The organism is Nocardiopsis rhodophaea, from assembly GCF_039530945.1.
Lineage (GTDB): Bacteria > Actinomycetota > Actinomycetes > Streptosporangiales > Streptosporangiaceae > Nocardiopsis_C > Nocardiopsis_C rhodophaea.
On the sequence record NZ_BAAAPC010000030.1, the window covers coordinates 1 to 55,463 of the forward strand.

At 70.4% G+C, this 55,463-nt stretch carries 40 protein-coding genes and 1 pseudogene; 17 read left to right on the forward strand and 24 right to left on the reverse strand.

Annotated elements, in window-relative coordinates; translation table 11 throughout:
* Nucleotides 1–796 precede the first annotated feature (796 nt).
* The 3 genes from ABD259_RS24165 (at nucleotide 797) to ABD259_RS24175 (ending at nucleotide 5,213) form a co-directional block, all read left to right on the forward strand.
* A complete protein-coding gene (locus ABD259_RS24165) occupies nucleotides 797–2,284 on the forward strand; it encodes an amino acid permease (RefSeq protein ID WP_344101025.1) in 1,488 nt (495 codons plus the stop codon).
* A gap of 235 nt (nucleotides 2,285–2,519) precedes the next feature.
* Nucleotides 2,520–3,380 (forward strand): carbon-nitrogen hydrolase family protein, encoded by an 861-nt coding sequence (locus ABD259_RS24170; RefSeq protein ID WP_344101023.1) that lies wholly within the window; start codon nucleotides 2,520–2,522, stop codon nucleotides 3,378–3,380.
* 87 nt (nucleotides 3,381–3,467) lie between these two features.
* The gene (locus ABD259_RS24175; RefSeq protein ID WP_344101021.1) at nucleotides 3,468–5,213 is read left to right on the forward strand and encodes a flavin monoamine oxidase family protein; all 1,746 of its coding nucleotides are present in this window, start codon (nucleotides 3,468–3,470) and stop codon (nucleotides 5,211–5,213) included.
* Here the strand turns inward: ABD259_RS24175 and ABD259_RS24180 are convergent.
* Nucleotides 5,174–5,704, reverse strand: a complete 531-nt coding sequence (locus ABD259_RS24180) for an Lrp/AsnC family transcriptional regulator (RefSeq protein ID WP_344101019.1) — start codon at nucleotides 5,702–5,704, stop codon at nucleotides 5,174–5,176. The two genes, ABD259_RS24175 and ABD259_RS24180, sit on opposite strands and share 40 nt — an antisense overlap.
* 144 nt (nucleotides 5,705–5,848) lie before the next feature.
* Between ABD259_RS24180 and ABD259_RS24185 the strand changes: the two genes are divergently transcribed.
* Together ABD259_RS24185 and ABD259_RS24190 are read left to right on the forward strand one after the other, a co-directional pair.
* Nucleotides 5,849–7,543: an alpha/beta fold hydrolase gene (locus ABD259_RS24185; protein WP_344165482.1), complete on the forward strand. Its 1,695-nt coding sequence runs from the start codon at nucleotides 5,849–5,851 to the stop codon at nucleotides 7,541–7,543.
* 139 nt (nucleotides 7,544–7,682) lie between these two features.
* Complete coding sequence (locus ABD259_RS24190; RefSeq protein WP_344101321.1) at nucleotides 7,683–8,525, forward strand: GNAT family N-acetyltransferase; 843 nt, start codon at nucleotides 7,683–7,685, stop codon at nucleotides 8,523–8,525.
* Between the two features lie 66 nt (nucleotides 8,526–8,591).
* Here the strand turns inward: ABD259_RS24190 and ABD259_RS24195 are convergent, their stop codons facing one another.
* The 6 genes from ABD259_RS24195 to ABD259_RS24220 form a co-directional block, all read right to left on the reverse strand.
* The gene (locus ABD259_RS24195; RefSeq protein ID WP_344101015.1) at nucleotides 8,592–9,005 is read right to left on the reverse strand and encodes a hypothetical protein; all 414 of its coding nucleotides are present in this window, start codon (nucleotides 9,003–9,005) and stop codon (nucleotides 8,592–8,594) included.
* A 45-nt stretch (nucleotides 9,006–9,050) separates the two neighbouring features.
* Nucleotides 9,051–9,797, reverse strand: coding sequence for a hypothetical protein (locus ABD259_RS24200; protein WP_344101012.1), 747 nt, complete (start codon nucleotides 9,795–9,797; stop codon nucleotides 9,051–9,053).
* A 149-nt stretch (nucleotides 9,798–9,946) separates the two neighbouring features.
* Nucleotides 9,947–11,197 carry an LLM class flavin-dependent oxidoreductase gene (locus ABD259_RS24205; RefSeq protein ID WP_344101010.1) on the reverse strand — a complete coding sequence of 417 codons (1,251 nt, stop codon included), beginning with the start codon at nucleotides 11,195–11,197 and terminating at the stop codon, nucleotides 9,947–9,949.
* Nucleotides 11,198–11,277: 80 nt separating this feature from the next.
* Nucleotides 11,278–12,123, reverse strand: a complete 846-nt coding sequence (locus ABD259_RS24210; protein ID WP_344101008.1) for an alpha/beta fold hydrolase — start codon at nucleotides 12,121–12,123, stop codon at nucleotides 11,278–11,280.
* 188 nt (nucleotides 12,124–12,311) lie between these two features.
* Nucleotides 12,312–13,433, reverse strand: coding sequence for an alcohol dehydrogenase catalytic domain-containing protein (locus ABD259_RS24215; RefSeq protein WP_344101005.1), 1,122 nt, complete (start codon nucleotides 13,431–13,433; stop codon nucleotides 12,312–12,314).
* Between the two features lie 161 nt (nucleotides 13,434–13,594).
* Nucleotides 13,595–15,151: an aldehyde dehydrogenase family protein gene (locus ABD259_RS24220; protein WP_344101003.1), complete on the reverse strand. Its 1,557-nt coding sequence runs from the start codon at nucleotides 15,149–15,151 to the stop codon at nucleotides 13,595–13,597.
* A 303-nt stretch (nucleotides 15,152–15,454) separates the two neighbouring features.
* On the opposite strand from ABD259_RS24220, the gene pta reads away from it, so the two are divergent.
* The 3 genes from pta to ABD259_RS24235 all read left to right on the forward strand — a co-directional run bounded on the left by pta (nucleotide 15,455) and on the right by ABD259_RS24235 (nucleotide 19,845).
* Entirely contained in the window at nucleotides 15,455–17,509 is a 2,055-nt protein-coding gene (pta, locus tag ABD259_RS24225) for a phosphate acetyltransferase (protein ID WP_344165485.1), read from the forward strand.
* Nucleotides 17,506–18,720 carry an acetate/propionate family kinase gene (locus ABD259_RS24230; protein ID WP_344165488.1) on the forward strand — a complete coding sequence of 405 codons (1,215 nt, stop codon included), beginning with the start codon at nucleotides 17,506–17,508 and terminating at the stop codon, nucleotides 18,718–18,720. The genes pta and ABD259_RS24230 overlap by 4 nt, the downstream gene beginning before the upstream one ends.
* 705 nt (nucleotides 18,721–19,425) lie before the next feature.
* Entirely contained in the window at nucleotides 19,426–19,845 is a 420-nt protein-coding gene (locus ABD259_RS24235; RefSeq protein ID WP_344165491.1) for an SSI family serine proteinase inhibitor, read from the forward strand.
* A 21-nt stretch (nucleotides 19,846–19,866) separates the two neighbouring features.
* On the opposite strand, the gene ABD259_RS24240 is transcribed toward ABD259_RS24235, so the two are convergent.
* Nucleotides 19,867–20,667: an ABC transporter ATP-binding protein gene (locus ABD259_RS24240; protein ID WP_344101319.1), complete on the reverse strand. Its 801-nt coding sequence runs from the start codon at nucleotides 20,665–20,667 to the stop codon at nucleotides 19,867–19,869.
* Nucleotides 20,668–20,710: 43 nt separating this feature from the next.
* Nucleotides 20,711–21,604 (reverse strand): ABC transporter permease, encoded by an 894-nt coding sequence (locus tag ABD259_RS24245; RefSeq protein WP_344100994.1) that lies wholly within the window; start codon nucleotides 21,602–21,604, stop codon nucleotides 20,711–20,713.
* A gap of 208 nt (nucleotides 21,605–21,812) precedes the next feature.
* Between ABD259_RS24245 and ABD259_RS24250 the strand changes: the two genes are divergently transcribed.
* A complete protein-coding gene (locus ABD259_RS24250; RefSeq protein ID WP_344100992.1) occupies nucleotides 21,813–22,460 on the forward strand; it encodes a TetR/AcrR family transcriptional regulator in 648 nt (215 codons plus the stop codon).
* Between the two features lie 210 nt (nucleotides 22,461–22,670).
* Nucleotides 22,671–23,129 carry an SSI family serine proteinase inhibitor gene (locus ABD259_RS24255; protein ID WP_344100990.1) on the forward strand — a complete coding sequence of 153 codons (459 nt, stop codon included), beginning with the start codon at nucleotides 22,671–22,673 and terminating at the stop codon, nucleotides 23,127–23,129.
* A gap of 84 nt (nucleotides 23,130–23,213) precedes the next feature.
* Here the strand turns inward: ABD259_RS24255 and ABD259_RS24260 are convergent, their stop codons facing one another.
* The 5 genes from ABD259_RS24260 to ABD259_RS24280 all read right to left on the reverse strand — a co-directional run bounded on the left by ABD259_RS24260 (nucleotide 23,214) and on the right by ABD259_RS24280 (nucleotide 29,869).
* Nucleotides 23,214–24,860 (reverse strand): ABC transporter ATP-binding protein, encoded by a 1,647-nt coding sequence (locus tag ABD259_RS24260; RefSeq protein WP_344100988.1) that lies wholly within the window; start codon nucleotides 24,858–24,860, stop codon nucleotides 23,214–23,216.
* Complete coding sequence (locus tag ABD259_RS24265; protein ID WP_344100986.1) at nucleotides 24,857–25,792, reverse strand: ABC transporter permease; 936 nt, start codon at nucleotides 25,790–25,792, stop codon at nucleotides 24,857–24,859. The genes ABD259_RS24260 and ABD259_RS24265 overlap by 4 nt, the downstream gene beginning before the upstream one ends.
* Nucleotides 25,789–26,739, reverse strand: a complete 951-nt coding sequence (locus ABD259_RS24270; RefSeq protein ID WP_344100984.1) for an ABC transporter permease — start codon at nucleotides 26,737–26,739, stop codon at nucleotides 25,789–25,791. Before ABD259_RS24270 ends, ABD259_RS24265 begins: the two co-directional genes overlap by 4 nt.
* A gap of 46 nt (nucleotides 26,740–26,785) precedes the next feature.
* Nucleotides 26,786–28,399 (reverse strand): ABC transporter substrate-binding protein, encoded by a 1,614-nt coding sequence (locus ABD259_RS24275; protein WP_425573570.1) that lies wholly within the window; start codon nucleotides 28,397–28,399, stop codon nucleotides 26,786–26,788.
* Between the two features lie 507 nt (nucleotides 28,400–28,906).
* Complete coding sequence (locus ABD259_RS24280; protein WP_344100982.1) at nucleotides 28,907–29,869, reverse strand: ATP-binding protein; 963 nt, start codon at nucleotides 29,867–29,869, stop codon at nucleotides 28,907–28,909.
* Nucleotides 29,870–30,367: 498 nt separating this feature from the next.
* Between ABD259_RS24280 and ABD259_RS24285 the strand changes: the two genes are divergently transcribed.
* Nucleotides 30,368–30,886, forward strand: coding sequence for an ATP-binding protein (locus tag ABD259_RS24285; RefSeq protein ID WP_344100979.1), 519 nt, complete (start codon nucleotides 30,368–30,370; stop codon nucleotides 30,884–30,886).
* Between the two features lie 89 nt (nucleotides 30,887–30,975).
* Here the strand turns inward: ABD259_RS24285 and ABD259_RS24290 are convergent, their stop codons facing one another.
* From ABD259_RS24290 to hisS, 4 genes are all read right to left on the reverse strand, one after another.
* On the reverse strand, nucleotides 30,976–31,752 hold the full coding sequence (locus ABD259_RS24290) for an AMP-binding protein (protein ID WP_425573571.1): 777 nt from the start codon (nucleotides 31,750–31,752) through the stop codon (nucleotides 30,976–30,978).
* Nucleotides 31,753–32,530: 778 nt separating this feature from the next.
* On the reverse strand, nucleotides 32,531–34,981 hold the full coding sequence (locus ABD259_RS24295; protein WP_344100975.1) for a helix-turn-helix transcriptional regulator: 2,451 nt from the start codon (nucleotides 34,979–34,981) through the stop codon (nucleotides 32,531–32,533).
* A gap of 235 nt (nucleotides 34,982–35,216) precedes the next feature.
* Nucleotides 35,217–37,745, reverse strand: coding sequence for an ATP-binding protein (locus ABD259_RS24300; RefSeq protein WP_344100972.1), 2,529 nt, complete (start codon nucleotides 37,743–37,745; stop codon nucleotides 35,217–35,219).
* Nucleotides 37,746–38,033: 288 nt separating this feature from the next.
* Nucleotides 38,034–39,374 carry a histidine--tRNA ligase gene (gene hisS / locus ABD259_RS24305; protein ID WP_344165497.1) on the reverse strand — a complete coding sequence of 447 codons (1,341 nt, stop codon included), beginning with the start codon at nucleotides 39,372–39,374 and terminating at the stop codon, nucleotides 38,034–38,036.
* 784 nt (nucleotides 39,375–40,158) lie between these two features.
* Between hisS and ABD259_RS24310 the strand changes: the two genes are divergently transcribed.
* Together ABD259_RS24310 and ABD259_RS24315 are read left to right on the forward strand one after the other, a co-directional pair.
* Nucleotides 40,159–40,740 carry a GTP-binding protein gene (locus ABD259_RS24310; protein ID WP_344100967.1) on the forward strand — a complete coding sequence of 194 codons (582 nt, stop codon included), beginning with the start codon at nucleotides 40,159–40,161 and terminating at the stop codon, nucleotides 40,738–40,740.
* A gap of 157 nt (nucleotides 40,741–40,897) precedes the next feature.
* A complete protein-coding gene (locus ABD259_RS24315; RefSeq protein ID WP_344165501.1) occupies nucleotides 40,898–42,142 on the forward strand; it encodes a styrene monooxygenase/indole monooxygenase family protein in 1,245 nt (414 codons plus the stop codon).
* 107 nt (nucleotides 42,143–42,249) lie between these two features.
* Here the strand turns inward: ABD259_RS24315 and ABD259_RS24320 are convergent, their stop codons facing one another.
* Nucleotides 42,250–43,827 (reverse strand): glycerol-3-phosphate dehydrogenase/oxidase, encoded by a 1,578-nt coding sequence (locus tag ABD259_RS24320; RefSeq protein WP_344100961.1) that lies wholly within the window; start codon nucleotides 43,825–43,827, stop codon nucleotides 42,250–42,252.
* 543 nt (nucleotides 43,828–44,370) lie between these two features.
* Here ABD259_RS24320 and secA2 point away from each other — a divergent pair.
* From secA2 to ABD259_RS24335, 3 genes are all read left to right on the forward strand, one after another.
* Nucleotides 44,371–46,674: an accessory Sec system translocase SecA2 gene (secA2, locus tag ABD259_RS24325; RefSeq protein WP_344100959.1), complete on the forward strand. Its 2,304-nt coding sequence runs from the start codon at nucleotides 44,371–44,373 to the stop codon at nucleotides 46,672–46,674.
* 91 nt (nucleotides 46,675–46,765) lie between these two features.
* Nucleotides 46,766–48,217, forward strand: coding sequence for a sensor histidine kinase (locus tag ABD259_RS24330; RefSeq protein WP_344100957.1), 1,452 nt, complete (start codon nucleotides 46,766–46,768; stop codon nucleotides 48,215–48,217).
* Nucleotides 48,214–48,861, forward strand: coding sequence for a response regulator (locus ABD259_RS24335; protein WP_344100955.1), 648 nt, complete (start codon nucleotides 48,214–48,216; stop codon nucleotides 48,859–48,861). Before ABD259_RS24330 ends, ABD259_RS24335 begins: the two co-directional genes overlap by 4 nt.
* A 368-nt stretch (nucleotides 48,862–49,229) precedes the next feature.
* Here ABD259_RS24335 and ABD259_RS24340 read toward each other — a convergent pair whose 3' ends face one another.
* The 4 genes from ABD259_RS24340 to ABD259_RS24355 form a co-directional block, all read right to left on the reverse strand.
* The gene (locus tag ABD259_RS24340) at nucleotides 49,230–51,536 is read right to left on the reverse strand and encodes an acetate--CoA ligase family protein (RefSeq protein ID WP_344100953.1); all 2,307 of its coding nucleotides are present in this window, start codon (nucleotides 51,534–51,536) and stop codon (nucleotides 49,230–49,232) included.
* Nucleotides 51,533–53,038 carry a class I adenylate-forming enzyme family protein gene (locus tag ABD259_RS24345; RefSeq protein ID WP_344165506.1) on the reverse strand — a complete coding sequence of 502 codons (1,506 nt, stop codon included), beginning with the start codon at nucleotides 53,036–53,038 and terminating at the stop codon, nucleotides 51,533–51,535. Before ABD259_RS24345 ends, ABD259_RS24340 begins: the two co-directional genes overlap by 4 nt.
* A 210-nt stretch (nucleotides 53,039–53,248) precedes the next feature.
* The gene (locus ABD259_RS24350; RefSeq protein ID WP_344165504.1) at nucleotides 53,249–53,650 is read right to left on the reverse strand and encodes a VOC family protein; all 402 of its coding nucleotides are present in this window, start codon (nucleotides 53,648–53,650) and stop codon (nucleotides 53,249–53,251) included.
* The gene (locus tag ABD259_RS24355; protein WP_344100949.1) at nucleotides 53,619–54,080 is read right to left on the reverse strand and encodes a Zn-ribbon domain-containing OB-fold protein; all 462 of its coding nucleotides are present in this window, start codon (nucleotides 54,078–54,080) and stop codon (nucleotides 53,619–53,621) included. The genes ABD259_RS24350 and ABD259_RS24355 overlap by 32 nt, the downstream gene beginning before the upstream one ends.
* A gap of 201 nt (nucleotides 54,081–54,281) precedes the next feature.
* On the opposite strand from ABD259_RS24355, the gene ABD259_RS24360 reads away from it, so the two are divergent.
* Nucleotides 54,282–55,061, forward strand: a complete 780-nt coding sequence (locus ABD259_RS24360; protein ID WP_344100948.1) for an SDR family NAD(P)-dependent oxidoreductase — start codon at nucleotides 54,282–54,284, stop codon at nucleotides 55,059–55,061.
* Between the two features lie 298 nt (nucleotides 55,062–55,359).
* Here the strand turns inward: ABD259_RS24360 and ABD259_RS26005 are convergent.
* Nucleotides 55,360–55,463: pseudogene (locus tag ABD259_RS26005) on the reverse strand (IS982 family transposase); the annotation flags it as partial.

Below are 55,463 nucleotides of genomic sequence, written 5' to 3' on the forward strand. Positions count from 1 at the left end.
GTGCGCGCCCGCGATCACGGAATCCTGCGGTGGCCACCCCCACCAGGAGGAACACAGGGCCACCAAGATCGAACAGCTCCTCAGCGACATCGGCGCGTTATGACCCCTGAAAAACCCGAAACTCCAGCCGGACAGAACCGGGACCGTTCCCATGATCATCGCGGGGAACTTGTGGCAAACCGGGCATACCCGGCGCGCGGACGCCCGGGAGCCGGTCAGAGGTGCCCCGCCCCACCTCATCGCCGCCCCCGCTCCACCGGGCAGGCGACCGGCGGGGCGGGCCGCCGCCGCTGCCCTGTCCGACCGCATCCCCTGCGACAACCGGCGTCCCCGACCCCCCACCGCCGTCGGTGCCGCTTTTCACCACCGAACACCGGAAAGAAAGAACGCCGACAAGGCCGCCCAGCAGACCCCGTCGGCCCGCGACGATCGCGGGGAATCTGTCGATCCGCAGGCCGACGGGGAGCCCCAGCAGTCGTGACGTGCGGCGATGTGCGTGACGCCCGCCATGAAGCCCAGACCACAGGGAAATGTGATGTCACGCACAATTATGCGCGTTTCGTTGCGCGTATAGGCAACATGTGTGGGGTATTCGACCTCATCCCGCAAAGGATGATGGTTCTGTTGCCCAGGTAACACCGGTACCGTTGCAACGGTGTGTTTCCGGCATATCGGGACATCTGTGGCGTGCTGTCCCGGTACTCCCATCCCGCCGAAACGCGCACCCCGTACATCCACGTGCGTCTGCACCCCTGCGTGCAGCCCGTACGTCATGCCGACATTCCCCCCGAGGAGCATGCAGTTGGTCGAGGACACCGCGCAGAAACAAGCCGCAGCCCCGGCGCGGCCCGGGATCGGTGCGCGCATCAAGCGGTGCAAGCCGGTCGAGCGGCTGGTCGACGAGACCGGTCAGGGCCAGGGCGGCAGCCTGAAGAGGTCGATGGGCCTGGCGCAGCTGACGATGATCAGCATCGGCGCCACCCTGGGCACCGGCATCTTCGTCGTGCTCGGAGAGGCGGTCCCGGTCGCCGGGCCCGCCGTCGTCCTGGCCTTCGTCATCGCCGGCGTGACCGCGCTCTTCTCCGCGCTCGCTTACGCCGAGCTCGCCGGGATGATCCCGGCCTCCGGCTCGGCCTACTCCTACACCTACGCGACCATGGGCGAACTCGTCGCCTGGGTCTGCGGGTGGTGTCTGATGCTCACCTACGGCGTGTCGGTGGCCGCCGTCGCCGTCGGCTGGGGAGAGTACATCAACCAGCTGCTCTACCTGGTGACCGGCGTGAGCCTGCCGGACGCCCTCACCCAGCCGCCCGGGGCCGACGGCGGGATCATCAACGTCCCCGCGGCCGTGGTGGTCGTGCTCGCGATGGTCGCGCTGCTGGTCGGCATCCGCGAGAGCGCGTGGCTGAACGGCGTGATGGTCGTCATCAAGCTCGGTGTGCTGGCCATGTTCGTGGTCATCGCCATGACCGCGGTGCAGGACGGCAACTTCGCCCCCTTCATGCCGCTGGGCATGGCGGGTGTGAGCGCCGCCGGGGCGACCCTGTTCTTCTCCTACATCGGGTTCGACGCCGCCTCCACCGCCGGCGAGGAGGCCAAGAACCCCCAGCGCGACCTGCCGCGCGCCATCATGCTCTCGATGATCATTGTGACCGCGCTGTACTGCCTGGTGGCCTTCGCCGCGGTGGGCGCGGTGCCGTGGACCATCTTCGAGAACACCGAGGCGACCCTCGCGCAGATCCTCACCGACGTGACGGGCACGCCCATCTGGTCCGTCGTCTTCGCCATCGGCGCGGTCGTCGCGATCGCCAGTGTCGTTCTGGTCGTGCTCTACGGCCAGACCCGCATCCTGTTCGCGATGTCGCGCGACGGCCTCATCCCGAAGATCTTCTCCAAGGTCGACGCCAACGGCACGCCGCGCTGGAACACCGTCATCCTCACCGTGTTCATCGCCGTGCTCGCCGCCCTGGTCCCGCTCGGACACCTGGCCGACGCCACCAGCATCGGTACCCTGTTCGCCTTCGCCCTGGTGAACGTCGCCGTGGTGGTGCTGCGCAGGACGCGGCCGGAGCTCAAGCGCGACTTCCGGGTGCCGTTCTCCCCGATCACCCCGGTGCTGGGCGTCCTGAGCTGCGCCTACCTGATGCTGAGCATGGGCGTGGCCACCTGGGTCACCTTCGGGGTGTGGCTGCTTGCGGGCCTGGCGATCTACTTCGGCTACAGCATGCGTACCTCCCGACTGGAGGCCGAGGCCGTGAAGGCCCCGGTGGAGCGGGAGCTGTAGCGTACGCGCCCGACACGTTCATGCCACGCGGGGGTGGCGCCGACCGTCGGCGCTGCCCCCGCTCGCGTTTCCGCCAAAAGCGCGCGCGTTGAATCAATAATTTGATGGTATTAACGCGAATCTCGCAATGAATATCCACGTTCGTCGCAATATTCTGACCATGTTTTGCGTCTAGAGTGGATGGGCGGCGGAAGCGTGCGAACCCGCCCGCGATCGGGACGATGGGAGGAACGGCATGACCAGTGCTCCGGACCGGACCGGGCGCCGCGCGGACCGGGGCGCGGCCGACGCGTCACCAACGCTGCGCATCGCCCTGGACCAGGGCGCCGGTCCCAGCGGCGACGTCGAGAGCGCCCTGCGGCGCCTGGACGCGCGGGCCCGCTCGGCGGCCGAGGCCGGAGCGCGGCTGCTGGCCAGCCCCGAGATGTCGATGACCGGCTACAACATCGGCGCGGACATCGACCGCTTGGCCGAACCGGCCGACGGTCCGCTGCACGCCGAGGTCGCACGGATCGCCGCCGCGACCGGTGTCGCCCTCCTCTACGGGTATCCCGAGCGCGAGAACGGGCGGGTGTTCAACACGGTCCGCCTCGTCGACGGCACCGGTGCGCCGCTCGCCGGATACCGCAAGAACCACCTCTTCGGCTCCCTCGACCGCGACGCCTTCGCCCCCGGCGACACCCCCGTCGTCCAGGCCACCCTCGACGGGCTGCGGCTGGGCCTGCTGATCTGCTACGACGTCGAATTCCCCGAGATGGTGCGGGCGCACGCCCTGGCCGGAACCGAGCTCCTGCTCGTCCCCACGGCGCTGATGCGCCCCTACACGAGCGTCGCCACCACGGTCCTCCCCGCCCGCGCGCTGGAGAACGGCCTCTTCGTCGCCTATGTCAACCGCTGCGACCGCGAGGGCGAGCTGGACTACTGCGGTCTGAGCTGCCTCATCGGCCCTGACGGCGGCGAGATCCTGCGGGCCGGAGCCGACGAGGAGCTGCTGGTCGCCGACGTCGACGCCGCGGCCCTGCGGGAGACCCGCGCGGCCACGCCCTACCTCGACGACCGCCGCCCCGAGCTCTACGCCTCGCTCACCGACGGCTGACCCGGGCAGCGCGCCCGCGCTTCCGCCCCACCGACCGACCCGACACCCACCCCGCACACCCCTGTGCCCACCTGGAGGATGCACTCGATGACGTCTGCCGTGCCCACCGCCGTGCCTACCACCGACGCGGCCGCCGGGTCCGCCGAGAACGCGGCGCGGAAGCCGCTCACCATGTGCGGCCCCGACTTCCCGTTCGCCTACGACGAGTTCCTGGCCCACCCGGCCGGGCTCGGCTCCGTGCCCGCCTCCCGCCACGGCACCGAGGTGGCGGTCATCGGCGGCGGCCTCTCGGGCATCATCACCGCCTACGAGCTGATGAAGATGGGCCTCAAGCCCGTCGTGTACGAGGCCGACCAGATCGGGGGGCGGCTCCGCACCGCGCGCTTCCCGGGGGTGACGGACGCCGCCGAGGACGTCGTGGCGGAGATGGGCGCCATGCGCTTCCCGCCGTCCTCGACCTCCTTCTTCCACTACGCCGACAAGATGGGGCTGCGCACCACCCCGTTCCCCAACCCGCTGGCCCCTGACACCCCCAGCACGGTGGTCGACCTCAAGGGCGAGGCGCACTACGCCCGTACCACCGACGACCTCCCCGAGGTCTACGGCGCGGTGGCCCGTGCCTGGAACGAGACCCTGGAGCGCGGCTCCCGGCACAGCGAGATGCAGCAGGCCATCCGCGACCGCGACGTCCCGCGGATGAAGGAGATCTGGGACGAGCTCGTCGCGAAGCTGGACAACCAGACGTTCTACGGCTTCCTCTGCGACTCCCCCGCCTTCTCCTCCTTCCGCTACCGGGAGATCTTCGGCCAGGTCGGATTCGGCACCGGCGGCTGGGACACCGACTTCCCCAACTCGATCCTGGAGATCCTCCGGGTGACCTACACCGGCGCCGACGACGACCACCTCAGCATCGTCGGCGGCTGCCAGCAGCTCCCGCTGCGGCTGTGGGAGGACGTCCCGGACAAGCTGGTCCACTGGCCCGAGGGCACCAGCCTCGCCTCGCTGCACGAGGGCGGCCCGCGCCCGGCGGTGACCGGGCTGCGCCGCACCGCCGCCCCAGGCGGCCGGGGCCCGGGCAACATCACGGTCACCGACGCCTCGGGCTCCATCCGCACCTACCCGGCCGCGGTCTTCACCGCGCAGAGCTGGATGCTGCTCAGCAAGATCGAGTGCGACGAGGGCCTGCTGCCGATCGACCACTGGACCGCGATCGAGCGCACCCACTACATGGAGTCGTCCAAGCTGTTCGTGCCCGTCGATCGCCCGTTCTGGCGCGACGTCGACCCCGCCACCGGGCGCGACGTCATGAGCATGACGCTCACCGACCGGATGACCCGCGGTACCTACCTGCTGGAGAGCGAGGGCGACGGTCCCGCCGCCATCTGCCTGTCCTACACCTGGTGCGACGACTCGCTGAAGTGGCTTCCGCTCTCCGCCAACGAGCGCCTGGAGGTCATGCTCAACTCGCTGGCCAAGGTCTACCCGGGGGTGGATATCCGCTCGCACATCATCGGGGACCCGGTCACCGTCTCCTGGGAGGACGAGCCCTACTTCATGGGCGCGTTCAAGGCCAACCTGCCGGGCCACTACCGCTACCAGCGCCGCCTGTTCACCCACTTCAAGCAGGACCGCCTGGACGAGCGGTACCGCGGCCTGTTCCTCGCGGGCGACGACATCTCGTGGACCGCGGGGTGGGCCGAGGGCGCCGTGCAGACCGCGCTCAACGCGGTGTGGGGCGTGATGCATCACTTCGGCGGCGCCACCGACCCCCTCAACCCGGGGCCGGGCGACCGCTACGACGAGATCGCGCCCGTGGAGCTGCCCGAGGACTGACCTCCCGACGGGTCGGCCGACGGGCCGGGGGCGTCACCGGCCGACCCGCTCAGCATCGACTGATCGACCAGCCGGGACAGCACCAGCGTGCTCTTCGTTCGGACGACGAACGGCTCGGCGCAGATGCGCTCGATCGTCTCCTCCAGGTGGTGCATGTCCCGGGCCCGGACCTGCACCATGGCGTCGGCCTCACCCGTGACGGTGCAGGCCGACGTGACCTCGGCGTAGTTGGCCAGCCCGGCCTTGATCTCGGCGGGTGACGTGCGCGGCCGGCAGTACACCTCGATGAACGCCTCGGTGGTCCACCCGATGGCCGCCGGCTCCAGGATCACCGTGAAGCCGCGCACCGCGCCGGACTCCACCAGCCGGTCGAGCCGTCGTTTCACGGCCGAGGCGGAGAGGCCCACGGCCGAACCGATGTCGGCGAAACTGGTACGCGCGTCGGCGCCGAGGATGGCGATGATCCGCTCATCGACGCGATCCAAACGCAATATGTGGCTCCCTCGCTCCCGCAGGTCGGAAGTCGATGGTATCGACCCGGTGCATCGTCCGAGGCCACCGTGTCGCTTCTCCGTATCGCGCTTGATCACAGAGAGAATTCGAGTGATCACCGTGGGGCGGAAGGACGGGGCGAGGTGCAGGGGAACGCGCGGAGATTCGCGGTGGCCGGGGCCGGGCTGGTGTTGGCGTCGACGACGGTGTCGGTGACGCATCCGGCGGACGGACACGCGGCGACGGCCGACGCCGCCGCGGAGGCGCCCGCCAGGCACTACGCCCCGTTGCGTTGGGGGAAGTGCGCCGACCTGGAGACCCCCAGGAACATCGAGATGGAATGCGCTCGCCTCGTAGTTCCACTGGACCACGACGCCGAGGCGCGCAACGCCGCGGTCGAGATCGCGCTGTCCCGGGTCCCCGCACGCGGGCAGGCCACCGAGGCCCTGCTGGTGAACCCCGGAGGGCCGGGCAGCAGCGGGCGGTTCCTCGCCGCTGATATCGCCCGGAGCCTCCCCGACGACCTGCGCAACGCCTACGACGTCATCGGATTCGACCCGCGCGGCACCGGAGCGAGCACGCCCGCCCTCACCTGCGACCCGGACTTCTTCGCGCCGCCGCGGCCCGACACCGTCCCCGCCACCGACGAAGACGAGGACCTCCTGGTCAAACGGGCCAAGGCCTACGCCGAAGCGTGCGACACGGCCGGCGGGGCGCTGCTCGCGCACATGCGCACGACCGACAGCGCGCACGACATCGACGCCATCCGCGCGGCGCTCGGACGCGACCGCATCGACTACTTCGGCTACTCCTACGGCACCTACCTCGGCGCCGTCTACGCGACGCTCTACCCCGATCGGGTGCGGCGGCTGGTGCTTGACAGCGTCGTCCATCCGGGTCGGGGCTGGTACCAGGGCAACTTGGAGCAGAGCAGATCGCTGGACGCGGCCGCGGGAGGTTTCTTCGACTGGATCGCCCGTCATGAGGCCACGTACGGCCTGGGAAGCTCCGCCGCCGAAGTGGCCGGCCGGTACTACGCGACGCGGTCCGCGCTGGGCAAGAAGCTCGCCGGCGGACGGATCGGACCCACGGAGCTGGAGTCCACCTACATGGTGGCGACCTACGCGGCCTCGGCCTGGCCGCTGCTGGCCGGAGCCCTGGCCGACATGGCCAACGACGAGGATCCGGACCGGCTGATCGCGGCCTTCGAGCGGCTGGGGGAGACCGCGGAGGACGAACCGGCCTTCGCCGGATACCTCGCCACGGAGTGCACCGACGCGCGCTGGCCCCGTTCGTGGTCGACGTGGCACGCGGATGGCACCCGGATCCACGCCGACGCGCCGTTCCTTGGGTGGCACAATGTGTGGTACAACGCGTCGTGTGCGTTCTGGCCGGCCGAGGCGGGCGAGTGGTTCCAGGTCGACGGATCGCGGGTGAAGAGCGCGCTGCTGATCCACGCGACGGAGGACGGCCCCACCCCCCTGGACGGCGCCTACGCGATGCACCGGCGTTTTCCCACGTCCGGGCTGGTCATCGAGGACGGCGGCATCTCCCACGGGGTCGCGCTCAGCGGCAACGAGTGTGTGGACAACACCCTGTTCGCCTACCTGCGCGACGGGCGGCTGCCGCGGGCCGACGGCACGTTCGACGGCGCGGACCGGATCTGCGCCGCCTTGCCCGAGCCAGAGCCTCGGACGTCGCGGGGGAAGAGAGCGAACACGCGGTCGACGCCCGCTCCCGGCGCGTCGGAGCCCGTGTCGCTCGCAGGCGATTCCGCCGTTTCTCCGCTTCCACCTGCAATCCCGTCTATTTCGGCGGTTGCGGGTACCAACCGGTGAACGGGGCGGTAACCAGTCGATTAGTCTGGAAACGCGAGGATCACGACGGTTCGCGGCACCCGGTCGATCCCCGGACGCGCGCTTAGGGGCGTCCCGGAACGGATGCCCGGAGCGGCCGCTGCGAGGTGAGGTGATGCGGGTGCTGCGGACCTCGTCGGTGCGCGTCCTCGGCCAGCGCGACAGCGCGGCCGTTCACGCTTTGCTCGACGCCGACCCGGTCGGGAACGTTTTCGTCAGTTCCCGGGTGCGCGCCACCGGTCTGGACACCGGGCGGCTCGGTAGCGAGCTGTGGGGCTACATCGAGCACGGCGCGATCTCGGCGCTGTGCTACTCGGGCGCCAATCTGGTGCCCGTCAGCGCGTCGTCCGCGGCCATCCGCCAGTTCTCCGAGCACGCCCGCTGGCAGGGTCGGCGCTGCTCGTCCATTGTCGGGCCGATCGACCAGGTCTCCGAAATGTGGGAGCGGCTCGGCCCGGTGTGGGGACCCGCCCGCGTCATCCGCGGCAACCAGCCGGTCATGGAGCTCGACGGCGATCCGCTCGTCGCCTCCGACCCGCTGGTGCGCCGGGTCCGGGTGAGCGAGATCGGGATCCTGGTGCCGGCGTGTGTCGCGATGTTCACCGAGGAGGTGGGGGTGCCGCCGGACTCCGGGGATGGCGGAGCGCTCTACCGTGCCCGCGTGGAGGAGCTCGTGCGCACCCGGCGGGCGTTCGCGCGCATCGAGGACGGGCGCATCGTGTTCAAGGCGGAAGTCGGCGCGGTCACCCCCTACGCCTGCCAGATCCAGGGGGTGTGGGTCCATCCCGACCTGCGCGGCCAAGGGTACGCCGCGGGCGGCGTGGCGGCCGTCGCGCGCATGGCGCGGGAGGAGATCGCGCCGCGGGTCACCCTGTACGTCAACGACTTCAACACCCCGGCGCGGGCCACGTATCGGCGTGTGGGCTTCCGTGAGGTCGGGGCGGTGATGTCGATCCTGTTCTGACCCCCGCTGCGCCGGTGCGCCGGTCCGTCCGACCCGGCGCCGCGCACGGCGGTGGCCGTGGGCGGCTCAGACGCTCGGGGGCAGCGCCGCGGCCGTGAAGTACTGGAGCGTCGCGTCGATGTCGGCGAGGTCCTTGGCGCGTCCGAGGCGGCTCTTCCACCGTAGGACGCGGTCGAGCGGCGCGAAGGGGAGGCCGTGGCGGATCTCGCGGCTGTCGATGAACTCGTCGACGTCCCACATCGAGGGGAACCAGCCGTTGAGGACCTCCAGGCGGCTGCCGAACAGGAGGACGCGGGTGACGTCCTCCCAGGGGGCCGGTTGGACCGGCCCCATCGTCTGTACCAGCTCCCAGGCCGGGCCGCGGGCGACGATGTCGAGGTCGGTGATGTTGTCGCGGATCCCGTGGGCGAGGAGGGGACCGCTGCCCGCGATGATGAAGTCCTGATGGGGGAGATCGAGTTCCTCAAGTGCTATGAACAACGGGTGCTGATGAATTGTTATCTGTTCCGTCACCCTTGTGCTCCATTACCCTAATGCATTTACCCCTATCGCGATGCGGACGATCACCGCTGTGAGTAACGCGACACCAATACTGGTCATCGTGCCGATGAGAAAGTACTCCGCGAATCTTTTCTGATGGCTCTGTAGTTCCGGGAAGCGAGCCAGACCCTTGACCCCGACCACGACGGCCACTGCCTCCGGCCGCCCGGCCACCACGAAGATGAAAGTTAGTGAACGCTCCAACCAGCCAATGACCGTCCCTGCCCCCTTCAGGGGCGCCATTTCCTCTGCGCCGGCTTTCTTTAGTTCTGCGGAGAAGGGGCGAAGCATATGTGTGACGACTTCGCCCCCGACGAAGGTGGAGATCAAGAATCCGGAGATCACGATCGCCATCTCGTCATCCATGATAATCCCACCAGTCGCTTCGAGCATCTGAGGTACCCCGTACACCGCCGCGGCGGACAGAACCGTCAGTGCCGTAAGGCTTGTAGGCACGAGTGTGAACTTCTGTACCCCGTCCGGGAGGAAGATCCGCGGCGATCCCTGCATGTCCTCGTCACCCCTGACCAGGTGGGCCAGCGCCCAGCTGGAGGCCAGGCAGAGCGGAAGGAGTACGGCCGGTTTGATTGAAAATGCAACGGGCAGCAGCGTGTAAACCGCATAACCGGTGCTCAGGGGTAGTGCGACGGTCAGCCGCGAGCGGATCGCCGGAATCGAATAAGGGAGCAGGATGGCGGTGATCAGGCCCAGGACGAGTCTTTCGAGCTCCATGCGATGCTCTCTATTGTGCTTATCCAGCCACGGCGGGTAGTAAATTATGGCCGGTTCTGGCCGGTTTTCCTATAGGGCGGCGGATAGTTTGAGCGCAGCCAAAAAAACAGGACCCCGGAGGGGTCCTGAAGTCGGGGGTCAGGCCGGGTTTAGTCCCGAAACTCTGGGATCACCTTCTCGGCGAACATCTCCAGATTGCGTTTGACCGTGTCGAGCGGAAGGACGCCCTGCTGCCCCTGCATGAACAGGCCGAACCACTCCAGGTCGGGGATCTCCGTGAGCGTCGCCTCGATGCCGCGCTTGACGTCGTCCGGACTGCCGATCAGCGCGAGCTGGACCTCGGCCATGCGCCGGAAGTCGCCCTTGGCCGGGCTGATCGGCCGCCGCTCGTCGTCCTCCTGGGTGCGCAGCACCTCCAGGTAGCCGAACGAGCCGAAGAACGAGGCGAAGTCGCGGTGCATCTTGGCCCCGTAGGTGGCGACGGCCTCGTCCTTGGTGGGCGCCATGCCCACGATTTTGAGGACGCCGGTGTGCTCACCCAGCCGGTAGTCCCGACCGTTCCGGGCGGCCTCGTCCCGGTACAGCTCCGCCTTCTTGCGGTGCTCGCCGGGGATGGGGGTGAACATCCACGGCAGGATGTCCTCCCGCGCGCAGCGCCGCACGGAGCGGTCGCTGATGGTGAACGGCTGCCAGAGCTCGGGGTGCGGGTCCTGGTAGGGCCGGGGCACGACCGACACCCGCTGGACGCGGCCCTCGTCGTCCAGCTCGCCGGGAGCGCCGAAGGTCCGGGTCCACTCCTGGGCCGGCCACCCTTCGATCCCGCTGTAGGGGGAGGGGACCTCGTAGTCGATGACATCGCTCTTGTAGCGCAGGGACTCCTGGGTCCAGGCCAGCTTCATGATCTTCAGCAGCTCGCCGAAGACGTCGAAGTTCCGGTCGTCGCTCGCGGACCCGTCGCTGCGGGCGGCCTGCGAGTGCCACCGCTGGCCCAGGACGTTGGCCCAGCGCGACTGGTAGCCGCGGGCCACGCCGAGGCGCAGCCGCCCCTGGCAGAACTGGTCGAGGAGGGCCACGTCCTCGGCCGCGCGGATGGGGTCCCAGGCCGGCAGGACCAGGCCGAGCGGGGCGAGCAGGATCCGCTCGGTGCGGGCGGCGAGGTCGGCCAGCACCATCAGCGGGTTGACCGAGAACTCGAACCCCTCGGAGTGGAAGTGGTGTTCGGTCAGCATCAGCGCGTCGTAGCCGATCCGGTCGGCGTGGACGGCGATCTCCCGGACCTCGCTCAGGAGGTTCTGGTAGGACCGCACGTCACGCCCGATGGGCCGCTTGGCCGTGGCGGTGGCCTCGGCCGCGAATCCGGAACCGGGGATCTGCGGGTTCATGAAGATGGCGAACTTCATCGTGCCTCCGGTTGCACAGTGCCTCTCGCGGGGTCTCCCGCAGCGGGGCCTTTCGTCAGGTGGCCTTTCCGGCAGGGGCGTCACACGGCGTTCGGTCCGGGCACCTCCAGTCGGTCGAGCCAGCGGTCGAGGACGGTCAGGAACTCGTCGGGGCGCTCCTCGTGCATCCGGTGCCCTGAGCCCGGCCAGCAGACGACCGCGGAACGGGGGTGGGCCAGCAGAGGGCGCTCCCATTCGGCCAGTTCCGGATCGGCCCGGAAGCTCAGCGTGGGCTGCGGGCGCCGCATGAGGTGGTCCTCGGCGGCCGCGCGCGGGCCGATGGCGTCGGTCGCGGTGAACATGGCGGCGAACGCCTCGGCCAGGACTTGCGGCGGCGTGGCGAGAAGTCGCCGGGTGTGCCAGGTGCGGATCCACCGCGGGGTGGCGGGGGACGAGACCCACGCCTCGGTGGCGATCGCGGCGTCGGTCCCCCGGGGCCCGGCGAGCTCGCGCGCGATGGCGGGAAAGGAATCTGCGAGCTCGGGGCCGAAGCCGTAGGCGGGGTCGATGGTCACGAGTGCGGTGACGAGGTCCGGCCGGTCGATGGCCAGGTGGCCGACGATCTGCCCACCCATGGAATGGCCGATCGCGACGATCCGGTCGACCCGCAGTCGCTCCAGAAGGAGGAGCAGGTCGGCGGCCATGGTGCGCGGGGTGGCGCCGGTGCGGGTGGTCGCGGAGTAGCCGTGCCCGCGCAGATCGGGGGCGATGACGCGGTGGTCCGTGGCGAGGTCGGGGACGTGCCGCACCCACTCGTGGGAGTCCGACCCCCATCCGTGGACCAGCAGGAGGGCGCTCGCGGTGTCCCGCGCCGGGTCGCCGGACGCGTCGTGCGGCCCGTCCACCGTGTAGAAGAGCCGGACGTTGGGGAGGTCGGCGAACGGCACGGGGGCTCCTTTCCGCCGCCGGAAAGCAGAACATGTTTCAGTTTCTGTTTCCGTCAACGGTAACCCGCGGGAATGCGACCAAGCAATCGCTTGGCCAAATTGGGTGCGGGCGCGGCGGTGCCACCCTGGTCGTCGGGGTCCCCGAAGCGCCGAGGGGCAGGGGCGCCGGCCTCCACGGGGGAGGTCCGCTAGAACACCACGACCGCCCGCACGACCTCGCCCGCCCGAACGTGGCCGATCGCGTCGTTGATGGCGTCCAGTCCCACCCGCTCGCTGATGAGCCCGCCCGGGTCCAGGCGTTCGGCCAGACACAGGTCCACCAGACGCGGCAGGTCCGAGGCGGCCGAGCCGTCGCCGCCCTGGCACCCCATGAGGCGGCGGGAGCCGAAGAGCGCACCCGCGGGGACGGAGATGTTGGTGCCCGCTGGGGGGCTGCCCACCATGACCGTTGTGCCGCCCGGCCGCGTCGCCTCGAACGCGGCCGCGAGTACGGAGGGGACCCCCGTCACGTCGAACGCGTAGTCCACCCCGTCCGGCTCCAGTTCGCGGACACGGGTGGCCAGGTCGGCGGCGTTCGCGCCGCCCGGGTCGGAGGGCAGCACGTCGGTGGCGCCGAAGAGCTCGGCCGCCGTCAGCTTCGTCGCCGCGATATCGGACGCGATGACGCGGGACGCACCGGCCAGCACCGCCGCCTGGACGACGTTGAGCCCGACACCGCCGCAGCCCGCTACCAGGACGGTGGCACCCGCCTCGACGCGGGCCGTGTTGACGACCGCCCCGACACCGGTCACCACGGCGCAGCTCAGCAGGGACATGGCGGCCAGATCCACCCCGCGCGGGAGCGGCATCAATTGGCGCTCGTGCACCACCGTGTACTCCGCGAACCCGCCGATGCCCAGGTAGGGGCGCATGGCCGTGCCGTCGAGGCGCAGCCGGGTGGAGCCGTCGGGCATCAGCCCCATGATGGCCCGCGTCCGCGCGGCATCCGTGCACAGATGACCCTCGCCGCGCCCGCACCTCCGGCACCGGCCGCACGACCGCCCCAGGGCGATCAGCACGGGGTCGCCCGGCGCGTAGGCGGTCACGCCCGCGCCGACCGCCTCCACCGTGCCCGAGCTTTCGTGCCCGCAGACGACGGGGAGCCCGGACACCACGGGGCTGGCGCCGTCGACCGCCTTGAGGTCGGAACCGCAGATGCCGGACGCGGCGATCCGCACGCGGACCTCGCCGGGGCCGGGGTCCGAGATGTCCACATCGCGGATCTCCAACGGAGCGCCGAACTCCGTCAGCACCGCCGCCCGCATCCTCATCGCCCTCACCCTCCCTGTTCATCGGAGTACCTGCGCTGCCTTGCCCCCTGGTCTCCGTTGATCTCGGCGATATCGACCTTGTGCCGGCGAGTATTCGGTCGATATCGCCGAGATCAACGGAGGGGACGGGGGACACCGGCGTCGTGGGTCGAGCGTCACGGTCACCGGGGGCCACCCGGGCCGAGCTCGACCCAGGCGGCCTTGAGGGTGAGCCACTCGCCCAGGCCGCGGACGCCGTTCGCCGGGGAGTTCCCGCTCTGCTTGTGGCCCCCGAAGGGGACCGCCCAGTGCAGTCGGCGGTAGGTGTTGATCCAGACCGTCCCCGCCTGGAGCGAAGCGATGGCGCGGTGCGCCCGGTCGAGGTCGCGCGTCCACGCGCCGGCGGCCAGGCCGTAGTCGGTGTCGTTGGCGATCGCGTACGCCTCGTCCTCGGTCGCGAAGGGGATCGCTACGGCCACCGGACCGAAGATCTCCTCCTGGCAGACCCGCAGCCCGTTGTCGGTCGTCGACAGCAGTGTCGGCTCGACCCAGTAGCCGCCCGCCAGCGACCGGTCCACGTCGGTATCCGGCGACGCGGCCGCGCGGAGGGCGTCGGCTCCACTCCGCCCACCGAAGACCACCGTCGCCCCCTCACGCGGGCCGAGCTCCAGGTAGCCGCGGACCTTCTCGTACTGGCCGGCGAACGCGATCGGCCCCATGTCGGTGGCGGGGTCGCGCGGGTCGCCCAGGCGGATGGAGGCGGCATGCGCCCGCAGGCGGTCGGTGAACTCCTCGAACACGGTGTCCTGGATCAGAACGCGCGACCCCGCCACGCAGGACTGCCCGGCCCCGCCGGTGTAGATACCTCCGGCCACGCCCGCGACAGCGGCGTCCACGTCGGCGTCGTCGAAGACGATGTTGGGCGACTTGCCGCCGAGTTCGAGGGAGACGTCCTTCAGGTTGGCCGACGCGCGCTGGGTGACGCGGCGCCCGGTCGCGGTGGAGCCGGTGAAGTCCAGCTTGGCCACACCGGGGTGGTCGACGAGGGCCTCTCCCGCCGTCGGTCCGGTCCCCGAGACGACGTTGACCAGGCCGGGCGGGAGGCTGAGATCGGTGAAGAGCTCGCAGGCGGCCAGGATCGAGCAGCAGGCGTGCTCGGCGGGCTTGACCACGACCGTGTTTCCCGCTGCCAGTGCTCCGGAGACCTTGGCGAAGAACATCGCCAGCGGGGCGTTCCACGGGATGATGATCCCCGCGACGCCGTAGGGCTCGTAGAGGGTGAAGTTGACCGATCCGCCGGAACCGTCGGCGCCGCCCGAGGAGGTGCCCGGTACGCGGCCCAGGTGAATGGTGTCGCCGGTGATCTTGTCCGCGAGACTGGCGCAGTACTGGATGTTCATCGCGCCGCCCGGAACGTCGCCGCCCTGGGTTTCTTTCAGCACGCGTCCGTTGTCCCGGCTCTCGACGGCGGCGAGTTCGCCGCTTCGCGCCAGCACCGCGTCGGCCCAGCGGCGCAGCAGCGCGGCGCGCCGCAGGGGAGGGGTGGCGCGCCAGTCCGGGAACGCGTTTCGCGCGGCGGTAACGGCGTCGTCGATGTCGGTCGCGTCGGAAGCGGGGACGCGCGCCCATACCCGGCCGGTGGCCGGGTCGACGCTCTCCAGCCACTCCTTGCTGCGCGCGACGCGGAACTCCCCGGCGATGAAGTTGCAGTAGTCGGTGAGAGCGCTCGGTGTGCTCATCGGCAGGGCCTCCCGGGGGCTGTGTGGGGTGCATCCTAGTCCGGTTGCCAAGCGAGCGCTAGGTTGAATCCGTGGGTGGGGCGAGGGAATCGGCCGGGTGGCTGGTCACGGCGGTCGGTTAACCGGAACATGGGTCGAAGGGGACTCGGCGGGGCGTCGCACGCCATATCACCCTGGGACGCACGCCACCGCTGTGAACTGCGGAAATCGCAAAGTTCTGGTGCGAATCAACCTAAAATTGGGCGCGATGGTCGCCATTTTCGTCCAGCGACCCCGCACACCGGCCGGCGGAGAGAAGTGGATATGACGCACGGTGTCTACATCGCGTCCAGCGACGCGGAAAGCGACAAGGCGACGATCGCGCTCGGCATGGTCGAGCTGCTGTCGAGCACGGTGGGCTCGATCGGGGTGTTCCGGCCCGTGGTCGACGCGTCCGCGCGCGACTCGGTCGTGGAAACGCTGCGCCGCCGCTTCAAGCTGAAGGCCAACTACGAGGACTGCGTTGGCGTCACCTACGACGAGGTGCACGCTGACCCCGACGCCGCCATGGCCGCCATCATGCAGGCCTACTGGGCACTCGCCTCGCGCTGCGCGGCGGTGGTCGTGGTGGGCACCGACTACACCGACGTCGGTGCCCCCACCGAGTTCACCTTCAACGCCCGGGTCGCGGCCAACCTCGCCACCCCCGTTGTGCTGGTCGTCTCGGGTGCGGAACGCGACCACGCCGAGATCCGCGACGCGACCGGCCTGGCCCGCCAGGAACTGGCCCGCGAACACGCCACCCGGCTCGCCACGGTCGTCGACCGGGTCGCCCCGGACCGCGCCGAGTCCCTCCGCAAGGAACTGGACGGGATCGCCTACGTGCTGCCCGAGGTCCCCGGACTCAGCGCCCCGACCGTGCGCGACCTGCAGCGCGCCTGCGACGGCCGCCTGATCTTCGGCGAGGAGAAGCGGCTCGGCCGCGAGACCTCGGGCCTGGTGGTCGCGGCGATGTCACTGCCCAACGTGCTCGACCGGATGGAGGCCGACCGCCTCGTCATCATGGCCGCCGACCGCGCCGGCGCGATGCTCCCGGCACTGATCGCCGCCCACCACTCCACCGACTTCCCGTCGGTCGCCGGTGTTGTGCTGACCGGCGAGATGTACATGCCCGAACCGGTCTTCCGCCTCCTCGCGGGCATGGACGTGCGCCTTCCCGTCATCGCCACGGACCAGGACACCTTCTCCACCGCCACCCGCCTCGCCGCGGTCCGGGGCGGGATCACCCCCGGCGCCGAGGGCAAGATCGAGTCGGCGCTGGCCGCCTTCGCCGAGGCCGTCGACGGAGCCGCCCTGCTGGAGCGGCTCCAGGTCGCCCGCTCGGAGACGGTGACCCCGCTGATGTTCGAGCACACGCTGCTGGAGCGGGCGCGGGCCGACCGCAAGCGCATCGTGCTGCCGGAGGGTACCGAGGAGCGCGTGCTGCGCGCGGCCGACCTCCTGCTCCGCCGGGACGTCGCCGACCTGGTGCTGCTCGGGTCCCCGCGGCAGGTCAACGCCAAGGCCTCCGACCTCGGGTTCGACCTGAGCGCGGTCACCATCATCGACCCCGAGACCTCGGACTTGCGGGAGCGGTTCGCCGAGGAGTACGCACGGCTGCGGGCGCACAAGGGCGTCACCAAGGAACTGGCCATGGACACCGTGGGCGAGCTGTCCTACTTTGGCACCCTGATGGTGCAGTGCGGGCTCGCCGACGGCATGGTCTCGGGCGCTGCACACACGACGGCGCAGACCATCCGGCCCTCGTTCGAGATCCTGCGCTCGTCGCTCGTGTCCAGCGTCTTCTTCATGTGCCTGGCCGACCGGGTGCTGGTCTACGGCGACTGCGCCGTGAACCCGGACCCCACCACCGAACAGCTCGCCGATATCGCGATCGACTCGGCGGCGACGGCCGAGCAGTTCGGCGTGGAGCCGCGCGTGGCGATGCTGTCCTACTCCACCGGCGCGTCCGGGTCCGGGGCCGGGGTAGAGAAGGTGCGCATGGCCACCGAAATGGTCAAGGAACGGCGCCCCGACCTGCTGATCGAGGGGCCGATCCAGTACGACGCCGCGATCGATCCCGGGGTCGCGCGGACCAAGATGCCCGACAGCCGCGTGGCCGGACGCGCGACCGTGTTCGTCGTCCCCGACCTGAACACCGGCAACACCCTGTACAAGGGCGTACAGCGGAGCGCCGGCGCCGTGGCGATCGGCCCGGTGCTGCAGGGTTTGCGGCAGCCGGTCAACGACCTGTCGCGGGGCGCGACCGTGCATGACATTGTCAATACCGTGGCGATCACGGCCGTCCAGGCCCAAGGAACACAAGGAAGTGGTTCATGAGCCACGTGCTCGTTCTCAACAGCGGATCGTCGTCGATCAAGTACCAGCTTCTCGACATGGGGAAGGGCGCCCCCGTCGCCTCCGGTGTCGTGGAGCGTATCGGTGAGGGGCAGAGCGTCCTCACCCACAAGGTGCCGGGCGATGCACCCGGCGCCCCAGCGCGCAAGCACGAACGCAGGGAGGCCTGCCCGGACCACGAGGCCGGGCTGAAGGCGGTCCTGGACGCCTTCACCACGGCCGGGCCGGACCTGGACGGGATCGAACTGGCCGCGGTCGGGCACCGGGTGGTGCACGGCGGCGCCCGGTTCGGAGGCGCGGTCCTCGTCGACGACGAGGTCGAGCACGCCATCGAGGAACTGGCCCCGCTCGCGCCACTGCACAACCCGGCCAACCTGGCGGGGATCCAGGGCGCGCGCAAGGCGTTCCCGAACGTGCCGCAGGTGGCGGTGTTCGACACCGCGTTCCACCAGACCCTGCCCCCGGCCGCCTACACCTACGCGGTCCCGGCCCCCTGGCGGACCGAGCACAAGGTGCGCCGCTACGGATTCCACGGGACGTCGCACGCCTACGTCTCGCGCCGCGCGGCCGCGATACTCGGACAGGACCCCGCCGACACCAACGTCATCGTGTTGCACTTGGGCAACGGAGCCAGCGCCACCGCCATCGAGGGCGGGCGGAGCGTCGAGACCTCCATGGGACTGACGCCTTTGGAAGGTCTGGTCATGGGTACCCGCAGCGGCGACGTCGACCCGTCGCTCCACGCCTACCTGGCGCGCAACGGGGGGATGTCGGCCGCCGAGGTCGACACGGCGCTGAACAAGCAGAGCGGAGTGCTCGCGCTCGCGGGCGCCAACGACATGCGCGAGGTCTGGCGCATGGTGGACGAGGGCGACGAGGGCGCCCGGCTCGCGGTGGACGTGTACTGCCACCGGCTCCGGAAGTACATCGGCGCCTACTACGCGGTGCTCGGCCGTGTCGACGCCCTCGTATTCACGGCCGGCGTCGGCGAGAACGACGAACGCGTGCGCGCGGGAGCCGTGACCGGGCTGGACCGCCTGGGGCTGCGGATCGACCCGGCGAAGAACGAGTCCCTAGAGCGCGGCACCGACCAGGTCATCTCCCCGGACGGGGCGGAGATCCCGGTGATGGTGATCCCGACCAACGAGGAACTGGAGATCGCCGTGCAGTCCCTCGACCTGCTGAACCGGTAGCTCGCCAGCGTCCCGACGCACCCATCGCCCCGGCCCGCGCGACCTGCGAGGGCCGGGGCGATGGGTGCGGCCTTGTCGGTGTTCTTGGGTGAAAAGCGGCACCGAGGCCGGAGGGGGCTGGGGATGCCGGTCCCCGGGCGGGTGCGGCGGGGGTGGGGGCTCGCAGCGCGGGGGCGGTCCTTTCGCTTCGCGTGAAGGGCGTTCCGCGATACGGGAGCACCCTCCTGCCGCAGCCCCCTCTGGCGATGATCATGGGAATTCTCCCGGCAAACCGGACAGAACCGGGACCGTTCCCATGATCATCGCGGGGAAGCGCCCGCATGCCCCGCCCGGCCGCATCCCCGGACACGACCGGCATCCCCAGCCCCCTGCCCTCGTCGCTGCCGCTTTTCACCCAAGAACACCGGAAGGGAAGAACGCCGACAAGGCCGCCCAGCAGACCTTTGGCTTCCGGAATTGTTGACTATTCATTCAAGGAGCTCGGCTGCTTGTGATTTCATATCGGCGAGATGGGGTTCGCGCGCCAGATGGAAACCTTTTGTCTGGCGGGCGGCGTGGGTGATCTCTGGGAATAGTGGACGGTGCTCTTTCACTATCCTCGACTTTCGTGATCATGTGTTATACAGGGTCACGTCCGCCTTTGTTGCGTGCTTTTGACGACCCATCGCTGAACAGGCGAAAGTCGCAGAAAGAGGAAGGCCCCTCATGAATATTCTCAAGACACTCGGCGCCGTCGCGGGCGCTTTCACAGTCGCTGCCACGCTGTTCACCGGAACCGCTAACGCCGCTCCTCAGGAAAACGTTGGCGCCGATGCGTCCTCGTCGGTCTACTGGCTCGCGGTCGTCCCCGGCTCGTTGACCGATCCGAACTGGCCCCTGGACTGGTCGAGGGCCGAGAGCGCCACGCTGACCTGCGACCCCGTGTCCGGTAGCCACCCCAAGGCGGAGGAGGCGTGCGAACTGATCACGGGGTCCGGTTCCATTGTCAGCATCGAAGAGGGAATGATCTGTCCGAAAATCTATTTTCCGGTTACCGCGTTCTCCTCGGGTGGCGAGCAGTACCGGGAGACCTACCCCAACAGGGCATGCCTGAACTCGGACAAGGGTGCCGTCTACCAGTTCTAGGAGCGGCGGACCCAGTGTCGGTCACTTCTTCTTGTTGAACTCTTGATAGGCCGTGACGACCTCGTCGGTGGGGCCGTCCATGACCAATTCTCCGTGTTCCAGCCACAGCACCCGGTCGCAGGTGTCCCGGATCGACGTGGTGCTGTGGCTGACCAGAAACACCGTTCCGGCCTTTTCCCGAAGTTCACGGATGCGGGCTTCCGAGCGCTTTCGGAAGCCCGCGTCGCCGGTGGCCAGGGCCTCGTCGATCATCAGGACGTCGTGGCTCTTGGCCGCCGCGATCGCGAACCGCAGGCGGGCCGCCATGCCCGAAGAGTAGGTGCGCATCGGCAGCGAGCCGAAGTCGCCCTTCTCGTTGATTCCGGAGAACTCCAGGATGTCGTCGTACCTCTCGCGCACCTGAGCTGGCGACATCCCCATCGCCAAGCAGCCGAGGACCACGTTGCGCTCGCCGCTCAGGTCGTTCATCAGCGCGGCGTTCACCCCGAGCAGCGACGGCTGCCCGGCCGTGTAGACCGTGCCGCTCTCCGGAGGCAGGAGCCCCGCTACGGCGCGCAGGAGGGTGGACTTCCCCGATCCGTTGGAACCGATCAGGCCGATCGCCTCGCCGCGGCGGGCGGTGAAGCTGACGCCCCTGACGGCGTGGACCCTGCGTACGCCCGATGGTCGCTTCCGGGAGAACATCCGGGCGAGGGCCGCGGTGGCGCCGCCTCCGCTGTTCCCCGTGGCGCCGCCCGCGCCCTGGACGCGGTACGCCACGTGCAGGTCGTCCACGATGACGGTGGGCGGCGCGGTGCTGGCCTCCGCGGTCACGACGTCGATGGGAGCCGGCTCGGGGGCCGCGGTCGGGGCGAGCGTCTGCTGTTCAGTCACTGCCGTACTGCTCCTCTGCCATCCAGAAGTAGACGAATCCGCCGATCGCCGCGGCGAGTGCCCAGCCCAGTGCGAGGGCCCATACGTGTGGGGGGAGCTGCGCGGCGGTGAAGCTGTCGATCAGGGCGAACCGCATCAGGTCGATGTAGACGGCCGCCGGGTTCAGGTCGAGCAGCAGGTGGACGGGGGGCGGTGCGCTGGCCGCCATGTGGTCGATGCTGTACATCACTCCCGACGCGTACATCCACGTGCGCAGGACGAACGGAAGCAGCTGGGCGAGATCGGTGATCTTGCTGCCGAGCCGGGCCACGATCAGGGCGAGCCCCGTGTTGAACAGCGCTTGGATCAGCAGCACGGGGACCGCGAGCAGCCACGACCACTGCGGAACCTGCCCCACCGCCAGCACGATGGCGAGGAGCACGAGCATCGACGCCAGCAGCTGGCGGAGCTGCACCAGCGTCATCGCGATGGGCAGCGAGGCCCGGGGGAAGTGCAGCGCCCGGATCAGGCCGATGTTGCCGCTGACCGCGCGAACGCCGCTGAGAACCGACGACTGCGTGAAGGTGAAGATGAAGACGCCGGTCACCAGGAACGGGATGAAGTCGGGGACCCCGCGGCTGGTCCCGATCAGCAGGCCGAAGATCAGGTAGTAGACCGCCGCGTTGAGCAGTGGCGTCATCACGTGCCAGAGGCCGCCGAGGCGGGCGTTGCTGTACTTGGTCGTGGACTTGGCCTTGGCGAACTCGCTGATGAAGTGCCGGTGGCTCCACAGCCGACGGACGTAGTCGAGCAGCGTGGGGCGCGCGCTTGCGTCCGTGAGGCCGTGGAGTTCCGCGAGTTCCGCGGCACTTCTCGTCGGCGCTGGCGGCGCTGCTTGTGTGCTCACTGCGTAGGGCCTTCGCTGATCGCGGGATGGTGTGCGGGCGCCCGGGGTGCCGCACGTGGTGTCGTCGGCACCGGTCCCCAGCGCGGGGCGGTCCGCGGGCCGCGCGGGAATCTTCGACGGGACGCAACCGTTTCGTCGTTACGTGAGCGTAGGCCACTTCCCTATAGAACGCAACCGTTTCGTCGTCGCGCTGAGCTAGAGTGAGCGCATGCCCGCCTCCGCGAAACCCGAGACGAACGAACAGTCGGTGAAGAGGTCGCAGCGCCGACGCGCCCCGGCGGGCGCCGCCGTGCTGCAGGAGGACGTGACCCAGGCCATCCGCGCCGCCGTGTTCGCCGAGCTCGCCGCCGTGGGATACGGGCGGCTGTCGATCGAGGCGGTCGCCAAGCGGGCGGGGGTGGGCAAGACCGCGGTCTACCGGCGGTGGAACTCCAAGCTGCCCATGGTCATCGACGTCGTCTCGGTCGTAGCTGCACAGGTGACGCCGGTCCCCGACACCGGCTCCCTCTACGGCGACGTGCGCGACCTGCTCGAAGCCGGCGCCTATGCCCTGCGCCACCCGCTGGCGTCCCAAATCGTCCCCGATTTGCTCGCTGAGGCGGCACGCAACCCCGACATCGCGCGGACGCTGGAGTCCGCGATCCGCGACACCCAGCAGAACATCAGCACGGTGGTGATCCGCAACGCGGTGGAGCGGGGGGAACTGCCCGAGGACACGGACGTGGACATGGCGCTCGACATGATCCTCGGCCCGCTCTACTGGCGGCTCGCCGTCACGCGCGGCGCGGTGTCGTCGGACTACCTCGACCGGCTTGCCCGCGCGGCGACGACCGCTCTGGCCGCCGCGCGGGTGTAACTCCACCCCACCGCCCCCTCGCGTCCGGCGGGCGCTTGTCACGTGTCGGTTGCGATAGGCGCCGCCATCGTGGCTACCGCGCGTCCCTGTGTCTATCGTTTCGGTAGCGTTCCCGTGTGGCGCGTTCGCCGTCTCGCCACCAGCGCCGTGCAGTCATGGAACAGGGACAAGGAACCGGGAAAAAGGAATAGGGAAATGGGGAGTCAACCCATGAGGATCCGGCGCACTCTCGGTGCGGTCATCGGCACCGTCGTGGTCACGGCGCCCCTCACGTCCGCACCGGCCCACGCCGCTCTCGCGGAGGACGAGCAGGACGCGGTCGCGGAGGTCTACAGCCTCGCGATCGTCCCCGGAGAGCCGGGAGACCCGCTGTTCCCGCTCACCTGGGGTAACGCCGACACGGCGCTGCTGACCTGCGACCCGGCCGGCGGCACCCACCCCGAGGCGGACGGCGCCTGCGCCGAGATCGACCGCGCCGGCTCCATCGCCGCCATCGACAGGCCGGCGCTGTGCCCCCTCGTTTTCAGTCCCGTCACGGCGTACTCCTGGGGCGCCGAAACCTACGAGGAGACCTACGCCAACCCCTGCTTCCTGAAGCTGGAGAAGGGCGCGGTCTTCGACTTCATGTCCCGCCGCCAGAGCGGCGGCGCCACCCCGGCCCCCCGTTGATCTCGGCGATATCGACCTTGTACCGGCGAGTATTCGGTCGATATCGCGGAGATCAACGCGAAGTGGGGTGGCCGGGGTGGGGCCTCAGGACGCGAGCGCGGTGTCGCTGAAGACCGGGGTGTCCGCGATCAGCGCCTGGGTGTACTCGTGCTGCGGGTCGGACACGACCTCGCCCACCGGCCCGTACTCCACGATCCGGCCCCGGTTCAACACCGCCACCTGCTGCGCGATGTTGGAGACCAGCGCGATGTCGTGCGTGACGAACAGGAGCGACAGCCCCTCGTCCTGCAGCCCGCGCAGCAGCGTCACGATTTCCGCCTGCACTGAGACGTCCAGCGCCGAGGTGATCTCGTCGCAGACGAGCATGTCGGGCTTGGTCGCGATCGCGCGGGCGATCGACACCCGCTGCCGCTCACCGCCACTCAGCTGCTCGGGGAACCGGTCGCCGTAGGCCGCCGGGAGTGCGGCGCGCTCCAGGGCCTCGGCCACCACGGCGTCGGGGTCGGCGACCTTCCCCTGCAGGTGCGCGACGGGGGCCAGGATCAGCTCCCGCACCCGCTTGCGCGGGTTCAGCGCCTCATAGGGGTTCTGGAAGATGTACTGCACCCGCCGCCGCTGCTCGGGGGTGCGGCGGTAGCTGCTCGGCACGAGGTCGTCGCCGTCGAACGTCACATTGCCGGTGAACTGGTGGTGCAGACCGGCGATGGCGCGCGAGAGCGTCGTCTTGCCCGAACCCGATTCGCCGAGCAAGGCCACACACTGGCCGCGATAGACGTCGAGGTCGATACCTTCCAGGACCACGGTCTTGCCGTAGCTGGCCCGCAGATTGCGCACGTGCAGCAGCGGAGCGTCGGACCACGCGTCCGGCGCCGCCGCGTCGTGCCCGTCCGTCTTCATCCGGGGAACAGCGCTCAGCAGTCTGCGGGTGTAGGGGTGCCGCGGGTGGGCGAAGACCTCGGCCGCCCTGCCCCGCTCCACGACATCGCCCTGGTACATCACCGCGATGTCGTCGGCGAGCTCGGCCACGACCGCCATGTCGTGGCTGATGTAGACCCCGGCCGTGCCGTACTCGCGTGTCATCTGCCGGATCGTCTCCACTACGTGCGACTGGGTGGTGACGTCCAGGCCCGTTGTCGGCTCGTCGAGAACGATGAGGTCGGGGCGGCCGACGAACGCCATGGCGATGGCCACTCGCTGCTGCTGCCCGCCCGAGAGCTGGTGCGGGTAGCGGGCCAGGAACGCGTCGTCGTCGGGCAGCGCGACCTCGCGCAGCACTTCGCGGACCCGGTCCGGGGCGGGGGTTGCGGCGTCGTCCCAGTTGTGCAGCGCCTCCAACAGCTGGGTGCGCAGCCGCAGCGCGGGGTTGAGCGCTGAGGCGGGGGACTGCGGGATGTAGGCGACCTTGCGCCCCCGCAGCCGCTGGATCTCCGCCGGGGTGCGGCCGACCAGGGAGGTGCCGGAGACCGTGATATCCCCATGGACCACCTCGGTGGCGCGCTTGCAGTGGGCCAGGAGGGCCAGGCCGAGCGTGGTCTTGCCGGAGCCGGACTCGCCGACCAGGCCGAGGATCTCGCCCCGGTTCACCCGCAGGGTGATGTCGGAGATGATCTCAACGTCGGAGGGGCGCCCGATGACGGTCACGCCCGTGACGTCGAGCGCGACGTCGGCGCTGGTCGGGCCGGCGTTCTGTCGGCTGGTCGCGTCGGTCGGTTCGGTGTGTGCGGCGGTCATTTCTCCACCCCTCGGTCGATGCCGATGGACGCCCGGGAGAGTCCGTCGGTGATGAGGTTCGCGCCGATGGTGAGGATCGCGACAGCGGCCACCGGCAGGGCCACCGCCCACGGCTGGACCGTGATGGCGACCCGGTTCTCGTTGATCATCAGGCCCCAGTCGGCGGTGGGCGGCTGAAGGCCCATGCCGAGGAAGCTGAGGGTGGCGATGAGGCCGACCGAGTAGGTGATCCGCAGGCCCAGCTCGACCAGCAGCGGGCTGGTGATATTGGGCAGGATCTCGGCGGCCATGATGCGCGCCCGGGGGACACCGATGGCCTCGGCGGCCTTGACGAAGTCCTGCTCGACCACCTTCCGCGTCGCCTCCCGGGCGACCCGCGCGACGCGGGAGGCGTGGGAGACGGCGATGAGCACCATGATCAGCCAGACCTTGGGGCCGATGATCGACATCACCAGCAGGGCGAGGACCAGCTGCGGGAAGGCCAGCATCATGTCGTTGGCCCGCATGATGACCTCGTCGGTCTTCCCGCGCAGGTAGCCGGCCACGATGCCGAGGACCGCGCCCAGCAGCACCCCGGCGAGCGCCGAGGTGACGGCGATGGAGATCAGCGTGTAGCCGCCGTGCAGGAAGCGGGTGAAGACGTCGCGCCCGAACTGGTCGGTACCGAACAGCGACCCGTCCACGTCGGTGGAGTTGGGCGTGCCGATGAACTCGGTGGGACTGAACGGGCTGACCAGGGGGCCGACCAGTGCGATCAGGACGACGAGTCCGGCCAGGACGACACCGATCTTCGTGCGTCCGTGGCCCCACGCGGTCCGGATCAGGCCGGGGCGCTTGGCGGGGGAGGACGCGGGCGCGGTGCCCTTCGGGGAGACCTTCGCGGAACCGGCCGCCGGGGACGGTGCGGTGGAGGGAGGTGTAGCTGTGCTCATCGGGACGACACCCTCACCTTCGGGTTAGCGGCCAGGCCCACGACGTCGGCGAGCAGGTTGACCACGATGTAGACCACGGCGATCAGCAGCGCCACGGCCTGGATGACCGGGATATCGCGGGTGTCGATCGCGTCCATCAGCGCCAACCCGATGCCCGGGAAGCGGAAGAGGTATTCGATGGCGACCACGCCACCGGCCAGCCAGCCCAGCTGGAGCGCGATGACCTGGGCGACCGGGCCGATCGCGTTGGGGCCCGCGTGGCGCAGGATCACCGTGCGCTCGGGCAGGCCCTTCAGCCGGGCCTGCTGCACGTACTCGCTCTCCAGCACCTCGATCATCGAGGCGCGCATCATCCGGATGATCGGCGGGCTGACCGCGATGACCAGGGTGGCCACCGGGAGCACGAGCTGGCTCGGGTCGTTGAGCACGTTGTCGGCGCGCCCGGCATAGACGGCCGGGAACAGCTGCAGGGCGCCCGTCGCGAACGCGAGGATCAGCAGGATGCCGACCGCGAACTCGGGGATCGCGGCCAGGATCAGCGTGACCATCGACGTGCCGTGGTCCATGGCGCGATCGCGACGCATCGCGCTGTAGGCGCCCAGCAGCAGCGCGATCGGAGTGGCGACCAGGGCCGCGATCGCCATCAGCGACAGGCTGGCGGTGACGCGCGGCGCCAGGTGCTCCACGACCGGCATGTTGGCCGCGTACGACGTCCCGAGGTCGAAGGTGAAGATTCCGGCGATCCAGCTGCCGTACTGCACGGCCAGCGGTTCGTTCAGGTGGAGCTGTTCGCGCAGCGCGGCGAGCCGCTCGGGGGTGGCCTCACGGCCGAGCATGGCCTGAGCGGCATCGCCGGGCAGCGCCTGCGTCGCCAGGAAGACCACGAGCGAGACCACGAAGAGGGTCAGTAACCCGTAGAAGAGGCGGTGCAGGATCAGGCGTGTCATGGTTGTTTACCCTCTGGCGGAGTTCGGGTGGGGATCGGAGTCGCTGTCACTCTTCGATCCGGACCCGGCGGAACCCGTAGGACGTCAGCGGGTGGCCGGTGACGGAGGCCTTCAGACCCTTGACCTTCTTGTGGAAGCCGTCGACGGTGTTGACGAAACCCCAGACGATGTAGCCGCCGCGCTCGTACTCGATCTTCATGGCCTTCTTGAGGATCTTGTTGCGCTCATCGTCGTCGACGGTCGACCGCGCCTTGTTGATGAGCTCGATCCACTCCTCGTCGTCCCAGTGGGTCTCGTTGTAGGCGGCGTCGGGCATGGAGCCCTGGGCGGCCTGGGCGAGGTAGTTGCGGCTGCTCCAGTAGTCCTGGGCGAAGGTCCACTTCAGGTAGTTGTCGCCGTAGAACTCGGTGGAGGTGAGCTGCTTGAGGTTGACCGTCACGCCGGCCTTCTTGGCCTGCTCCTTGAAGACCTGGGCCGCGCCCACGGCGCCGGGGCTGATCTCGCCGGTGACCAGCTCGACCTCCAGGCCGTCTTCGTAGCCGGCGTCGGCGAGTAGCTTCTTGGCCTTGGAGATGTCCTGCTCGCGCTGGGGCAGGTCGTCGTTGTAGGCGGGGTCGAAGCGGCTGTACATGTCGTTGCCGACGCTGCCGTAGCCGGACAGGGCCTGCTTGACCATCTGCTCGCGGTCCACGATGAGGCGGAAGGCCTGGCGGACGCGCTCGTCGTCGAAGGGCTTCTTGTCGACGCGCATGGTGAAGGGGAGCCACATGCCGGTCTCGGAGTCGAGGATCTCCAGGTTGCCGTCGGCCTTGACGACCTCGATCTGGCTGTGCGGCAGCTGGCTGATCGCGTCGACCTGCCCGCCGACCAGCGCGTTGACCCGCGCGGTCTCGTCGGGGAAGTTGAGGATCTCCAGCTCGTCGATGTGCGGCTCGCCCTCGCGCCAGTACTCCTCGTGCTTCGTGAACAGGCTGCGCTCGCCGGGGGTGAACTCCGTGAACTTGAAGGGGCCGGCGCCGACGGGCTTCTTCGGGTCGTAGCCCTCCGGGACGATCCCCACGCCGTACTCGGCGAAGACTTCGAGCAGGTTGACGTAGGGGGCGGTGAACGGCAGCTCGACGGTGAGGTCGTCGACCTTCTTCATGCCGTCGCGGTCGAGCGTGGCGAACTGCTCGGCGGTGCTGCCCGGGTCGTCGGGGTCGGTGATGCGCTTGAGCGTGAAGATGACCGCGTCAGCGGTGACAGCGGAGCCGTCGTGGAACTTCAGCCCCTTCTTGAGCTTGACGGTCCACAGGGTGGCGTCATCGTTCGGCTCGACCGACTCGGCGAGCACCATCTCGATCGAGTAGTCGGGGTTGAAGCCGCACAGGCCGTCGTAGAGGTTGTAGACCCGTGCGATGTCGGTGTTGTCCGTGGCCTTGTGCGCGTCGAGGGTGTCCTTGGCGGAGCCGCCAGCGACGCCGACCCGGAGCCGCCCGCCTTCGGTTCCGCCCGACGCGTCACCGCCGCCGCAGGCCGAGAGCGCGGGGAGCACCGCGGCGCCGGCGGCACCGGCCATCAGGACGGTGCGGCGGCTGGGTGCGGCGGCCGTGCGCGGGTCGTTGGACCGCTGGGCGGGGGTCTGCTGGGCGCGGTGGTCGGGCAGGGGCTGAGACGGCACTGGAGACCTCGTTCGAACGGGGACAGAAGCGTGGGCACGGCACCATGCGGCGGGCCCGCGCGCGAGCCAACCGGGTGACGGGGGGACAGCCCGTGTGGGCGACAGGTGCGGGCACGGATCACGGCGAGCGGGGCCACAGCGAACAGCATTCGAAGGTGAACGCAGGTCACAGTGAGCACAGACCACAGTGAGCACGGCTCGCACCGGACTCACCGATGGTCACTAGCGCTGATACTTACGTCAAACCGTGTTTATGTGATTACGATGAGTGCGAACTGTGTCCGATTGTGATCTGTCCTGATGTGTCGGTTTCGTACTCGGAAGCGAAGGTGAGCAGCGGTGTTGCGTGTCTGGGCAGCTCGACGCGCGGGGTCGTTGCGGACCGCGGAAATGCGTGCGCCGGAGCCCCGAATGCGCGGTTCAGGGCCCCGGCGGCGTAACGGAATCGATCTCGGTAGGTAGCGAAACCTTGTTGTTTAAGGTTAATTTATGGCGATTTGTCCTTTATCAAGCGATCGCTTGCTTCTCCGGTCCCATGACGAACTCCGGATCGACCTGCGCCTCCAGGTCGGCACCGGTGGCCCTGCCGGCCCATGCGCGGGCGTTGCGGAGGTGGAATTCCACGCCCTGCCGAGTGAACGCCACCCAGTCCTTGGGGGTGGCATCGACGGTGTCGCGCATCCAGGCGAGCGTCTTGACGTTGTCCTCCTCCAGTCGCTCCAGCGGCGGGTGCTGCCCCTTCTCCATGGCACGTACGAACCGCGACTGGCCGAAGCACGCGGCCAGCGCGTCCCCGACATGCTCGCGCAGGAACTCCACGTCCTCGGCGTCCCGTACCTTGTTGCCGACGACCTTGATGGCGACCCCGTGGTCGCGGGCGTAGTCGGCGTACTGGCGATAGACCCCGACGCCGCGCACCGTCGGTTCGGCCACCAGGAACGTCACGTCGAACCGGGTGAACAGGCCCGAGGCGAAAGAGTCCGCCCCGGCCGTCATGTCCACCACCACGTACTCACCGGCCCTGTCGACGAGGTGGTTGAGGTAGAGCTCGGCGGCGCCGATCTTGGAGTGGTAGCAGGCGACGCCCAGATCGTCCTCCTCGAACGGGCCGGTGACCATGAGGGTCGCCCCCGCGGCCGGGTGCCCGAAGCGCTGGTGGACCGGGTTGTCGGGGGAGAGGTCCAGCAGCCGGGAGCCGCGGCCCGGCGGGGTCGTCTTGACCATCTCGTCGGCCGACCCGATGCGCGGGTTGTCGCCGCGCAGCAGTTCCTTGATCTCCCGGATATGCGCGCCCAGCGGGGGGACGCGGGCGAGCGCGTCGGCCTCGACGCCGAGTGCGGCGCCCAGGTTCTGGTTGATATCGGCGTCGATCGCCACGACCGGGAGTCCGGTGGCGGCCAGGTAGCGGGTGAACAGGGCGGAGAGCGTGGTCTTGCCGCTGCCGCCTTTGCCGGCGAACGCGATTCTCACCTGTGGTCCCTTCTGCATGGGGGTGTTGATCAAAGGCCCCGGCGGCGTCCCGGTGGCAGGCGTGCGCTCGCGGTGGATCCCGTCCCGCCCGTCCCTGTTATGGCGGCCGTGGCCGTGGGAGGGCGGACTGCCGGAAGCACGCGTGCGCGGGCACCGCCGTCGCGCGGATGCCTTGTGGAAATGATTATCGTTGCATTCTAGGGGTGGTGAGGGCGAATTCATCGGATCGTGTCGTCGCGGATCCGCCGTGCCGCCGCGGGCGCGGACCGCCCCCGTCGAGCACGGTCGAGCAGGCGCCCTGATTGCCCCGTAATTGCTGGTCAGAGGTGATTTCGTGAACCGACCACGATTTCCTTTGTCGTATCGCGATGGGACACGTGGCCATGTTTTGTGGGGTATCCGAGATCCGCGGGGCCGCCGTGTGCTGTCCTGGTCATGGTGCGCCGTTGTCTAAGGTGAGGCCATCGGCTACTGCCGGGTGATGGGAGTGACACGGGGATGACCGATTCGCAGCGACTCCAGGAGTGCGCCGCTGCCGACCCCTTCGACGCGCCCACGCTGGAGGCGACCGAGTTCGCCGAACCGGCCACCGACCACACGGTGTGGAGCTGCGTTGGTAATCTGACCGCTGTCCGTTCCATCCGCGCCCGGGTGCGCGACTTCCTGACCGGGACGAACATCCCCGTCCCCCTCCTCGACGACGCCGAGCTCGCCGCCAGCGAACTGGCCACCAACGCGCTGCTGCACTCGCGCTCCGGCCAGGTCGGCGGGGTGATGACGCTGTTCATCCGGCGCGACAGCGAGCGCGTCCGCGTCGCCGTCGCGGACCAGGGAGAGAAGCGCGACACCGCCCCGGCCGAAGGCGCCACCCGCGAAGGGCACGGCGACTACGGCCGCGGCAAGCTGATCATCGAGAGCTGCACGTCGCGCAGCGGCGAATACCGCACCGACAGCACCCACGTGGCGTGGTTCGAGATCGATCTGCCGGACCGCGACGAGCCCCTGTCGGCTCTCTGAACGTCCGAGCCGACCCCCGGACCGGCTCGGACGGGGGCCGGGGGTCGGCGGACGGAGGCGCGGAAGGCCGCGCCGTCAACGCACCCCGGTCACACCCGTGCGGGAACCGGGGAGCCGTGCACGGTGATGTCGAAGGCCTTGAGGTCCTCGCGGATGTCGGCCTCGGTCTCGCTCGTCGTTGTGACCACGGACGCCCCGTTCCACAACGCGACCGCGACCAGCGCGGACCGCACGGGTTCGGGCATGTGCGGGTCGACGGCGACCGTGTCCTCGGCAGTCAGCGCGAGGTCGGCGGACAGCCGACGGAACGTGCCCAGCAGGTCGGTATGGCTGTGCAGGGTGGTGAGCACGTTGTCGGCGGTCCCCTGGTAGGCGAGGATCCCGTTGTCGAACAGGCCGCGCGTGGGGTCGTACCCACTGCCGTCGGGGCTGGGCAGGAGCAGCTCGCCGAACGGTGTGGTGTCGGGAGCGTCGCCGAAGGCGATGATCTGCCGCACCCGGGAGCGGTCGGCCAGTTCCAGGGCGATCCCGGCGAAGGGGACGGACACCAGGAGTAGCCGGACATCGGTCCGGGTGAGGACCTCGATCAGGGTCTCCAGGTCAGATGTGAGCTCCAGTGGGAGCGCGATCCCGCCGACGGCCATCACCGTGTAGACGGCGGTGTGGCGTTCCGGTGAGACCGGGGCCAGCACACCCACGACGTCGCCCGGACACATTCCCCTGCGGCTCAGCCCCGCGGCCGCCCGTTCCACGGTCACCGCGAAAGACAGGGTGTCCATTGGCCGGCCGTCGCGGGCGGAGGTCACCGTCGCGTGGCCCCCGCGGCGCCGCAGACGGTCGGCCAGGCCGCCGGTGAGCGAACCCACGGGCCCGGTACCATCGTCCGCTGGATACGGCCATTCCAGGCCGGAGCGTCCGGTCAATCGGCCGACCCTCATACATCCCCCACATCGAAGCCGACACTGCCTTCGCAGCTGACACTTCCCCTGACATCGGCGCCGCCGGGGAAACCACCGCGGCCGCCGCGGTCGCTCCTGTCGAGGAGACCGGTCGCACCGACGACGCGACGTGGGGTCGCGACGTCGAGGCGGCTCTCGCAATGGACACCAGACCGGGACGCGGCGTTCGTCCCGCATCCGCCCGCCGATCCGACGCATGCTCTGCGGCCGGTCCGGTGCGCGCGGCCGGTGCGGCGGGTGACGCCGACGCGCCGTGGCGGTGATCGCCGGCCGGGCTCGTCACGCCCCCTCCACGTGGCGAGCCCGGAAGCACCGTGCCTGTCGGTGCCGCGGGTGCCTCCCCTCTGCGCACCCGCGGTCGCACGGTTCTTCAGCGATGCCCTGGAGGCGGAGGAGGGAGCGGCCGCCGTGAACCGCTCCACCGCCCCAGCGAAGAACGGGGACCAGCGCCGGCTGGCGGAACCGTTCTCCCTGGTCGCCTCCACGGCTCCCTGGAGATCGACGCTCCAGGGCGCGCGAGGCGCCCATGTGCCGGTCGCCGTTCGGGTCACGGCGGAGTGCGATCTCATGGCTCCGAACCCTAGCGTTTTCCCGCGCTTTTGCACATGCATCCACGAGTGCAGTTGCATATGTAGTTTTGGTACTCAGCTATGCATGCTCGATGAATACGCAGGTCAATGTGTGTTTATTGAGAAAGCGTATGGTCGTCGATCCATGCGGCGATCTGCTTTCGGGACGTAAACCCCGTCTTGCGGTTGATGTTGGCGATATGCCGTGCCACCGTCGCGGGAGTGATGAACAGTTCCTCGGCTATCGCGCGGTTACTCTTGCCCGCGCCGACCAGTCGGGCGATCTCGTGTTCGCGGCGGGTCAGGGTCTCCTCCGGCGCCTTGACATGGTCGACACGGCTGGGGCGCGGCCGGGGAACGCGTCCCGTCTCGGTGATGTGCAGGGCGAGGGAGGCCGCCTCGTCGACATCCATCGCGTATCCCTCGTCCCACCAGGCGGACAAAGGAGCGGGATCACCGTCGTAGGCCGTGCCCTTCAGCGGCCACGAGCGCGTGGCGGTAGCCGGACCGGTCTCGCCGCGGATCGCGGCGGCCGCGCCGCCAAGCCGACAGGCGCCGTCCACCATGCCCTCGCTGGCGGCGACGCGGGCGATAGAGGCGAGCGCGGCTGCGACACCGCGACGCAGCCCGGCGGTGTGACTCTGGAGCAGACTCTCGGAGAGGTAGTCGAAGGCCTGGGTGGTGGCGCCGAGGGCGTGCGCGACGCGCCCCACGCCCGCCAGGCAGCGCGACAGCTCGGCGGCGGAGCCGAAGTCGCGCTGGATGTCCAGTGACTCCCGGTAGCAGCGGTCAGCCGCGGCCAGGTCGCCGCGCGCCTCGGCGGCGATCCCCTGGCCGACGAGCATGGCGCCGACACCCCAGCGGTGGTCCATGCCGCGCAGGATCATCATCGCGGTGCTGTAGTGCACGTCGGCGCGGGCGAAGTCGCCGCACTGGGTGGCGAGCATGCCCTGGGTCCCCAGGGCAACGGCCTCGTTCCACAGGTCGCCGGTCTTACGCGCCAGTTCCAGGACCTCGGAGAGCCGCTCACGTGCCCGGTCGTAGGCGTGCTCCCGGACGTCGACCATGGCGAGCAGGTTCTGCCCCATGATCAGCGACTCGGTGTCCCCGGATACGCGGCACCGCGCCAGACCCGCCTCGCCGATCTCCGACGCGTAGCGGTGGTCCCCCTCGGCCCGGGCGAGCTCGGCGCGGCGCACCATGGCCCGGCCGCGCAGGGCCTCGGCGACCCCGCCTATCTCCAGGAATCGGTCGTTCCAGACGCCGCCCTCGATGAAGTGGGACCCGGTCACCCAGAACGGGCACAGCCCGACGCACAGCCGCAGCCCCTCCTCGGCGTCCCCGCGCTCCCTCGACCAGTGCAGGGCCTCGCGCAGGTTGTCGTACTCGGTGATGACACGTGTCCAGGAGGAGTAGCGCTGCGCCCACGGCATCGCGCGGCCGAGCACGGCGGTGCGGCTGAGCTCCTCGGCGATGAGCATCATCTGTTCGCGATGGCGGAGCCGGAACGTCTCCTCCTCGCCCGCCTCGGTCAGCCGGTGGGCCATGAAGCGGCGCACGGCGCTGGGCAGGCGGTAGCGGACCCGGCCCTGCGCCTCGCCGTTGAGGGTGATCAGCGCGCGGCTGGCCAGAGACGATAAGAGGTCGAGGATCTCGGCCTCGGGCAGCGGACCGTCCGGGCAGACCCGCTCGGCCAGTTCCAGATCCCAGTCGGCGAAGACCGAGAGGCGCCGCAGCAGGATCCTCTCGCGGCGGCCGAGCCGCTCGTAGCTCCACCGGATGACCTCGATTACCAGCCGGGCGCGGTCGGCGGCGCCGGAGTGCCGGGAGTACAGGTCCTGGACGCGCTCGCGGAGCTGCTGGGCGATCTCGGGCAGCGGAATCCTGCGCACCCACGCGGCAACGAGCTCCACGCAGTAGGGAATGCTGTCGAGCGCACCGCAGATGTCGGCGATGGTCCGCAGGTCGTCGGCATCTGCGGTAAAGCCCGGCGACGCCGCTCTGGCACGGTCGACGAAGAGCCGGACGGCCTCCGACGAGGTCGGGTCTCGCTCCTTCTCGCGGGGCGGCGGCGAGAGCGGCGGGACCCGCCAGATGGCCTCGCCTTCGAGCCGGACCGGCTCCTCGGCGGTGATCAGCAGCGACACCGTGGGGCAGTCCGCCAGGATCCGGTGGCAGACATCGGCGAGCAGTTCCAGAACGGGACCGCAGCCGTCCAGGACGAGCAGGAGCCGACGCCGGGCGAGGGCATCGCGCAGGGTGTACTCCAGATCGCGCCCGGCCTCTTCGGCGACACCGACGGCGGTGGCGACGCGCGCGATGATCTCGTCTCGGCCCCGGGCCTGGGTGAGTTCTACCAGCCACACGCCATCGGGAAAGGAACCAGTGGCGTGCGCGGCCACGCGCAGTGCCAGCCGGGTCTTTCCAATGCCGTTCACGCCGCACAGTGTGACCACACGATCCGCGTCCAGCAGCCGGAGCAGATCGCTGAGATCGCGCTCTCGGCCGATGAAACTGTCGGAGTCCAGTGGGAGGTTCTGCCGCGCTGGCGCGGTCTGAGGTGCCATGGCCTTCACGCGATAGGCGGTCGGGGGCCGCTCTCACCTTGCCTGGAGGTAAGGGCGGGGTGTCGATGTTCGCAAGGGTCGGGCGGAATTGCGCCGGGGATTTCTCGTCAACGATAGCGTCGTGCTGCCCTGAGCTTCTGTCTTAGTAGGTGTCGTTGGCCCACGCAAGCGATACCGGGAATCTTGTGCGTGTACGCAGGAACATGTCCGGCGTGACCAACTTCGGCGAACCGAATCACGAACCCAATCCGTGTCGTCTCGCCCATTCCGCGAGCTGAGTTCTGGAAGTGAAGAGGAGTTTGCGGAAAATGTTGGCGATGTGCCGCGCGACGGTCGCCTGACTGATGATCAGCCGTTCGGCGATCTGTCGATTGGTCAGTCCGTCGCCCACCAGCGCGGCGATCTCCCGTTCACGGGGTGTGAGGGCGGAGGGCGCTTCGGACAGCAGGGACGACGAGAGTTCGGCGGCGGGCGGCTGCGCGGACGACGGAGCAGACTGGTGCGCGGACGACGGGGCCTCCCAGGACGTGGCCGTGCCGGTGGGAAAGGACAGCGCCTTCTCGACGACCTGCTCGATGGGGAGGTTCCGCCACGCTTCCCACGCCTTGTCCGCGGCCTCGGGCGGCAGGACCTCCTTGACCTGGCCCAGCAGCCGAGCGGCGTGGTCCGAGGGCTGGTCGAGCCGCTGGCGCAGGGCCGCGGCGACCCCGGCGAGCGAGGCGGCGCGGTCGGGCTGTTCCTCGGCGACCGCCAGCGCGGCCAGGGCCTCCAGGGCGCGCGCCACCCCGCCGCGGCGGCCCGAGGCCACGCTGATCCGCAGGCAGCCCGAGAAGTGGCGGCGGGCCCCGGGGATGTCGCGGCGGGCCAGTTCGAGGTAGCCCACGGCGGCCGTGCACCGCGCGGTCTCGGGGGCCACCCCCAGCTCGGTGAAGATCCGCAGCGCCTTGTCGAGCTGGCGGGTGGCGGCGTCGAGGTCGCCGCGTTCCGTGGAGAGCACGCCCAGCCGGTTCAGGGACCGCGCCACGCACCACTGGTCGCCGATCGACTCGCCGATCGAGATGCTGGTGTTGAGCAGCTGCTCGGCGGCCTCGTTCTCACCCCGGCGCTTGGCGACCCGGGCGAGCACGTCCAGGGACGTCACCTCGGTGAAGGGGTCGCCGATTTCCTTGGCGGCGCGCAGGGCCTGGTGCCCGTAGTCGTAGGCCGCGGGGTTGTCGCCGGTGCGCGCCGCCATGGTGGCCAGCGCGCACAGGGAGATGGCCCGTGCCGTAGGGTCGCCGCACGCGTGAGCCAGTTCCAGGGCGTCCCGGGCCGCGTTCTCCGCCTCCTGGGCGCCCTCGACGTCCAGGCACAGCTCCGCGTAGACCGCGAGGCCCCGGGCGCGCACCGGACGGGACTGTCGCTCCGGATCGGTCGCGAGCAGCTGCTGGAGGTGGGCGGTGCCGTCGGTGAAGAGTTCGCGGATGAACCAGTACGGGCGCAGCGCCAGGCAGAGGCGGATGCCCTCCTCGGTGCGGCCCTGGCGTTTGACCCAGTCGAGCAGGCGCGTGGCGTTCTCCCGGTGGTGGTCCAGGCGGCGGAGGTAGCGCAGCCGGTCGGCCCACGGAAGCGACCCGCCGACCACGGCGGCCATGTTCTCCAGCCAGCACACCGACTCGCGCAGGCAGCGTTCCCACAGCCCGTTCTCCTCCCCGGCCTCGGCCAGCCGCTCGGCGGCGTACGCCCGCACGGTGTCGGGGAGGCGGTAGTGGACGGTTCCGTCGATCTCGTTGTCGATGACGATCAGCGATTTGTCGACGAGGGAGCAGTGGAGGTCGAGGACGTCCTCGCGCGCTATGCCGCTGTGCGAGCAGACCTCCTCGGCCATCTCCAGGCTCCAGGTGGAGAACACCGAGAGTCGGCGGAGCAGGATCTGCTCGGCCTCGTTCAGCAGGTCGTGGCTCCATTCGAGGGCGCCGCGCATGCTGCGCTGCCGAGCCGGGAGATCGTGTCCGTCCGTGGCGAGGAGCCGGAACCGGTCGTCGAGGCGGTGCAGGATCTGCTGGACGGACAGGATCCGGATCCGGGCGGCGGCCAGTTCGATGGCGAGGGGGACACCGTCGAGCATCCGGCAGACGTCGATGATCTGCTCGGAGTTCTCCCGCGTCATCTCGAAGCCGGGGCGGACGGCGTGGGCCCGGTTGACGAACAGCTGCACGGCCTCGTAGCGGAGGGCCTCCCGGTGCGGGAGGCGGACCAGGGCGGTTCCTGACGCCGCGACCGGCGCCGGGCGGGCGGGAAGGGACAGCGGGGGCACCCGCCAGATGTTCTCCCCGGCGACGCGCAGCGGCTGACGGCTGGTGGCCAGGATCCGCACCCCCGGGCAGGCGGCCAGGAGCCGCTTGCACAGCGTGCCCACGGCGGCCGCGGCGAGTTCGCAGGTGTCGAGGAGGAGCAGCACGCGCTGGGGCCGCAGCGAGGTGACGAGGGCGTCGGCCGTCTCGTCCCCGTGGCCCTCGCGTATCTGCAGGACGCGCGCCAGGGAGCGGACGACCTGGTCGTGCGTGGTGCTCTCACTCAGATCGACGAACCACGCGCCGTCGGGGAATGTCGACACCAGGCGGTCGGCCACGTGGACGGCGAGGCGGGTCTTGCCGATGCCCCCGGTGCCGGTGAGGGAGACCAGGCGCGAATTGCCGAGGAGACGGCAGAGATCGCTGATGTCGCGTTCGCGTCCGATGAAGTCATCGGCGGACAGGGGCAGATTATGGCGAGGGTCTGACATGGCCTCGTTCACTGGGCGACCGCGTTCCACGGAGCCGTTCGGGCGCGCTGGCGGGGCGCGCCGGCGCGGGCGTGGGCACTGGTACGTAGTGTTCCATGCGGAGGGGCGCCTGTCTGTAGCCATGACCAGTTCCGGTTACCGGCTGGACACGAGGGGTCGGGTGTGGCCCATGTTCAGCGGCACGTCAGGCGCGCGTCAAGGGACCCGTCGTCGAGAGCGGAGTGGCGGTGACGGGGCGGGCGCGGCAGCGGCTGCCGCGCCCGCCCCTGAGCCTCGCCCGACGGTGGGTCAGGCCGAGGCGGGTCTCGCCGTCCAGGTCGTGGGGTCGGCCTCGGTCTGCTCGCCCGTGCCGAGGTCCTTCACCTCGTGCTTCCCGCCCTCCTCGAACGGCGGGAACCAGACGAAGGGCACGCCCTTCTTGGACGCGTACTGGATCTGCTTGCCGAGCTTGGCGGCCTGGTGGAAGACCTCGGTGTTGAACCCGCGCTCGCGCAGGAGGGCCGCGGTGCGCAGGGATTCGTCGCGGCGCTCGGCGCTGGGCACGACCACCATGACGTCGGTCGGGCAGCAGCGGCCGGCCGTGATGCGCCCATCGGCGACGAGCTTGGCGAAGATCCTGGTCAGGCCGATGGAAATGCCCACGCCCGGCAGCTTGCGCTTGATGAACTGGCCGGCCAGGTCCTCGTAGCGGCCGCCCGCGCAGATGCTGCCGTAGCCCGGGTCGTCGTCGAACGAGGCCTCGTAGACCGTGCCGGTGTAGTAGTCGAGGCCGCGGGCGATGGACAGGTCGGCCACGACGCTGCCGCGCGGCAGGTCGGACAGCGAGTCCAGGACGAAGCCGAGCTCGTCGAGCCCCTCGGCGAGCAGCTCGGAGGTGACGCCGAGCTTCTTCACCTGGTCGATGACCGAGGTGTCGGCGCCCTTGACGCGGGCGAGCTCCAGGCAGGCGGCGATCTGCTCCTCCGTGAGCCCCGGATGCCCCTCGGCGGTGTCGGCCAGGATCGCGCGGACGCCCTCCTCGCCGATCTTGTGCAGCTTGTCGACGGCGCGGATGACGGCGAGCGGGTCGTCGATGCCCAGGCCCTCGTAGAAGCCCTGGAGGACCTTGCGGTTGTTGATGTTGATCGTCCAGGACGGGATGTCCAGGCCGGACAAGATCTCGTGGACGATGCGCGGCAGCTCGGCGTCGAAGTGCAGCGGCACGTTATCGACGTTGATGACGTCGATGTCGCACTGGGTGAACTCGCGGTAGCGGCCCTCCTGGGGGCGCTCGCCGCGCCACACGCGCTGGATCTGATAGCGCTTGAACGGAAAGACCAGCTCGTTGAAGTGCTGTGCGACATAGCGCGCGAAGGGCACCGTGAGGTCGAAGTGCAGGCCGAGACGGGCGGCGGTGTCGTCATCGTCGCCCTGTAGCCGCTGCAGCGTGTAGACCTCCTGGGAGGTCTCGCCCTTGGCCATCAGCACGTCGAGGTTCTCCACCGAGGGCGTCTCGACCGAGGCGAAGCCGTAGCGCTCGAACCCGGCGCGGATATGGTCCAGCCAGCGCTGCTCCACGGACCGGATCTCGGGCAACCACTCGGGGAAGCCGCTGATGGGCGTGGGTCGAAGGACGCGCTGATCGGACATGGGTTCGGTGGGCTCCTTAGGGCTGGCACCGGAGGGATCGGCGCCTGGGTATACGCGGCGTCGACCGACGGGTGATCGGTGCGGATCAGGTCGGCCGGGATCAGCTCAATGGTAGGCCCTCACCCCCCGTGAAGGGGAACCGATGGATACGGCGCGGCGGTGGGCCGCGCGAGCGCTCGCGCGGCGGCATCCGCGCGGGTGCCCTGGCGGGGCCCCACCGGTTGACGTGGACGGAGTGCGCACCGGTGGGGCCGTGGGCACGGGCGGAGCATCGACCGATGCGGGCCGACGTCGCTGTGCGACGTCGGCGAACGGCCCCACGCTCGGCGTGCCGAAGAGGTCCGGCCCGTCGGGCGGCCGTATGATCATCGCGTGCCAGGTGCGCGATCGCGGTCGCCTCTGGGTCGTGCCTCTTCTTCACGTTAGACCTCCGCGCGTGCGAGGCCCAGTATTCGCGACGGCCGAAATGGGCCGCTCACAATGTCATAAAGGCGGGCATTGCGGGCATCACCTCGCATCGTGGGTCCTTAACCTCACAGCCAGGCAGTTTTCGGAAGAGGATGCGGAGGGGCCGTTACCCGGGGACGAATGTGCGCCGCGTCTCAGGCGGGAAAACTGTGGCGAAGCGGTCACCTGGCGGAGTCCCGTGGTGCTAGGTTCGCTCAGTGGTGGTATTCCTACCAGTGGGCCACGATCCCCAAACGGCGCAGGGTCCGCGTCCGAAGAACGCCTCCAGGAGAATTCGCTGCGCCGGACCCCCGTGTCGTGAGGACAAGAGAAACCAGTGAACGAGTCGCCGAAACTCTCCACCAAGATCATCGTCGCCGGCGGGTTCGGCGTCGGCAAGACCACCCTGGTCGGGGCGGTCTCGGAGATCCCGCCAGTGCGCACGGAGGCCGCTGTCACCGCGGCGAGCGCGGGCATCGACGACCTTTCTATGACCCCCGAGAAGTCCAGCACCACGGTCGCGATGGACTTCGGCCGGATCTCACTCGACACCGACCTGACCCTGTTCCTTTTCGGTACCCCCGGCCAGCAGCGGTTCTGGTTCATGTGGGATGACCTGGTGCGCGGCGCCCTCGGCGCGGTCGTCCTCGTCGACACCCGCCGGTTGGAGGACTCCTTCCAAGCCCTGGACTATTTCGAGAAGCAGTACCGACTGCCGTTCATGATCGCGGTGAACGCCTTCGAGGACGACCCGGGGTATACGGCCGACGACCTGCGCGACGCCTTGGACCTCGCCCCGGACGTGCCCGTGATGTGGTGTGACGCGCGCGACCGGCAGTCGGTACTCAACGTCCTGGTGGCCCTGGTCAAGCACGCCATGGATCTGGAGGCGCGGCAGCGGGGGCAGCTCGTCCACTGACGGCTCTCTCCCGCGGGCCTCCCGGCCGGCACCGGGTCCCACGGGTGAGGCGAACGCGGGATCCCCTGTCCCGTAGGCGGTTTCACGTTTCTCAGCCGCGGCTTCGCGCCCCTACACTTTCGCTCGCCGTGATCATTGTCCAGAGGGGCGGGCTGGTATGCGCAGGATCCTGGTGTGCGGCGCGGGCCAGTCCGGATTGCAGCTGGCGCTGGGGCTGCAGGAGGCGGGCTACGACGTCACGGTCGTGTCGGCGCGGACAGCGGACGAGATCCGGTCAGGTCACGTCACGTCCACCCAGTGCATGTTCGGCACCGCCCTGGCCATCGAACGCGAGCAGCGGCTCAACCTGTGGGACCGGACCGCCCCGCGGATCGACGCGCTCGGCGTCTCGGTCGGGGGCGTGGGCGGCGGTGGCCGCGCCGTCGACTGGCTCGGCCGACTGGACGGCCCGGCGCAGTCGGTGGACCAGCGCGTGAAGATGGCGCGGTGGCTGGAGGAATTCGAGAATCGCGGCGGCACGGTGGTGGTCCACGGCGCCACCGTCTCCGACCTGGAGTGGTACACGCGCCTGTACGACCTCGTGATCGTCGCCGCGGGCCGGGGAGAGCTGGTCGAGCTGTTCGACCGCGACCACAGCCGGTCCCGGCACACCGCGCCGCAGCGGTCGCTGTCGGTGATCTACGTGTACGGCATGGAACCCCGGCCGGAGCATCCCCATGTGCCGGCGGTGCGCTGCAACCTCATCCCGGGTGTGGGCGAGCTGTTCGTCATGCCGGCCCTGACCCACAGCGGACCGTGCGACATCCTGTTCTTCGAGGGGATCCCCGGCGGCCCGCTGGACGTCTTCGGTGATATCCGCACTCCGCGAGAGCACCTGTGGCGGACCCTGGAGCTGATGCGGCTGTTCACCCCGTGGGAGTACGAGCGCTGCCGCAACGTGGAGCTCACGGACGCCCGGGCGGTGCTGACGGGCGGCTACACCCCGGTGGTCCGGCACCCCGTGGGCCGGTTGCCGAGCGGGCGGATCGTGCTGGGCATGGCCGACGCCGTCGTGGCGAACGACCCGATCACCGGGCAGGGGTCCAACTCCGCGAGCAAGGGAGCGGCCCTGTACCAGCGGGCGATCCGCGCGCACGGGGACCGCCCCTTCGACGCGGCGTTCATGACCGCGACCTTCGAGCAGTACTGGGAGTACGCCCGGCACGTGACGGCGTGGACCGACGCCATGCTGGCGTCCCCCGCCCCGCACATGCTGCGGCTGATCGAGGCCGCCGAGCGGCACCGGGGAATCGCCGACCGCTTCGCCAACGGCTTCGACGACCCCGCCGACCTGGGGTCGTGGTTCCTCGACCCGGTCGGGGCGGCGCGCTACCTCGCCTACATCACCATGCACGACGACTGAGAGGCGCCCACACGGATGCGCGCCCGTGCCCATCGGGGATGGAGTGGGAAAAGGCGATGGGCACGGGCGCGCGGGTCAGATGGCGCGTGGTACGTCGAGGGCGCGGGTTACTCGGCGCCCTCCGCCAGCAGAGCCTCGGTGCGCTTGCGGACGTCCTCGTCGTCGAGGCCGCGGATCATGACTGTGGTGCGGCGGCGCAGCACGTCCTCCGGGCTGACCGCCCACTCGTGGTCGCGGGCGTAGACGACCTGCGCCCAGATGTCCGGGCCGTCGGGGTGGATCCGCTCGCCGAGCGACGGGTCGCGGCGCACCAGCTCGGCGATGTCCATGGACACGCTGCCGTAGTGGGTGGCGAGGTGCCGGGCGACCAGCGGGTCCATCCGCACGGGCGGGTCCTGGTCGACCATCAGGCGGTGGGCGATGCCCTCCGGGCGGCCGAGGCCCGGCAGCGGAACGGTCTTGAGGGTCGGGCTCATCTCCTCGGCCAGCGGCACCGAGCCGAGCTTCTTCAGCCGGTCGATCACCATCTGGCCGATGTGGCGGTAGGTCGTCCACTTGCCGCCGGCGACCGACAGCATGCCGCCGCGGCCCCGCGTCACCACGGTCTCGCGCTTGGCGGAACTGGTGTCGCCCGGGCCGCCGGGCAGGACGCGCAGCCCGGCGAAGGAGTAGTTGATCTTGGCCGGGTCCAGCTGGGCGGAGTCGATCGCGGTGCTGGCCTCGCCCAGGATCTGGTCGATGTCGCTCTGCACGACGCCGACGTCGGCCGGGTCGCCCACGTACTCCTCGTCGGTGGTGCCCAGCAGCAGCTGGCCCTCCCACGGGATGGCGAAGGAGACACGGTACTTGTCCACCGGGATGGTGAGCGCGGCGCGCCACGGCCGGTCGGCCTTGACGACCAGGTGCGCGCCCTTCGACAGCCGGATGCTCGGGTCGGCGGCGGGGTCCTCCATGCGGCGCAGGTGGTCGACCCACGGACCTGTCGCGTTGAGCACCAGCCGGGCGTTGATCCCGAACTCGGTACCGTCCACGCCGTCGCGCAGCTCGGCACCGGTGACCATGCCGTTCGTGGTGCGCAGGCCCTCCACGCGCGCGTGGTTGAGAACGACGGCGCCGGCGTCGACGGCGGCGCGCACGGTCATGATCGCCACGCGGCTGTCGTTCATCTGGTGGTCGCCGTAGGCGGCGACGGCCTTGAGGTTCGGGGTCTTGAGCCCGGGGACGAGGCGCTGGGCGTTCGCGGGCGACTTGATGTGGCCGACACCGTCGCCGAAGGCGGACAGCGCCGAGTAGAGGAACACGCCCGCGCCCATCTTGGCCGCGCCGTGCGGGCCGCCCTTGTACACGGGGACGAGGAACGGCATCGGGTTGACGAGGTGCGGTGCGACCGCGCTGGACAGGGCGCGGCGCTCGCGGTGGTTCTCCGCGACGAGCTTGACGTTGCCGGTCTGCAGGTAGCGCAGGCCGCCGTGGACCAGCTTCGAGGAGGCGCTGGAGGTGGCACCGGCGAAGTCACCGGCGTCGACCATGGCGACACGCAGCCCGGCCTGGGTGGCCATCCAGGCGACGGACGTCCCGAGGATGCCGCCACCGATGACGAGCAGGTCGAAGGTGCCGCGGGTGAGCTCAGCGCGGGCCTGTCCTCGTTTCGGGTGGATGAGCTGGGGCGTGGTGATCGTGCGCATCAGTGGGTCAGCCTGTTCGATCCGGTTGGGCGGGTGGGCTCGTCGGGGGGTGTGGACGGTTATTGGACGGTTGTCGGCGGCTGCCCGCCCCCGCGAGACGCCGCCAGTGGTGCGATGCGTGCCGTAGTGTCGACTCTCTGGCGCCGACGCCGCGATCGGGACACCGCGACCTCGGGGTGCTGACGTCGGCGCGTCGGCGGACCGGCGAACAGCAGACGGTCAACAGCCAACGGGCCAAAAGTCAACACTGTCGACCATCGTTCGACATTGTCGAACGTACATGAAAAGACTGCATCCGCCGCAGGCCACTGTCAACTCCCCTTTTTCCACTTATACGCTCCGCTGTCGAACTGGTCCGCGGCGGGGTCGCCTTGCCGCGACAGCGGCGTGTATGGGCGTGTTGCGTTCGTCATCGTCGAAGGCGGCCGTGCGGCGGCGGTGCCGTGGATAGGGAGCGTGCGTACGCAGAGGAGACGCAATCGTGAACTCGTGATGGAACCCCTGGAGACCCGGCGGCGTTACCCTTGCGTGGTGTTCGGACGAATGGCTGAAACCGTCCGCCGGATGCTGGGCAAGCCCGGCGCGGTGGACCTGCGGCCCTATACCAAGCTTTTGCAATCGATCGAGGCCCGTGAGCCGGAGCTGCGCGAACTGAGCGACGCCGAGCTCACCGAAAAGGCCACCGAGCTCGGCAACGCCGAGCTTCCCTATGACCGGGGCGACCTGATCGAGCTGTGCGCGGTGGGCCGCGAGGCCGCGCGGCGGACGCTCGGCGAGCGTCCCTTCGACGTCCAGCTGCTCGGCGTGATGGCGCTCCTCGACGGACACATCGCCGAGATGGCCACCGGCGAGGGCAAGACCCTGGCCGGGGCGCTCGCCGCCGCCGGGTTCGCTCTGCGCGGCCAGCGCGTGCACGTCCTCAGCGTCAACGACTACCTGGCCCGGCGCGACGCCGAGTGGATGCGCCCGCTGTACGACCTCCTCGGTGTCGCCGTCGCCTGGATCGGCGAGGAGTCCACCACCGCGCAGCGCCGCCTCGCCTACTCCGCCGACATCACCTACGCCTCCGTCAGCGAACTGGGCTTCGACGTGCTGCGCGACCGCATGGCCACCGACCCCGAACAGCGGGTCGTCCCGGAGGCCGGCGTCGCGCTCATCGACGAGGCCGACTCCGTCCTCGTCGACGAGGCCCGGGTACCTCTGGTGCTGGCCGGCGCGGCCGAGAGCTCCGCGGCCGACGAGGAGATGGCCGAGCTCGTCCGCACGCTTAAGCCCGGGATCCACTACGAGATCGACAGCGACGGCCGCAACGTCCAGCTCACCGACGCGGGCATCGACACCGTGGAGCGCGCCCTCGGGGGCGTCGACCTCTACTCCGAGGACGACACCTCCGTCCTGCCCCGCGTCAACCTCGCCCTCCACGCCCACGTGCTGCTGCAGCGCGACGTCCACTACGTCGTGCGCGACGGCGGGGTCCGCCTCGTCAACGAGTCGCGGGGGCGCATCGCCCTGCTCCAGCGCTGGCCCGACGGCCTGCAGGCGGCGGTCGAGGCCAAGGAGAAGGTCGCGGTCAGCGAGACCGGCGAGGTGCTCGACTCCATCACCGTGCAGGCGCTGGTCCTGCGCTACCCGACCCACTGCGGCATGACCGGCACCGCCATGGCCGTCGCCGAGCAGCTCCGCGAGTTCTACGAGCTTGAGGTCGCGGTCATCCCGCCGAACAAGCCGAACATCCGCGTCGACGAGGCCACCCGCCTGTACGCCACGCGCGAGGAGAAGGAGGACGCGCTCGTCGACGAGGTGACCGAGGTGCACGCCACCGGGCGTCCCATCCTCATCGGCACCCAGGACGTTGCCGAATCCGAGCTGCTGGCCAAGCGCCTGGCCGACGCCGGCCTGGAGTGTGTGGTCCTCAACGCCAAGAACGACGCCGACGAGGCCGCCATCATCGCCGAGGCCGGGCAGTACGGCGCGGTCACCGTCTCTACCCAGATGGCGGGCCGCGGTACCGACATCCGCCTGGGCGGAAGCGACATGAGCGACCGCGACCGCGTAGTGGAGACCGGCGGCCTGTACGTCATGGGCTTCGGCCGCTATCCCAGTAGCCGCCTCGACGACCAGCTGCGCGGCCGCGCCGGGCGCCAGGGCGACCCCGGCGGCTCGGTCTTCTTCGGCAGCGTCGAGGACGACCTGGTGGCCAACAACGCCCCGGAGACCACCGGGTACCGGCCGGAGGCCGACGGCGAGATCACCGACCCGAGCTGGCTGAGCACGGTCGACCACGCCCAGCGGGTGTCCGAGGGGCAGCTGCTGGACATCCACCGCAACACCTGGCGCTACAACAAGCTGATCGACGTCCAGCGCAGCGTCGTCCTGGAGCACCGAGAAGCCGTACTGATGGAGGACCTGGCCGACCGGCAGCTGGCCGTGGACTGCCCGGCCCAGCACAGTGAGCTCGTGGAGGAGGTCGGCAAGGAGGAGGTCGCGCGCGCGGCCCGGCTGATCACCCTGTACCACCTCGACCGCGGCTGGACCGATCACAACGCGTTCCTCGCCGAGCTGCGGGAGGGCATCCACCTGCGCTTCCTGGGCCGCCGCGATCCCCTCGACGAGTTCAACCGCGATGCCGTCCCGGCTTTCAAGGGCTTCCTGGACGAGGCGCGCACCCGGGCGGCCGAGACGTTCGCCGAGACCGAGGTCGTCGACGGGAAGATCGACATCGCCGCCGTCGGCGTCAAGCGCCCGTCCATGACGTGGACCTACATGGTGCACGATCACCCGTTCAGCACCGACTTCGAGACCGTGGTCGGCCGCCTCAAGGGCGCCCGGCGCGGCGAGGACTCCTAGCGGCTCCGGTCCCGGGGTAGGCCTGGCCCCACCCCGGGAACTCCGGCCAGACCGGTGTCGCGGCTGTTCGGCGGTGCATAGCGTTGGCGCTGTGACAGCGAATAACCCGCGAACACCGCTGAGCGCCGTACGCTGCCGGAGCTATGTGCTGTCCTCCTGGCCGTGGCGGTCCCTCGGCTACCTGGTGACGGCCCTGCCGCTGATGTCGGCCGTGATCCCGGTGCTGACCGTCCTCACCCTGCCGTGGTGGTCGCTGGCGGTGCTCTGGAATGACCACACCGGTGCACGGGCGGGCGCCCCGACCCCGACGCTCCTGGCGGTGTCCGCCGTCTTCGTGCTCGCGGGTGTCGTCGCGTTTGCAGCGTGCGCCCCGCTGCTGGCGCTGCCCCTGGCCGAGGTGGAGCGGAGGCGGCTGGGGATCATCCACACCGAACCCGCGACAAGCGGCCACCGCACACCAGCGGGCCCTGGCCCGGCCGCCTGGCTGCGGCTGCGCTACAGCGAGCCGGTCACCTGGCGCGAGACCTCCTACCTGCTGTTGTTCGTCCCCCTCACCCTGGCCACGTGGACGGTGGTCGGCGGGGCGGCCGCCCTCGTCGCGGTGCTGCTGACCGGCCCCCTGCTGGTCATCGCGGAGGACGGACCCATCTCGATGGGGATCCAGCGGATCGACGATCCGGTCGAGGCCCTCCCCTACGCGCTGGTCGGGGTGGTCCTGCTGGTGGCTACGGCCTACCTCGCAGCCGTGGCCGCCGGCGGACACGGGGCGCTGGCGCGGGTGCTGCTGCAGGGGCCGGCGCGGGGCCAGCTGGAGGCGGAACTCACCGAGGTCACCCGCTCGCGTGCCCGCTTGGTGGACGCTTTCGAGGCCGAGCGCCGCCGGATCGAGCGGGACCTGCACGACGGCGCGCAGCAGCGCCTGGTCGCGCTCACCATGCAGCTCGGCCTGGCCAAGCTGGACCTGCCCGACGAGTCACCGGCGGCCCGCACCCTCGATGCAGCGCACGACCAGGCCAAGGAACTCATTGTGGAGATGCGCGAACTCGTCCGCGGGATCCACCCGAAGGTCCTCACCGACCTCGGACTGCCCGCCGCCCTGCCCGGCCTGGCCGACCGCTGTCCGCTTCCCGTGGACGTTACCGTCGACCTGCCGCGTCGGCTGCCGCCGCACATCGAGGGGACCGCCTACTTCGTGGTGGCGGAGGCCGTGACCAACGTCGCCAAGCACAGCGGGGCGACGGCCGCGTCGGTGGAGGTGCGGCTGGATCGGGGCCGTGCGCGGAACCGGACGGCCGAAGGGGGCCCGGAGCTGCTGGTGGTGGAAATCAGTGACAACGGACACGGCGGAGCCACGGCGAAGACCGGCGCGGGTACCGGCCTGACCGGCCTGGCGGACCGCGTCGCCGTGATGGACGGCAGAATGTTGCTGTCCAGCCCGCCCGGCGGGCCGACCGTGGTGAGAGTGGAGCTTCCGTGCGACCGGATGGAGCTAAAAGCGCACATCAGCGGGACGGGGCAGCCGGAACCGGGGAACAGGTCATGACCGGCGTCGTTCTCGCGGAGGACGGGGTCTTGCTCCGCGAAGGGCTGTCGGGGCTGCTGGAGCGCTTCGGATTCGCGGTGGCGGCCGCGGTCGGCGATGCCGCGGCCCTCGTCGACGCCGTCCGCGAGCATCGGCCGGACCTCGTCGTCACCGATATCCGGATGCCGCCGGGCTTCAGCGACGAAGGGCTGCGCGCGGCGGTGGAGCTGCGCCGCGAAATGCCCGGACTGGCCGTGGTGGCGCTGAGCCAGTACGTGGAACAGAGCTACGCGGGGGACCTCCTGGAGTCGGGTGACGGGAGCGGCGTCGGCTATCTGCTCAAGGAGCGCGTCGTCGACGTCGAGGACTTCGTGCGGACACTGCGCACGGTGCTGGACGGCGGGACGGTGGTGGATTCCCAGGTGGTCCGCCAGCTGCTGGGCCGTCGACGTGATCCGCTGTCGCGGCTGTCACCGCGTGAGCGCGAGGTGCTGGAGCTCATGGCCGAGGGCCACTCCAACGCCGCGATCGAGCGGCGCCTGTTCCTCAGCGAGGCGGCGGTCGGCAAGCACATCGGCAACATCCTGGCCAAGCTCGACCTTCCCCCGGATGACGATGTCAACCGCCGGGTCATGGCGGTACTGGCCTTCCTGCGGAGCGGTTGAGCGGAACGGCGGGGGAAAAGGCTTCGGGTATCGGGTACGCGCGGACCCGTTCGAGGGTGACGCGGGACCTCGCCGGGAATGAACCGCGGCGCTCCGCGGCGATGACCCACGGGCACGGCGCGGTGCTTTCCCACAGTCCGCGATGACCAGGGGATTCTCCCGGTCGGAACCGGGCCGCTGACCGTGATCACCACGGTCGGGGGTGCGGAGAGCGCTTTCCCGCCCTTGGGGCTGTCACTTCGTCCGGTGGCCGACTGGGAGAATTTCACGCCCTGCCGTTGTCGCTGCCGCCGCACCGGCTCCGTCCGGGGATTCCCGCGGCGTATGCCGTGGCCCTGGCTCGGTACCGCGGGCTCCCCCGGGGCGGGTCACGCCTCCGCTGCCCCCGTCCGGGCGCGGGCGGCGGCCTTGCCCGCCTGGATGGCGCTGGCGGCGGCCTCCATCGTCGGGTACACGGGAACCCCGGAGGCGCGGGCCGCGGCGCGTACGTCGCCGAACACCTCCGGTGGCCCGCACTCGGCGTTGCGCAGCACCAGTGTGACCCTCGACCTCGGGAGGCCGGCCTGCAGAGCGGCGATGTGGTCCACGTACTCCAGCAGTCCGGTCAGTCCGGCGGAGGGCCCGGACGGTTCGGCGCGGTCCCAATCGCCGTAGGTGGCGAAGCTCTGCACGTTGACGTGCGCCACCACATCGGTGAACGGGGCGACCGCGCCCCGCACCGACCGGGCGGTCCCGGCCGCGTCGATGGCCTCCACCGCCCGGCGCACCAGATCCTTGCGCCCCCGGGGCCCCAAGGGAACCTCCAGCGGGTTGGACAGCGAGGCGCCCGCGCCCAGTCCGAGGCCGCGCAGTGCGTTCTGGGCCCGGTGGCCGAGGGCGCCGAGCCGCAGACCAGCGGCGTCGAACACGTCGGCGGCCAGCACCCCGGCCCCGCCGCTGGGGCCGACCACCAGCACGTCCGGGGCACCGGCCACGGGACGCCGCGCGTGCAGGTCGAGGAAGTCCAACGCGTCGATGAGCGCGCCCGCGCCGTCGACCAGCGCAACGCCGCACTGCCGGGCCAGGGCCCGCCACACCCGGGCGTCGGCGATCATGCCGCCGGTGTGGGAGGCCGCCGCCCGCCGTCCCTGTGCGCTGCGCCCGCCGATCAGCGCCACGACCGGCAGCCGCCTCCTCGCGGCCGACAACTCCTCGAACAGGGCGCGGCCGTCGCGCGGATCCTCCAGGTAGAGCCCCAGTACGTGGGTTTCGGGGTCGGCGGCCAGGTAGCGCACCAGCTCCGCGGGGGTCACGTCGGCACAGTTGCCGACGGTGGCCACCTTGGCGAAGCGCAGCCCGCGCCGCTCGCCCACCTTGATCACTTCCCCGGCGAGCCCTCCGCTCTGCGAGACCAGGCTGATATGTCCGGGCGCGGCGTGGTCCCCGCCCACGAACGTCTGCCCGCCGGCGGGGGCGTACACGCCCATGCAGTTGGGCCCCAGCAGGCGGGTACCGCTCTCCTCGGCGGCGGCGAGCAGCTCCCGCTCCAGCTCCGCCCCGGCCGCCCCGGTCTCCCCGAACCCGCCGCTCATCACCTGGATGAACGGCACACCGGCGGCCGCGCGGACGGCCTCGACGCACGCGGCGGCGGGTACGGCCACCAGGGCGTAATCGACGTCCTCTGGCACCTCCGCCAGGGAGGGGACGGCGCGGACACCGCCGATGATGTGGGCGCGCGGGTGCACCGCCACCAACCGGGGAGGGCGGGGGTGTGCCGCGTGGAAGGCGCGGTACTGGGTGAGGAACATGTTGCCGAACGTCGACTTCGAGGTGGAGGCGCCGACCACGGCGATGCCGCGCGGCGCGAACAGCCGGGCGAAATCGGTAAAGCGGCCCCCGGCGCCGGGGCCGCGGGGTACGTGCGCCGGTCGCGGTGGGGCGGGGGGCAGCGCGTTCGGCGTCCGCGCCCCGGGGGCGAGGAGCAGCCGGGCGTCGACGGCGGTCGCGCCCGTGGGACCGGCGATCACCGGGTTGAGTTCGAGCTCGGTCCAGGCGTCACCGAGCCGCTCGACCAGCCCGTCGGGACCGCCGACCGCCAGGATCAGGTCGATGAGCGCCGCCCGGCCCACCGGAGCCCGGCCGCGCGCGCCGTCCAGCAGGGCCGCGCCGCGCAGTTCGGCCAGGGCCTCCTCGACGTCGGACCGTCCGACCGGGCACAGCCGCGGCGATGTGTCGTCGAGTGCCTCGGTCCAGATCCCACCGAGCCCCACCAGCAGCACGGGTCCGAACGACGGGTCGCGGACGGCGCCGACGATGAGCTCCACGCCGGGCGCCGCCTGCTCCTCCACGAGGAATCCGGCCGGTTCGAGCCCGTGCGCGGCCAGCTCCCCGCGCATCTTCTCGGCGGCGGGGGCGAGCTGGTCGCGCGCGTTCAGATCGAGGCGGACCGCTCCCACGTCGCTCTTGTGCACGATTCCGGGGCCGAACCCCTTTAGGACGAGCGGGGCGCACAGGCCGGACGCGGCCGCGGCGAGGTCCTCGGATGCCGCCGCGACCGCACCGCGTGGTACGTCGATACCGGCCTGTGCCAGGAGCTGCTTGACCTGTGGTTCCGGGAGGGGAACCGGGGCGGGGGAGCGCGTGGGTGAGTGGTCGGCGAGGTCGGGGAGGGCGGCGTCCGTGTCGTGCGGCGTCATGCGAGATGTCCGAAGCGCGTCCGGATCTCGCGGCGGAGCAGTTTGCCGGGGCCGCCCGAGGCGTCGTTAGCGTGGGGCAGGTCATCGGTGAAGACGACGACGTCGGGGCGCTGGTGTTCGGGGAGGCGGGCGGCGAGTTCGGCGCGGATGCCCAGCTCGGTCGCGGTGGTCCCGGCGCGTGGCACCACGGCCAGGATCACCTTCTGCTCGCTGGGCTCAGCGCCGTCCTCGTTAGGGGGCGTGCCCACGGCCCCCGCTTCGGCGACGGTGTCGAGCTCGGCGGCGGCCTCCTCGATCTCCGCCGGGCGGGTCCACCGGCCGCTCTTGAGGATGGCGTCGGAGCGTCGGCCCAGCACGTACAGGTGCCCGTCGGCGTCGAGGCGGCCGAGGTCCCCGCCGACGTACCAGACGTCCCGCAGCACCTCGGCGGTGGCCTCGGGCTGCCCGTCGTAGCAGGCCATGCGGTGCGGCCCGGCCAGGTTGATCTCGCCGACCTCGCCGACGACCGGTTCGCCCGAGGGCCGCGTGACCCGGATGGCGCACCCGGTGCGGGCCCGTCCCGCCGACCTCAGGTCCTGGCTCCCATTGTCGAGCCGCCCGCAGGCCGAGTACGGCGCCTCGGTCTGGCCGTAATAGCCGTAGACCGCGGCCCGCGGAATCCGCTCCTTGATGCGGTGCAGCAGCGCGGGGGCCAATGGCTCGCCGCCGAGGATGATGGTGGTCAGCGACGACAGGTCGGCCGTGGTGTGCTCGTCGTCGGCGAACAGCGCGCTGAAGAAGCTCGGGATCAGGCTGACATGGGTGACGCGTTCGCGGGGGACGACGGTCAAGAAGTTCTTCGGGCCCCAGTCCTGCTCCAGCACCAGGCGCAGGCCGCCGTAGAGCGCGGGGCCGGCGATGGCGGTGAAGCCGATGCCCCAGATGATGGCGCCGGTCCCGAAGACGGAGTCGGCGCTGCGGGGGATGTCCTGCCACAGCCGGGCGGTGGCCAGCGCGCTGGCGTGGGTGTGGACCACGGCCTTGGGCGGGCCGGTGGAACCGGAGGTGAAGAACAGCGCGAGGGGGTCGTCGCCCGTGCCGTGGATCTCCGGCTCGGTCTGCGGCGCGGTGGCGCTGAGCGCGTCGAGGTCGACGGTGTCCCCGGCGGGGCCGCCGACTCGGATCCAGGTGCGGACGCGCGGCAGGCGGGGGCGCGCCTGGCGCACCAGCGCGTCCATGCCGGGGTCGTAGACGAGCGCGGTCGCCCCGGAGCGGTCGACCGCGTGTGCCAGCACATCGGCGTCCCAGAAAGGGTTGAGCGCGGCGGTGACGGCGCCCATCTTGAACAGGGCGAGGTAGACCTCGGCGACACCGAGGGTCGCGCCGATGAGGGCGGCCACCCGCTGCCGGGGGCGGATTCCGGCGGCATCCAGCGCGTGGGCACGGCGGTTGACGGCCCGGTTCAGCTGGTCGTAGGTGAGGCTGGTGCCGCCGGAGTAGGTCAGTGCGACCTTGCTGGGCATGGCCAGCGCCCCGGCGGTCAGGACCGCGTAGCCGTAGTTGCCGAAGGAATTGACGGATCCGGTCCGCGTCACGGCGGCCTCCTCGGGGCGGGCGTGCTCTCGGCTGCGGATGTGGTTCGCCGGTGGGGGTGCTCGGGCTGAGGGGGTGGGCGTTCGGTCGCTATGCCTTCCATCACGGACACCGGCACGGCGCGGTTCACCGGGCCGCGGTCAGGTGGGGCGGCTTGTGTAGATCACGACCGGGTGGCCCGCGGGGTCGCGGACCACGGCGCGCGTCTCGTGCGCTCCGGTCTCCGGCGCGCGTTCCACGCGCGCGCCGAGGTCGACGAGTGCGGCGAGGGTCGCGGACAGGTCGTCGACCTTGACGGTGATGGCGGGGGCGCCACTGGTGACGTCGTCGTCCTGCGCGGTGATGGCCAGGGTCGTTCCGCGGCCGTCGAGGGCGGCGTAGTGGTCGCCGTCGACCAGGGTGACGGTGAATCCGAGGCCGTCGCGGTAGAAGGCGATGCTGTCGGCGACGTCGGCGCTGGGGTACACGACGCCGCGGATGGCGGGTGTCGCAGGGGGCTCGGCCGGGGGCTCAGTCGTGGGTTCGGTGGGCGGGTCGGCCATCGCGCTCCTCGGAGCGTAGGGGACGGAAGTCGGGGATCGGGCCGAAGCCCGGGAGCTCGGTGAAGGTGGCGGTCACCGGCATGCCGATGGCGATGTCGCCGGGCGCGCAGTCGCGGATCCCGCCGAAGGCGCGCAGGCCCGGCTGCTCGACGAGTTCCACCCAGGCCACGGCGTAGGGGACCAGCTCCGCGAAGCCGGGCACGAAGGGGCGGTGGACAACGGTGTAGGTGAGGACGCGGCCCAGGCCCGAGACCGGCTCGAAGCCGAGCACGGTGCCCCGGCAGAACGGGCAGGCAGGTTCGGGGAAGTGGACGTAGCGGCGGCAGGCGGCGCACCGCTGGATGGCCAGCCGACCGGAGCGGCAGGCGGACCAGTAGGGCTCGGTGAGCGGTGTGGGGGCCGGGTGCGGTCGCTGCTGGGGCGCGTTCATGCCTGCCGTGACGACCTCCTCCCGCTGCCGCAGGGAACCCGGTGCCGCCGCGGCCGGCTGAGTCCCGACCGTCGTCCCGAGGCGGGGAGGCGGGCCGGTGCCGGCGAGCGTCCCGGTAGAGCCAACCTAGCGTATGCTTGGTTTCTCGACAAGGACGGCCGTCCAATGGGAGCGCCCGGTGGAAAAAGGGGGGTCTGGCTCATGTCCGCGAGCCCGAAGCGACCGGAAGCACCGACCACGCTGCGGGGACCGCGGGAGTACACGGCCCTCGTCACCGGCGGCGCGGGCGGGATCGGACGCGCGATCTGCGCGTCGCTCGCGGAGGCGGGAGCCACGGTCGTGGTCAGCGATCTGGACGCGGCCGCGGCGACCGACGTCGCCGAGGCGCTGCCCGGGGCGCGGGCGGTGGGCATGGATCTGGCGGATCCGGGCACCGTGGCGTCAGGTATCGCGCGGATACACGAGATCGCCGACAGGGTCGACGTGCTCGTGCACAACGCGGGTGTGAGCGCCATCGCCCCATTCGTGGAGAGCGACCCCGCCGACTGGGAGCTGATGTGGCGGGTCAACACCCGTGCCCCCATGCTGCTGACGCGGGCGTTCCTCCCGGGGATGATCGCACGCGGCTTCGGGCGCCTGGTGTTCGTCTCCTCCGACGGCGCCCGCGCCGGATCCGGCGGGGAGGGCGCCTACGCGGCGACCAAGTCTGCGCTGTTCGGGCTGGCCAAGTCACTCGCCCGCGAGACCGCCCGGTACGGGGTGACCAGCAACGTGGTCTGTCCGGGGCCGACCGACACCCCCATGCTGCGCGAGGTGGGCGAGCGGCACCCCGACATGGTCCGAAAACTCGCCCGCCGGATCCCGGCCGGACGCCTCGGGACCCCCGCGGACGTCGCGTCGGCGGTGGCGTTCCTCGCCGGCCCGGCCGCCGGATACATCACCGGCCAGACCCTGTCGGTCAGCGGGGGGATCACGATGTGACGACCGTACCGAGCACGCCCGGGGACGGGGGGAGTCTTCTGTCCGAACGGCCGGTGTCCCGCTTTGGCCCCGTGCCCCCGGCCGCTGCTCCGCCGCCTGCGCGCGCTCGTCAGCACGAGGCGCGCGGATGGGACGGCCGGCCGGTGGGTGCCAGCGGGGAGGCCGAGGTTCGGCCGACGCCCGGGGCGGACGGCGGATACCCCTGCCGGCACCGGGGGTCCGCGCTGGGTCCCCGCGCTGTCCGGGCGGGACGCGTCCCGCGGAGGCGCGGGCGCCTAGATGATTGAGTCCGATGTCTTTAGTGGTCGTAGGCGATCAGGGAGCGCTTGACCGGTGCTCCGGTCTCCCAGTTGTGCCAGATCGCCGCTGCCATCGCGAGCAGCCGCTGGGCGGTGCGGGCGA

Coding starts and splice junctions, on each gene's coding strand:
- ABD259_RS24300 (WP_344100972.1), bottom strand. CDS start 37,745: ATGTCAGACCCTCGCCATAATCTGCCCCTGTCCGCCGATGACTTCATC.
- ABD259_RS24270 (WP_344100984.1), bottom strand. CDS start 26,739: ATGACACGCCTGATCCTGCACCGCCTCTTCTACGGGTTACTGACCCTC.
- ABD259_RS24355 (WP_344100949.1), bottom strand. CDS start 54,080: ATGAACGCGCCCCAGCAGCGACCGCACCCGGCCCCCACACCGCTCACC.
- ABD259_RS24175 (WP_344101021.1), top strand. CDS start 3,468: ATGACGTCTGCCGTGCCCACCGCCGTGCCTACCACCGACGCGGCCGCC.
- ABD259_RS24220 (WP_344101003.1), bottom strand. CDS start 15,151: ATGAGCACACCGAGCGCTCTCACCGACTACTGCAACTTCATCGCCGGG.
- ABD259_RS24200 (WP_344101012.1), bottom strand. CDS start 9,797: ATGGAGCTCGAAAGACTCGTCCTGGGCCTGATCACCGCCATCCTGCTC.
- ABD259_RS24315 (WP_344165501.1), top strand. CDS start 40,898: ATGCGCAGGATCCTGGTGTGCGGCGCGGGCCAGTCCGGATTGCAGCTG.
- hisS (WP_344165497.1), bottom strand. CDS start 39,374: ATGTCCGATCAGCGCGTCCTTCGACCCACGCCCATCAGCGGCTTCCCC.
- ABD259_RS24215 (WP_344101005.1), bottom strand. CDS start 13,433: ATGAGGATGCGGGCGGCGGTGCTGACGGAGTTCGGCGCTCCGTTGGAG.
- ABD259_RS24345 (WP_344165506.1), bottom strand. CDS start 53,038: ATGCCCAGCAAGGTCGCACTGACCTACTCCGGCGGCACCAGCCTCACC.
- ABD259_RS24235 (WP_344165491.1), top strand. CDS start 19,426: ATGAATATTCTCAAGACACTCGGCGCCGTCGCGGGCGCTTTCACAGTC.
- ABD259_RS24350 (WP_344165504.1), bottom strand. CDS start 53,650: ATGGCCGACCCGCCCACCGAACCCACGACTGAGCCCCCGGCCGAGCCC.
- ABD259_RS24285 (WP_344100979.1), top strand. CDS start 30,368: ATGACCGATTCGCAGCGACTCCAGGAGTGCGCCGCTGCCGACCCCTTC.
- ABD259_RS24255 (WP_344100990.1), top strand. CDS start 22,671: ATGAGGATCCGGCGCACTCTCGGTGCGGTCATCGGCACCGTCGTGGTC.
- ABD259_RS24360 (WP_344100948.1), top strand. CDS start 54,282: ATGTCCGCGAGCCCGAAGCGACCGGAAGCACCGACCACGCTGCGGGGA.
- pta (WP_344165485.1), top strand. CDS start 15,455: ATGACGCACGGTGTCTACATCGCGTCCAGCGACGCGGAAAGCGACAAG.
- ABD259_RS24230 (WP_344165488.1), top strand. CDS start 17,506: ATGAGCCACGTGCTCGTTCTCAACAGCGGATCGTCGTCGATCAAGTAC.
- ABD259_RS24260 (WP_344100988.1), bottom strand. CDS start 24,860: ATGACCGCCGCACACACCGAACCGACCGACGCGACCAGCCGACAGAAC.
- ABD259_RS24295 (WP_344100975.1), bottom strand. CDS start 34,981: ATGGCACCTCAGACCGCGCCAGCGCGGCAGAACCTCCCACTGGACTCC.
- ABD259_RS24170 (WP_344101023.1), top strand. CDS start 2,520: ATGACCAGTGCTCCGGACCGGACCGGGCGCCGCGCGGACCGGGGCGCG.
- ABD259_RS24335 (WP_344100955.1), top strand. CDS start 48,214: ATGACCGGCGTCGTTCTCGCGGAGGACGGGGTCTTGCTCCGCGAAGGG.
- ABD259_RS24165 (WP_344101025.1), top strand. CDS start 797: ATGCAGTTGGTCGAGGACACCGCGCAGAAACAAGCCGCAGCCCCGGCG.
- ABD259_RS24205 (WP_344101010.1), bottom strand. CDS start 11,197: ATGAAGTTCGCCATCTTCATGAACCCGCAGATCCCCGGTTCCGGATTC.
- secA2 (WP_344100959.1), top strand. CDS start 44,371: ATGGCTGAAACCGTCCGCCGGATGCTGGGCAAGCCCGGCGCGGTGGAC.
- ABD259_RS24250 (WP_344100992.1), top strand. CDS start 21,813: ATGCCCGCCTCCGCGAAACCCGAGACGAACGAACAGTCGGTGAAGAGG.
- ABD259_RS24320 (WP_344100961.1), bottom strand. CDS start 43,827: ATGCGCACGATCACCACGCCCCAGCTCATCCACCCGAAACGAGGACAG.
- ABD259_RS24340 (WP_344100953.1), bottom strand. CDS start 51,536: ATGACGCCGCACGACACGGACGCCGCCCTCCCCGACCTCGCCGACCAC.
- ABD259_RS24265 (WP_344100986.1), bottom strand. CDS start 25,792: ATGAGCACAGCTACACCTCCCTCCACCGCACCGTCCCCGGCGGCCGGT.